Consider the following 45149-nt stretch of genomic DNA (forward strand, 5'->3'; position numbering starts at 1 on the left):
CGAAAAGTCCGTATTCCTGAAGAAATTCCATTGGGTGTCCTTGATGAGCCGGGATGTCCGCGCAGGCATAATGCCAGCATGGATACCGATACAGTTGAAGACCCTCGTAGCGCGGGACGGTTTCACGGCCAGGAAGGTTCCGCGGCCGGGCCGACGCCGGAGCCGATCATCCATGCCGGGTATGCGACCCTGAGTCTGCGCCAGGTCGATGCATGGAACGGCGTGCCCAAGGGCACGGCCTTCCGTCTGTTCAAGGCGCGCAAGCACCAGCTGCGCGAGGGCGTGGACTTCTTCTACATCCCGGAAGGCCGCGACCCCGAACTCACCGAGACCCTGCGCCTGGACGGGCGGATCTACCCCTCCACCGTACACCTGGTCCTGCTGACCGGCGCGGCCTATGCCCGCATGCGCGAGGAGTGGCATGCGCGGACCCACAATCCGGGCTGCGGCTGCCCCGGGGAACACTAGGGGTGCGCGCATCAATGGTCCCGTTCGTGCTCGAGTCGATTGTGCTCGCGGACCCGGCAGAGCGACCGCCATGCCCTTGCTCTGCACAAGGGAGGCGCCACGCCGTCAGCGGGCCCAACGTTAGAAGGCAAACGCGGCCGCGGTGCGTCATTCAATGGTTTGTAGGGTTGGTGCCCCTGGCTTCCCGACCCTGTGTTGCGACCCGAGACAGACCAAAACCGGCCGGTAGCATCACGCTTGGTGGCGCGCCGCGCCAGGTCTCGGGAAACCCGGTGCACCAGCGCGAGCGGGTAGCTTGATCCGCGTCACTCTCGAACAGTGGCGCATGCTGCAGGCGGTGGTGGACGCCGGGGGCTTTGCGCGTGCTGCGGAACGGGTGCACAAGAGTCCGTCGAGCATCAACCACGCGGTGCAGAAGCTGGAAGAACAGCTGGGCGTGGACGTCTTCGAGATCAAGGGCCGCAAGGCGGTGCTTACCGCGGCCGGGGCGGCGCTGTTGCGCCGGGCCGGCCACCTGCTGGAAGAGGCGGCGGAGATCGAGACCCTGGCCGGTGCGCTGGCCGCCGGGGTGGAATCCGAAATCCGGTTGGCAGTGGATCAGCTCCTGCCGCGGGCGCCGGTGATCGGGGCCCTGGAGGTCTTCTCGCGGGCCTATCCGGCCACTCGCATCCAGCTGCACGAGGTGGTGCTGAGCGGTGGGCCGGATCTGCTGCGCGAAGCGGCGGTGGACATCCTGCTGGGTCCGGAACTGCCATCCGGCTACCTCGGGACCTGCCTGGGCGAGTTGTCGATGGTGTGCGTGGCGCACCCTTCGCATCCCCTGGCGCAGGGTGAAGCGCCGCTGACCCGGCGCGATCTGCAGCCGCACCGCCAGGTCGTGGTGCGGGACTCGGGTGCCCAGGCCTCTGGTGAGGGCGGCTGGGTGGAGGCGGACCAGCGCTGGACGGTGTCGCACATGGGTACGGCCTGCGAGATCCTGCGCTCCGGGATCGGCTTCGCCTGGATGCCGGAGGACCGGATCGCCGATGATCTTGCCGCGGGAGGCCTGGTCGAACTGAATCTGGAGGCCGGGGCGCGTCATGCGGTGCCGTTCTACATTACGCATGCCGATCGCGACCGAGCCGGCGCGGCCAGCCAGTCCCTGATGGACGCACTGGAGCAGGCGTTTCGAACCGAGCAGTCGTCCTGATCGCTGCTTGGGGGAGCGGGTTTGCCCGCGAAGCCCCGCCCGCGTCGGACGATGGCCACGAAGCACAACCCAAGAAGTCCCAACCAGCAAGGAACCAATCATGTGCGGGATCGCAGGAGAATTCGTCTGGGGTGAACGGCGCGCGAGCGGCGAGGCGGTCGCGCGCATGCTGCCCTGTCTGGAACGGCGCGGGCCGGATGCCGACGGCCTGTGGGCTTCTGGTCGGGTCGCCCTCGGCCACCGGCGGCTGTCGATCCTGGACCTGTCGCAGCGCGCGCACCAGCCGATGTTCGATCCGGAGACCGGGCTTGCGCTGGTGTTCAACGGCGCGATCTACAACTTCCGTGCGCTGCGCAGCGAACTGGAAGGACGCGGCCACCGCTTCTTCTCCACCGGCGACACCGAGGTCATCCTGCGCGGCTACGCCGAGTGGGGCGAGGGCATCGTCGCCCGACTGCATGGGATGTTCGCGTTCGCACTGTTCGATGGCAACGCCCAGCGTCTGTTGCTGGCGCGCGACCGCATGGGCATCAAGCCGCTGTACCTGGCCCGCGTCGGTGAGGGCATCCGCTTCGCCTCCAACACCCAGGCGCTGCTGGCGGCCGGCGACGTGGACACCGAGCTGGATGCGGAGGCCCTGCACATGCTGTTCTCGCTGCACGCGGTGGTGCCCGCGCCGCGCACCGTGCTGCGCGGCATCCGCAAGCTGGAGCCGGGGCACTACCTGAGTATCGACGCGCGGGGCCAGGAGCGGTTGCAGCGCTACTGGACGCTGCATGCACACCGCCCGTCCGAGCCGGTATCGGACGGCGAGTGGCAGGAACGCATCGAGCATTCGCTGCGCCAGGCGGTGCGCAAGCGGCTGGAGGTGGCCGATGTGCCCGTCGGCGTGCTGCTCTCCGGTGGGCTGGATTCCTCCCTGCTGGTCGCGCTGGCGATGGAGGAGGGTGCGCAGGATCTGCGCACCTTTACCGTCGGCTTCGAAGACCAGCCGGAGGAGAAGGGCTCCGAGTTCGAGTATTCCGACCCCGTCGCCGAGCGCTACGCGACCGACCATCAGGCCACGCTGATCCCCAACGACCAGGTGCTGGCCCGGTTGCCGGAGGCGGTGGGTGCCATGGCCGAGCCGATGTTCGGCCAGGATGCGGTCGCGTTCTATCTGCTCTCGGAGCAGGTCTCGCAGCATGTGAAGGTGGTGCAGTCCGGGCAGGGCGCCGACGAGGTCTTCGGCGGCTACTTCTGGTATCCGCAGATGGCGGAGGATCGCCATGGCGACTGGGTGGAGCGCTTCCGGCGCCACTACTTCGACCGCGATCATCCGGAGATGGCCGAGATGCTGCGTCACCCGCCGGCGAACGACGTCACTGGTGACTGGCTGCGCGAGCAGTTCGCCGAACTGGAGACCGACCGCGCGGATTCCTTCATCGACGCCGTGCTGGCGCTGGACGTGACCACGCTGATCGTGGACGACCCGGTCAAGCGCGTGGACAACATGACCATGGCCTTCGGCCTGGAGGCGCGGGTGCCGTTCCTGGACCACGAGCTGGTCGAGACCGCCGCCGCGATGCCGCCGCATCTGAAGCTGGGCGATGGCGGCAAGGACGTGCTGCGCCGCATCGCTCGTGGCCGGCTACCGGACGCGGTGCTGGACCGGCCCAAGGGCTACTTCCCGGTGCCGGCACTGAAGTACGTGCGCGGCGATTTCCTCGAGTTCATGCGCGACATCCTCACCTCGCGCGCCTCGCGCGAGCGGGGCCTCTATCAGCCGGCCTACATCGACAAGCTGCTGGATGCGCCCGATCAGTACTTCACCCGCATTCAGGGCTCCAAGCTCTGGCACGCGGCCCTGCTGGAGTACTGGTTGCAGACCCACGTGGACCGGTAATCGCCGTATGGAACGGGTGCGGATCCGGCGCGTCTACGACCCGGTCGATCCCGGGGATGGGACGCGTGTGCTGGTCGACCGCCTGTGGCCGCGCGGGGTGAAAAAGTCGGCGCTCCTGCTGGACGCCTGGGAAAAGTCACTCGCTCCGTCCACCGACCTGCGGCGCTGGTTCGGCCACGATGTGGAGCGCTGGCGCGAGTTCTGTCGCCGGTACCGGGCGGAACTGGGAGCGGCTCCCGAGGCTTGGGGCCGCTTGCTGGGGTATGCCCGTCGCGGCCGCCTGACGCTGCTGACGGCAACCCGGGACGTCGAGCACAGCCATGTGGCGGTCCTGCGTGCTCTCCTCGACGCCGAACGGGCCGAGGAGGAACCAACGGGCGAGCGCGCCTCGCCGGTATGCTTCGCGCCCGACGAGTCCGGCCCGGCCCCGGATTGATCGTGTTGCTTCAGGATTCCTTCAGGCGCGGCATCAGCATGGTGAGGTTGCAGGGCATGGTGCGGTCGTCGAGCTGGGCCTGGATGATGCGGTCCCAGGCGGTGCGGCAGGCGCCGGTGGAGCCCGGCAGCACGAAGAGATAGGTCCCGTTGGCGACGCCGGACAGGGCGCGCGACTGCAGGCTGGAGGTGCCAATCTCATCGAAGGAGAGCATGCGGAACAGCTCGCCGAAGCCCTCAATGGTCTTGTCCAGCAGGACCGAGGCGGCCTCGGGGGTGCCGTCGCGGCCGGTAATGCCGGTGCCGCCGGTGGTCAGCACCGCGTCGATAGCGGGATCGGCGATCCAGCGCGAGAGTTCGGCGCGGATGGCATAGATGTCGTCCTTCACGATCTTGCGCTCGGCCAGCCGGTGACCGGCGCTTTCAAGGCGTTCCACCAGGGCGTCGCCGGAGCGATCCTCCGCGAGTTCGCGGCTGTCGGAGACGGTGAGCACGGCGATGTTCAGCGGTGTCTTGACGGGCGTGGTTTCCGGCGCGGAATCGGTCATGGCAACGTCCTGTTGGTGTATCGTGGCGTCCATCTTAATGAGTTGCTGGAGTTCCGGGAATGTCGGAGCGGGTACAGAAGGTCCTGGCGGCGCGCGGGCTGGGTTCGCGGCGCGAGATCGAGGGCTGGATCGAGCGCGGCGAGGTGCAGGTGAACAACCGCACCGTGAAGCTGGGCGACCAGGTCGACGAGCACGACGTGATCCGCGTGCGCGGGCGCATCGTGCGGCGCCCGGAGCATCCGCATCGGTGGATCGTGTATCACAAGCCGGTGGGCGAGATCTGCAGCCGCTCGGACCCCGAGGGGCGGCGGCCGGTGTTTGCCAGTCTGCCGCGGTTGAAGGGGCAGCGCTGGGTGGCCGTGGGCCGGCTGGACCTGAATACCTCGGGCCTGCTGCTGTTCACCACCGATGGCGAACTGGCCAACCGGCTGATGCACCCGAGCATGGCCCTGGAACGCGAGTACGCGGTGCGCGTGCTGGGCGAGGTGCCGCCGGCGACCCAGGACATGCTGCGCGAAGGCGTGGAACTGGAGGATGGCGCGGCCCGTTTCGACAGTCTGGAAGAGCAGGGTGGGGAAGGCGCCAATCACTGGTTTCATGTGGTGGTCAGCGAAGGCCGCAACCGGCTGGTGCGCCGCCTGTGGGATGCGGTCGGGGTCACGGTCAGCCGCCTGATCCGGGTGCGCTACGGGCCGGTGGTCCTCGGGCACGGGCTGAAGACCGGTGCGGTGCGGGATCTGGAGACCCGCGAGGTGGCCGGGTTGTACGAGGCGGCAGACCTGCCCGTGCCCGACTCCGTGCGCACGCGCGGTCGCGGCGGCCCGCGACGCGATCCGCGCGGCAAACCGCGGGATCAACGCCCCGGCAAGGCGGCGCCGGCGGGCAAGGCCCGCAACAGCCGGGCGGCGCGCGAGGACGGCTGGAGTTCGTCGCCGCCGAAGAAGCCGGGCAAGTCTTCGTCCCCCGCGGGGCGCGGCGGCTCCCGGGGCGCGAAGCCTGCGGGAGGTCGACCCGGCGGCCGCTCGGGCGGCGGTGGCAAACCGGGCGGTAGCCGTCAGCGGTAGCTCCTGTGCGGATCCCCGAGCTCCTGGATGCCCTGCGCGCGGAGTACGGCGACCTGCAGTGGTGGCCGGCGGAGACGGCGTTCGAGGTGATGGTCGGTGCGGTGCTGACGCAGAACACCAGCTGGACCAACGTCGAGAAGGCGCTGGCCAACTTGCGCGGTATCGACGCGCTGTCGCCGGAGGGCTTGATGGCCCTGAGCCGGGAAGAGTTGGCCGAACACATTCGTCCCAGTGGCTATTTCAACGTGAAGGCGGATCGCCTGCGCCACCTGCTGGCCTTCCTGGAGGCATCCGGCGGGATCGAGGGACTGGCCGCGCTGGACACCGACGCGCTGCGCGCGGCGCTGCTGGGGGTCAAGGGTGTCGGGCCGGAGACCGCCGACGATATCGTGCTGTACGCCTTCGAGCGCCCGGTGTTCGTGGTGGATGCCTATACCCGTCGGTTGTTCGAGCGTCTGGACCTGCCGCAGGCACGGGCTCCGTACGATGCGCTGCGCGAGCACGTCGAGGTGGCACTGGGGCCGGATGTGGCGGCGCTGAACGACCTGCATGCGCTGATCGTGGAACATGGCAAGGAGCGCTGCCGGCCACGGCCGCGCTGTGATGCCTGTCCGGTGCGGCGGCACTGCACCCACGCCGAGGCCTGAAACCCACCGCCCGGCCGGTTGGTTGACGCCCGCGGCGGGGCGCCGGAACCTGAGAGGCATGTCCGACTGACCAGGGAGGTCCCATGCGTTACCTGTACACCCTGTTGATTATCGTGTTCGTCGCGGTGGTTGCGATCTTTGCGATCCAGAACCTGCGTCTCGTAACGCTCAACTTCCTCACCCTGTACGTAACCCTGCCACTGGCGCTGCTGATTGTCGGAATCTACCTGCTGGGTCTGGTCTCCGGGGGTGCCCTGGTCGCGTTGCTGAAGCGCTGGATACGCGGCGCCAGTCGTTGAGCCGCGTGGTGTCCTTCGGGGCGGCATCCCTCGATGGCTGACATGATCCGCCGCCATCCGCTGGCGGTGATCGTGGTGGCGCAGCTGTTCGGGACGTCGCTGTGGTTTTCGGTCAACGGGGTCGGGCTGTCGCTGCAGCAGGCACTGGGGTGGTCGCCCGCCGAGATCGGCTGGCTCACGATGGCCACCCAGCTCGGTTTCATCACCGGGACCCTGGCGGTCGCCGCCACGGGGCTGGCGGATCGCTTTCGCGCCAGTCGTGTGTTCGCCATTTCGGCGCTTTTCGGGGCCGGGCTCAACGCCATCTTCATCCTGCTCGCCGGCGTCTGGGAGCTGGCCCTGCTGACGCGCTTTCTGGTCGGGCTGGCACTGGCCGGGGTCTATCCGCTGGGCATGAAGCTGGTAATCGGCTGGACCCCGCAGTACAAGGGCTGGGCGCTGTCCTGGCTGCTCGGAATGCTGACCCTGGGGACCGCGCTCCCGCATCTGCTGCGTGGCGCCACGCTCGATTTCCCGTGGGCGGTGCCCGTGCTTCTGGCCTCGGGCCTGGCCCTGCTGGCCGCGCTGATGATCCTGCGTCTGGGGGATGGCCCGCATCTGCCGCCACCGGGGCGCACGCCGGGGCTCGGGAAGGGCTTCCATGCCCTGGCACGGCGGGATTTTCGCGCCGTGGCCGGGGGCTACTTCGGGCACTGCTGGGAACTGTATGCGTTCTGGACGCTGGTGCCTCTGCTGGTAGCCCGTGAGCTTGCACGAATGGAGGCCGATGCGGCCCTGATTCCGTGGCTGGCCTTTGGCGTGATCGCGCTGGGGCTGGCGGGCTGTGTCTGGGGTGGGCGCCTGAGTCGGGGCCTGGGAAGCCTGCGTGTGGCGCGGGTGGCACTGGCAACCTCGGGCCTGGCCTGTCTGCTGTACCCGCTGCTTGCGGGGCAGTCGCCCTGGTTGCTGTTCGGCCTCCTGGCGCTGTGGGGGCTCACGGTGATCGCGGACTCGCCCCAGTTCTCCGCGCTGGCCGCGGACAGCGCGCCGGAGGATGCCGTGGGTTCCGCGTTGAGCGTGATGAATGCGATCGGCTTTGCGCTGACCTTGCCGGGCATCTGGCTGACCGGCTGGTTATGGGCGGATGGCGGGGTTTGGGTCCTGTGGCTGTTGCTGCCCGGCCCGTTGCTGGGGCTTTGGGCGCTGGCGCGCCTGTCGGCGCCGCATCGCGCCCGGGAAGCCGTGGATTGACTCGAGTGCCGGGCTGCGGCGGCCGCGCAGCCATGCGGGGCGCTCAGTTGCTGTGGGGTGCCGGGTCGGGTGCCGTTAGCAGGGTCTGGGCGCGTTCAAGCAACTCGGCGGCGGCATCGGGTTGTTCGCGCAGGGCGCGGCTCCAGTGCGGGAACAGGTTCTGTTCCTCGCGGCCCTCGTGCTTGGCCAGCGCGCCGGAGATCAGGGCGAAGAACGGGGCCACGGCCCAGGCCTCGTCCGCGCCTTCGCTGAATTCGTGTTCCAGCATCGCGGTCTGTTCCAGGATCTCGTCGTGCTCGCGCAGCATGATCGAGGTGGGATCCTGGCCGTTCGGGCTGCGGGGCAGGTCCAGCAGGGGGACGATCAGTTCGTTTTCCACCTCCACGTGGCGACGCAGGCCGTCGACATAGGCGTGGAAATCCGGCGCTGCGCCTTCGAGGTCGCCGGCGTTGACCTTGTGCAGGGCGCTGGCGAACAGGCGGTCGATGCGCAGGTGATCGCGTTCCAGCAGGTCGACCAGGTCCACCGGGGCGACGTCCTCGCGGCGTTGTACCGCGAGCTTCCACAAGGGCGGGCCGTCTTCGAGCACCCGCCAGTGGATGGCCTGACGCAGCTGCAGGCTGACCGCGTCCATCAGCATCTTCGGTTCCTGATCCAGCCAGACCTCGAAGACCTGACCGCTGCGCAGTTCGCGCAGGGTGTAGTAGGCGCGGGTGTGGGCATGTTCGGCCAGGCCGCGGAGGTCGAGTACGAAATCAGCCACGGTCTGCGCTCGCGATGCCCCGGCGTGCGGCCATGGCGGCACCGATGGCGCGGCGGTCTTCCGGGCTTAGCAGGTGCTCGGCAAAGGGGAGTACGGCGCGCTCTTCCAGATCGAGGTGGATGCGGTATTGGCGTATCCAGGCGTCGGCCCCGTCGAGGTCCGCCGGCTGGCCCGCGGCGATGCGTTGCAGGGCCGGCTCCAGTCGATCCCAGCCGGCCTCGATCTCGTCATGTTCGGCAGTCAGGCGGTCCAGCCATTCGCACAGTTGTGGATGACTCTCGGGGTGGCCACAGTGCTGGCGCAGCACGGGGAACAGGTCCTGGTCCTCGTCCGCGTGGTGGTTGGGCGCTGCCTCGTGAAAGTAGTTCAGGACCCGTTGCGCGGCGCCTCGGGCCTCTTCGTCGGCGCCTTTGTCGGCCAAATGGGCGGGCAGGCGCTCGAGGATGTCCAGAGAGTTGAGGATTCGGCGATGGCACGCCCGCAGCAACTCGATGGGCTGCTGGAATCCGGGAACACTTTCGTGGAGTTGCGCGTGCATGGGGTATCGGACCTTCGCAGAGTGGTCAACAAGCAGGCGACTTTCGCCGAAGCGCTCGCGCCCCGTCTTGATCTCGATCAATGTAAATTGAATATAGCTTAAAGTATGCTGTGCGAAACCTGGCCTGGAGCTTTTGATGCACCCTCGGAACCGGATGTTCATCCTCGCGGCCCTCGCCTATGCCCTGCTGGGCGGGCTGCTCGGCATCCTCTGGCTGGCCCATCCCGGCCTGATCCCCGGCAATGTGCCGCGCATCCATGGCCACCTGATGCTGCTGGGGTTCGTGACCATGATGATCTATGGCGTGGGTCTGCATGTGTTGCCGCGCTTTTCCGGACGTTCGCTGTTCTCCGAGCGCCTGGGCCATGTGCAGTTCCTGCTGGCCAATCTCGGGCTCCTGGTGATGATCGCGGGCTGGCTGGTCTTTCATAACCCGACCGTCGCGGTCGGCGGGGCGATGGCCTGGGGGGCGATGATCCTGTTCGCACTGAACATTGCACTCACCGTGCGTCACTACGGTCCGAAGGGGGCGTAATGAGTCATACGGAATACAACGGCTGCGAGTTGCCGGACGACCTGTTCTATGACCTGGACTATGTCTGGGTCCGTCCGGAGGACGACGGCACCTTTACCCTCGGGATTACCGATCCCGCCCAGACCATGGCGGGGCGGGTGCAGTACTTCCGCTTTCGCAAGCCGGGTTCGCACCGCGCCGCGGGCAAGCCGGTGGCGCGGCTGGAGTCCGGCAAGTGGGCGGGGGGCATCCCTACGCCGTTCGACGGCACCATTGAGCGCATCAATCCGGCCGTGGAGGCCGATCCGGGGCTGGTGAACGTGGCCCCCTATACCGATGCCTGGGTCGTGGTGATGCGCCCGGACGATCCGGAAGCGGCGCTGGAGCGGCTACATACCGGGGCCGAGGCGATTGCCGGTCTGAAACAATGGGTCGATCGCTACGACATCCACTGCATGCGCTGCGCGGACTAAGGGCGGGATCATGAAGGTAGAGCTGCTGGTATCCGAGTGGTGTGCCTCCTGCCACGATGCCGAGCGCATCTGGCGCGAGGTGGCGGAAAACAAACAGATCGACTTCGCGGTGGTCGATATGGGCCAGCCCGAAGGGCGCGAACTGGCGACCCGGCTGCGCATCCGGTCGATCCCGGCCGTGGTGGTGGATGGCGAGCTCAAGCACATTGGGCTGCTGGATCGCACCGCCGCGACCGCACTGGTGGCGGAGGCCCCGGAACGCACACAGAAGGCCGCGCGCCATGTCGGGCTGGGGTTGTCGGCCTCCAGCCGGGCCTCGGTGCTGGGCGCGATGATCTGGCTGCTGATCGCGGGTGCCGCGTTGCCACTGGGCGGGTTCTTCCTCGAGGGTGCGGCGCGTCCGGCCGCGCTGCACGGCTTTACCCTGGGTTTTCTTCTGTTGCTGATCATGGGGCTTGGCGAGCACATGCTGCCGCGCTTTACCGGCCACCCGATCGCCAGTGGCTGGCTGTGGGCCTGGACGCCGCAGGTCCTGGTGCATCTGGCCGTGCTGGGCATGGGGCTCGGCTGGATCCTGGGCGTTGCGATGTTAACGGCGGTGGGTGCGGTGGCGGCGCTGGTCGGGCTGGTCCTGTTCACCCTTCGGGTGGTCCCACTGCTGGTACGTCCGTCGTTGTGACCCGGGCGCGCGCTAAACTTGCGGTTCACGCAGCCAACGGAGTCCTCCTGTGAGTCTTTTCGAGAAGCGTATCCGCGAGCTGGAACAAAGCCTGCCGCATCTGGAACCAGGGGAGGTGGCGCGCTGGCTCGAGGAAGAGAAACCGTTTCTGCTGGTGGATGTGCGCCAGCCCGAGGAGGCGGCCGAGGGGACGATCGAGGGCGCGATCAACATCCCGCGGCCCAAGCTAGAGGCCGGTATCGAGTCTCATATGGCGGATGCGGACCAGCCCGTCGTGGTGTTCTGTGGCGGTCGCGGCCGGTCCCAGCTCGTGGCCGACAGCCTGCGCACGATGGGTATCAATGCGCATGTGCTGCGCGGGGGCTACGCGGCGTGGCGGGAGACCTGGCCTCGGTGAGGGCGCAAGGCAAAGGCTAGGGAGACGCTGATTAATTCGCACGTCCGCGTTGGTGCCCCGTTTTTTCCGAGACAAGGCGCGGTGCGCAGCGCCGTAGTCACTCTACGGTCAAACGCCGCAACGCAGGATCGGGGAAAATGGGGCGCCAACCCCTTGAGGGCTCGGCCGCCCGTTGTTGACGAAAATGGGCCCGCTGACCGCGTTGCGGCTTGCTTATGTAGCTCGGCTACACTTCGCTCACCGCGCCTTGTCAGCGAGCAAAATCGATCGAGCGCGGACGTGCGAATTAATCAGCTCTCCCTATGTGCGGCTCCCGCTTACGAGCACTGTGATGGGCGCTATGGCTTTTTTGCCGGGTCTTGGCTAGTCTCCCGAGTAAGTTTCCCGGTTTCCGGAAATTCCCTGAATATTATTTGCCTGGCGCGTCTCCCCGGAGGCGCGTTCTGCATTCTGGAGTAAGAAAGTGAACAAGCCGAAGATCATTGTCTCCACCACGGACATGGAGCGCCTGGATAAGCTGCTGGAGTCGCTTCCGGATGGCAGTTTCCCCGGCAAGGCCGATCTCGAGTCCGAACTGGATCGCGCGGATGTCGTGGATTCGCACGAGGTTCCGGGTTCGGTGGTGACGATGAACTCGAAGGTCCGGTTCCGGGTGATCGAGTCCGGCGACGAGTTCTCGATGACACTGGTGTACCCGCGCGATGTGGACGAGAGTGGCGGCACGCTGTCGATCCTGGCGCCGGTGGGCAGTGCGCTGCTGGGCCTGTCCGAGGGCGACGAGATCGAGTGGCCGCGCCCGGGCGGGGGGCAGATGCACGTGCGCATCGAGGAGGTCGAGTACCAGCCGGAGCGCGCGGGCGAATACCACCGCTGACGCGGGGTCCCCCTCAGCCCCAGTAACCCTGGCGATACCACTGGCCGCTGCGCAGGCAGCGGTACAGCCAGAGCCGGCGGCCCTGACGGTCGCGGCTGCAAGCATAGTCGCGGCGCGCGTCCTGGCCGTGATCCCACCAGCCGTCTTCCAGTCGTCCCAGCCATTGGGACTGGTCGGGGGGCGCGGCGGGCTCGGGGCCCTGTAGCCAGAGGGCAGTTCCGCAGGCCCGTTGGCCCGGGGTTGGAGCGGTGGGGGCCGGAGTGGTGGCGAGGTCGTGTCGCGGCCTCTGGGCATCCTCCGGTCTCGGTGTGCGGCGGTTGATCAGACGGGCGACGGCCTGCTCGCCCAGCCGGGCGCGCAGGCGAGCCAGCACGGCGGGTAGCTGATCGGCCGGTGGTCTGCTCGCCGGGTCTGCGGCGAGCAGACTGTCGCCCCGGGCCGGTGGGTCCAGCAAGCGGGGTGCCTGCAGGCGCAGGCCGATCACCGCCGCCGGCAGGGTCTCGCGATCCAGTCGGGTCTGCCACAGGGGCAGCCACTCGTCGGTGCGAATGCCCGGCTGCCCGCGCTCCAGTGAGATGCGGGTATACGCCTCGCGGTGGGCCAGTTCCAGTGTCATCCCCTGCAGGCTGCGGTTCAGGCCGCGCAACTGCGCCTCGGCCTGGCGCAGCAGCCGCTTGAGCGGGAAGGCCAGGGTCGCCGTGGCGTGGATCTCGTGCTCCAGGCGCAGGGACAGATCCAGCACCGGGGGTGGCGCAAAGCGGGGCAGGGTCTCCGCGCGCCGCGCCAGCAGTCGGTCCAGCAGGTCCAGCAACTCCGGTCCGTGGCGTCGGGCCAGTTCGGGGCGCGACAGGCGCAGCAGATCGCCCAATTGGCGCAGGCCCACGGCGCGCAGGCCCTCGCGGGTCGCGGCGGCCAGTGGCAGGGCCTCCAGCGGAACCGGGGACAGGATGCGGCGCAGGGCCTCGGGGTCTTCCGCGATCGCGGGGTTGCGCAGGCGGGCCAGCAGGCGCGCGGCGGCGGGGCTGCGGGCCAGTCCGATACGGGGATGGAAGCCCAGTTCGGTCAGGGTGTCCCGCGCCTGGTCGCGCAGGGTCTCGAGGCCGCCGAACAGGCGGCGGCTGCGCCCGACCTCCACCAGGATGCGCTGTGCCTCCGGCTCCGGGTGCACGTGATCGGAGAACCGCAGCAGTACGCCGGCCAGCATCTCCAGTTGGGCCTGCAGGGTGTCCGGGGCATGCTCGACCAGTTCCGGGGTATCCAGCACCGCCAGGGCATCCCCCAGCGCCATGCCGGGGCGGGCACCCGCCTGGCGGGCGGCGCGGTTGGCGGCGTGCACCCGGGGGGCAGGGTCGGATTCCACCACCAGCAGGGGGCGCTGAAGCCGCCCGGGGTCCGGCTCCGTCCGGGCCAGCGCGTCCAGCGCAAGGTGCGGCAGGTCGATTGCCATCCAGTGTTCCTGCCGCGGCCGGGCGTCGCGGGTGGCGGTGTGCGTCTCCGGTGGCCGGGGTGCGGTGGCGGGCAAGGCTGCGGCCGGAAGCAGGCTCAGTTGTTGTCGGACCGGCTCCGGGTGTGTGGCCGCGCGCGAGGGACGGGCAGGCTGGCCCATCTCAGGCCTCCGGTGGTTCGGGAACCTGCAGGGGGTGGCCGGAGCGGGCCCAGTGGCCGGCCCCCTTCAGGCAGTGCAGTTCCAGGCCGGAGGCTGCGGGCTGCCAGCGCAGGCGCTGGTGGGCCGGCGAAGGCTGTGCCGCGGCGCCCGGCGGCCGGTACAGGATCGCGCAGGCCCGGCTCTCGCTGGCAGCCAGACGCAACCGGCGTAGCAGGGCCGTCTCCACGGGGCCGCGCAGCCAGGCGAGCAGGACGCCAAAGGCGGGATCGCGCAGGCACTGCTCGCCGGCCCACAGGGTGTCGCGATCATGCTCGGTATGGATCAGCAGGACCCGCTCCGGGGGGATGCCGAGGGTCTGCCAGCCGGGTAGCCAGGGCGTGGCCGGCGGTGCGATCAGCGCGATCCAGTAGCCCTCGCGGCCGCAGGCGGCGAGCATGGGGACCAGCAGCCGGGTCTCGCCACAGCCGAACGGGGCGCCCAGCAGTTCGATCAACTGGCCGCGCGGCCAGCCGCCGCCCAGGGCCCGGTCCAGTTCCGCATGGCCGCTGGGCCAGACCGGGGCATTCGGGGCCGGGACGGCACTGCGCCCGCGCCAGAGCGCCGGGTGGTCGAGCAGGGTATCCAGCGCGCCCATGGCTCAGGCCTGCGGGTCGAGATCGCGCAGCACGCCCACGCCGATCCCCTCGATGGCCAGTTCCTGGCGCTCGAGGTCGATCTCGATGGGGGCGAAGTCGGGGTTCTCCGGGAGCAGGCGCACCTTCGGGCCGTCCTGCGCGAAGCGCTTGACGGTGACTTCGTCCTCGATGCGGGCGACCACGATCTGGCCGGGCCGGGCCTCCGGGGTCTGGCGCACGGCCAGCAGGTCGCCGTCGAGGATGCCGGCGTCGCGCATGCTCTCGCCGTGTACGCGCAGGAGATAGTCCGGGCGGCCGCGGAACAGGGCGTCGTCGACCCGATAGTGGCGCTCGATATGCTGGGTGGCAAGGATCGGCGAGCCGGCGGCGACGCGCCCGACCAGAGGGAGTTCGGCCGGTGCGCCACGGGCGGCGCCCGGCAGGCGGATGCCGCGGGAGGTGCCGCCCAGCAGTTCGATTGCGCCCTTCTTCTCCAGGGCTTTCAGATGGCACTCGGCCGCGTAGGGCGAGCGGAAGCCGAAGGCCCGGGCGATCTCGCTGCGGGTCGGTGCTGTGCCCTGGGTGGCGATGGTCTCGGCGATGTAGGCGAAGATGGCTTGCTGGCGTGCAGTGAGCGACACGGGGCACCCTCCAGTTACTGTCTATATATACAGTACAGGGGTGGTTCGCTGGAGGGCAAGGGCGACTGCACCATAGAGCGCACGGAGAAAGCCAAAGAAGGTTCATCGAAGCCGGTTTGTTCCACCACGAAGCGCACGAAGGCACGAAGAAGCTCAAGGGCGGTTGCACCACAGAGGATTACGGAGAAAACCCAAGGAGGTGTCGCGACCCGGGCGTAGGATGCTGTTGAGCGAAGCGAAACGCATCGATCCGGGAACCTCGCCACCCTTGGGATGGCTACACGATGCGATTCGCTTCGCTCATCACATCCTACCGGCCCTTGCCTTTCTTCTTGCCTTCGTGGTCAATCCGCCCTGGGTCTTGAGGTGGTATTCAGGTGGGGGTGTAGTCCAGTGGCAGGGCGGTGCGGTCGACCACGCGGCGCAGCACGAAGCTGGAATGGACGCTGTCCACGCCCTCCAGTCGGGTGATGCGGCGCAGCAGGAATTCCTGGTAGGCATCCATGTCGGGGACGACCACCTGCAGCATGTAGTCCGCCGACTGGCCGGTGATCAGGTAGCAGTGCTGGACCTCGGGGTAGCTCGCCACGGTCTCCTCGAAGTGGGCGAAGCGCTCCGGGGTGTGGCGGTCCATGCCGATATGGATCAGGGCGGTCAGCTCCAACCCCAGGCTGCGCCGATCCAGCAGGGCTACGCGGCTCAACAGGACGCCGGCCTGTTCCAGCGCACGCACCCGACGCAGGCAGGGGGAGGGGCTGAGCCCCACGCGATCGGCCAGGGCCTGATTGGACAGGCTCGCATCCTCCTGCAGGATCTCGAGGATGCGGCGGTCATAGCGGTCGAGTCGGTGCGGTTCGGGTTTCATGGTTGAATCTTGCTCTACAGTGGCTTTATTGCGCAAGGATAGTGCGCAACTATTGCGTTCTTAGGGAAAAACGCAAGGTTATGCCGGGGACAATGCGTTAGGATAATGCACAGATAGAAATCCGGAGCGCGGCACCCGACCACACGGCGAGGCCGCGCCCCTTACAGGAGACGAACACGATGGCCTTCGATCACACCAAGTACGCCCCGTTCCCGCCGATCGACAAGTCCGATCGGCGCTGGCCGGCCCAGCGCACCACGGCCGCCCCGCGTTTCTGCGCGGTGGATCTGCGTGACGGCAACCAGGCGCTGGTGCACCCGATGAGCGTGGAACAGAAGATGCGCTTCTTCGAGGTGCTGGTGGAAATCGGTCTGACCGAGATCGAGATCGGCTTCCCGGCCGCCTCGCAGATCGACTACGACTTTACCCGCCGCCTGATCGATGAAGACCGCATCCCCGAGGGCGTGTACATCCAGGTGCTGACCCAGGCGCGCGAGGACTTGATCCAGAAGACCTTCGCGGCGCTGGAGGGCGCCCCGCGCGCGGTGGTGCACGTGTACAACTCCACCAACCCGGCGCAGCGCGAGCAGGTATTCCGCATGGATCGCGACGGCGTGCGCGGCATTGCCGAGAACGGTGCACGCTGGGTGCGGGATTACGCGGCGAAGTACCCCCAGACCGACTGGATCTTCCAGTACTCGCCGGAGAGCTTCTCCACCACCGAGCTGGACTTCGCGGTCGAGGTGGTCGATGCGGTGAATGCGATCTGGCGCCCGGACCAGGGCCAGAAGGTCGTGATCAACCTGCCGGCCACGGTCGAGTCCGCCACGCCGAACGTCTTTGCCGACCAGGTCGAGTGGTTCTGCGACCACGTGCAGTACCGCGAGCATTTCTGCGTGTCGCTGCATACGCACAACGACCGGGGCACCGGTGTGGCCGCGGCCGAGCTGGGCCTGCTGGCCGGGGCCGATCGCCTGGAGGGCACGCTGTTTGGTAACGGCGAGCGCACCGGCAACATGGATCTGGTCACCGTCGGCATGAATCTGTACTCGCAGGGCATTGACCCGACCATTGACCTGTCCGACATGGAGCGGCTGATGGACGTGTACAAGGAGTGCACCGACATGCCCATCAACCCGCGCCACCCGTGGGCGGGCGAGCTGGTCTACACCGCTTTTTCCGGCAGTCACCAGGACGCGATCCGCAAGGGCCTGGCGCATTACAAGGAGAAGGGCGGCCACTGGAACGTGCCCTACCTGCCGATCGACCCGAGCGATCTGGGCCGGCGTTACGAGGAGGTCGTGCGCATCAACAGCCAGTCCGGCAAGGGTGGGGTCACGCATGTGCTGGAGCGCGACTACGGCATCGAATTGCCGCGCTGGCTGGCGATCGAGTTCGCCCGCATCGTGCAGAAGGATGCCGAGACCTCGCAGATCGAGGTCTCCTCGAAGCGCATCCACGAGCTGTTTGAAAAGCATTACCTGACGCCGGTTACCGGCTGGGATCTGGTGCGTTACGAGATCGAGAAGGACGGTCCTGTGGTGCGGCTGGATGCGACTATGGGCCCGCCCGGGCGTGAATCCCGCCTGCGGGGCGAGGGCCACGGCGCGGTCGCGGCGCTGACCTCCGCCATGGAGGCCGAGCGTGGCGTGCAGGTGAAGGTCACCCACTTCGACGAGCACGCGATGGAGTCCGGCACTGAGGCGCGCGCCATGGCCGCCGTGGACGTGCAGGTCGATGGCGAACGCTCCGTGGGCGTCGCCCTGGGCGAGGACACCACGGCCGCCACCCTGCAGGCCGTGCTCAACGCCACGGGCCGCCGCCTAGGCGAGCGCGCCGTGGAGTCAGCCGCCGTCAGCGCCTGATCTCGCCGGGCCCGCGGGGCCTTTCCTGGCCCCTGTGGGAGGGTGCTTGCACACGAAGCCTCCCGTTCGCATCACAGCGGACGGGAGGTTTCGCGCCTGATCACCGGACGCGTTTCTCCAGCATGGTCTGCATGCGGGTCAGGCGTTCCTGGAGCTTGAGGGTTTCCTGCTGTATCTCGTGGATCTCCGAGTGCAGGGCCTGGTTCTCTTCGTGCACGCTGTCGTGGATCATCTGCTGCTCGATCTCCATCGAGCGGTCGTGCATGCGCTGCATGGCGTCCACGATGATGGCGATGAACAGGTTCAGCACGGTGAAGGTGGCGATCAGGATGAAGGGCACGAAGAACGCCCAGGCCCAGGGGTAGATTTCCATCACCGGGCGGGCGATGTCCTCGGACCAACCCTCCAGCGTCATTACCTGGAACAGGCTGTACATAGTGGCGCCGAGCGTGCCGAACTTCTGCGGGAAGGATTCACCAAACAGGCCGGTAGCGATGATCGCGAACACGTAGAAGATCAGCACCAGCAATCCCATGATGGAGATGATGCCGGGGATCGCCCGCAGCAGCGCCTCCACGATGAAGCGCAGCTTCGGCACCATGGAGACCAGGCGCAACAGACGCAGCACGCGCAGCACCGAAAATGGCCCCGAGGCCGGGATCAGTGCGATCCCCACCACGAAGAAATCGAACACGTTCCACGGGTTGCGCCAGAACCGCAGGCGGTAGACGAACAGCTTGGCCAGCACTTCGGCGGTGAAGATCGACAGGATGATGGCATCGGCGTTCAGGATCACCGGGCCCATCCAGCCCATCACGGTGTCCGAGGTCTCGAGCCCCAACGTCAGGGCGTTCAGCAGGATCAGGCCAATGATGAAGCGCTGGGTCAGCCGGGCCTCGATAAAGTGTTCCAGGCGTGCGCGCAGCGTGGGGGTTTCGCTCATGGTGTCGAAGATCGTTGGAGTCCTTGGGGACGCGCAAGAGTAGGGTAAAGCCGGGGTTCCGGCAATCGCGCGAGCGCAAGCACGCGCCACGTCAGGAGTGCCTGGCAGACGGCACGAATGGACAGATTCCCGGGAACGGAAGGAGAGCAGGGATGTGGGATGAACGTTACGCCGAGGACGACTACGTCTACGGCACTGAACCGAATGATTTTCTGCGCGCGGCAGTGGCCAACGTGCCGCGCGGGCGGGCCCTGTGCCTGGCCGAGGGGGAGGGCCGCAACGCGGTGTTCCTGGCGCAGCAGGGTTTCGACGTGCTGGCGGTGGACAGCTCCGCGGTCGGCCTGCAGAAGGCCCAGCGTCTGGCCGAGGACCGGGGGGTACAGATCGAGACCCTGGTGGCGGATCTCGCCGACTACGCGATCGACCCGGACTCCTGGGATCTGATCGTATCGATCTTTTGCCATTTGCCGCCGGACGTTCGGCGTCGCCTGCACGCCGAGGTGGTCGCGGGCCTGCGCCCGGGCGGGGTGTTCATCCTCGAGGCCTATACGCCGGCGCAACTCGAATGGGGCACGGGAGGTCCGCCCACTGCGGAGTTGATGATGACGCGGGAGGCGCTGACCGAGGAGCTGGACGGGCTGGAGTTCGAAGAGGCCGTGGAACGCGAACGCGACGTGATCGAGGGGCGTTTCCACACCGGGCGCGGCGCGGTGGTGCAGGTCCTGGCGCACAAGCCGCGGAACGACTGGGGCTAGACGCGGGCGCGCCCGTTCTTGGAGGTTGCCGGGCCGGTGTTCAGGCCGCTGCGGGCGGGACGGCCACACCCGCTTCGCGCAACCAGTTTCCGAGGGTGATCAGCGGTAGCCCCACCAGCGCGGTCGGGTCGTCGCCGCTCATGCGTGCGAACAGGCTGATGCCCAGCCCCTCGGACTTGAAGCTGCCGGCACAGTCCAGCGGCTGGTCCAGTGCAACGTAGCGCCGGATCTCCTCGGGGCTTAGCTCGCGGAACGTCACGGTGAACGGAACCTGGCCCGTCCTCACCTTCCCGGTGGCCGTGTCCAGCAGACACAGGCCGGTGTGGAACGTAACCGTTTCCCCGGACAGCGCCGCGAGTTGCGCCTCGGCGCGGACGCTGTCGCCGGGCTTGCCGAGGACCTGCCCGGCGTGGCTGGCGTTCTGGTCGGAGCCGATGACCAGATGGTCGGGATAGACATCGGCGACTGCCCGGGCCTTGGCCTCGGCCAGGCGTGCCACCATCGCCTCGGGCAATTCATGCGCCAGAGGGGTCTCGTCCACCGCCGGGCGCGCGGTCTCGAAGGGCAGATGCAGCCGCTCCAGCAGTTCGGCGCGATAGCGCGAGGTGGAGGCGAGGACCAGTCTTCGTGCGGTATCAGCCATCGTCGCCGTCGATCTCGATCAGGGCGTCGTCCGGATTGGCGGCGGCCCCCTTGGTGACGTTCACTGCGGTGACCGTGCCGGACACGGGGGCGGCGATCTCGGATTCCATCTTCATCGCCTCCAGTACGAGCACCGGCTGACCGGCCTCCACGCGGTCGCCCTCGGCCACCAGCACGTCGATGATGGTGCCGGGCATGGAGGTGGTGACGTCGCCCGGCCGGGTCGCACGGCGCGACTTCTTGCCTCCGCTGCCCCCGCGGCTGCGTTCGGCGCCGCCGTTGCCGGCGGTCTCGATGCTGTCCAGGGTCTCGATCTGAACCTCTTCCGGCATCCCGTCGACCGTCACGTACATCGGGCGGGTGTCCTCCCGGTGATGGCCGGAGCCATTGACCTGGATGTGGTAGGTCTCGCCGTGGAAGGTGACGTTGAATTCCACCGGGGCCGGGCAGCCGGCCTGGGTGTTCTCCGGCAGGTTGAGCGGTTCCGGGCTGAGCGTGCCGTCGCGGCGCTGCTCCAGGAATTGCCGTCCTACCTCGGGGAACAGGGCGAAGGTCAGGACATCCTCCGGGCCCCGGGCGAGGTCTCCGATCTCGTCAGTCAGGGTAGCCATCTCCGGCTTCAGCAGGTCGGCCGGGCGGCAATCGATGACATCGGCATTGCCGATGGCCTGTTGCCGCACGACGCTGTTGATCGGGCCGGGCGCCCGGCCGTAGTGCCCGGTCAGGTATTGCTTCACCTCGTTGGTGATGGTCTTGTAGCGCTCCCCGGCGAGGACGTTCATCACCGCCTGGGTGCCGACGATCTGCGAGGTGGGGGTGACCAGCGGCGGGTAGCCGAGATCCTCGCGTACCCGGGGGATCTCTTCCAGCACCGCATCAAAGTGATCCAGCGCGTTCTGGTCACGCAGCTGGTTCGCCAGGTTGGAGATCATCCCGCCGGGCACCTGGTTAATCTGCACGCGGGTGTCGACGCCGGTGTACTCACTCTCGAAGCGCTGGTACTTCTTGCGCACCTCGTGGAAGTACAGCCCGATCTTCTGCAGCGCGACCAGATCCAGGCCCGTGTCGTGCTCGGTGCCGGCGAGGGCGGCGACCAGGCTCTCCGTTGGCGGGTGGCTGGTGCCCCCGGCGAATGCTGAGATCGCGGTCTCGATATGCCGGCAGCCGGCCTCGATGGCCTGCCAGTGGCACAGCTCGGACAGCCCCGATGTCGCGTGGGCGTGCAGGTGGATCGGCACATCCAGGGCATCCACCAGCTCGGTGACCAGCTCGCGGGTGGCGCTGGGGGTGAGCAGCCCGGCCATGTCCTTGATCGCGATGCTCTGCGCGCCCATCGCGACCAGCTCGCGCCCCAGGGCGACGAATTCGGCGGCCGAATGCACCGGTCCGGTGGTGTAGCAGAGCGTGCCCTGGGCATGGCCGCCGGCTTCGCGGGTGGCCTCGATCGCGGTGCGCAGGTTTCGCGCGTCGTTCATCGCGTCGAAGATGCGGATGATGTCGATGCCACCGGCCACCGAGCGCTCGACAAAGGCGCGCACCACGTCGTCGGCGTAGTGGCGATAGCCGAGCAGGTTCTGTCCGCGCAGCAGCATCTGCAGGGGGGTGTTCGGCAGCGCGGCCTTCAGCTGGTGCAGCCGCTCCCAGGGGTCCTCCTTGAGAAACCGCACGCAGGCATCGAAGGTGGCACCACCCCAGGCCTCCAGCGAGTGAAAGCCGATGGCGTCCATCTGCTCGCAGATTGGCAGCATGTCCTCGGTGCGCATGCGCGTGGCGATCAGGCTCTGGTGGCCATCGCGCAGGGTGACATCGGTGATGTGAACTCGGTCCATGGTCAGTCCGGTGGCCGGGGTTATAACCCGTGGTGGGCGGCGAGGGCAGCGGCAACGGCCACCGCCAGCTGGCGGTCCGAGCGCTTGCCGGGGAAGTGCGTCAGCTCCGGGTGGGCCGCGACAAACCCGGTATCGAAGTGCCCGCTGCGGAAGGTCGGGTGGTCAACGATGGCCAGGTGGAACGGGATGGTGGTCTTGACCCCGAACACGCCCATGTCCCGCAGGGCACGATTGGCGCGGGCCAGCAGGTCGTCCCACTCCAGGGCCCAGCAGATCAGCTTGGCGCACATCGAGTCGTAATGCGGCGGGATGGTGTAGCCGGTGTAGATGGCCCCGTCGGTGCGCACGCCCGGGCCGCCCGGGGCGAAGTAGCGGGTGATGCGGCCGAAACTCGGCAGGAAGTCGTTCTTCGGGTCTTCCGCGTTGATGCGGAACTCCATCGCATAGCCGCGGCGGGTGATCTGCGATTGTTCGTAGCGCAGCGGCTCGCCGGCGGCGATGCGCAGCTGTTCCTGCACGATGTCGACCCCGGTGATCATCTCGGTAACTGGATGTTCGACCTGAAGTCTTGTGTTCATCTCCATGAAATAGAACGAATCATCCGCGTCCATCAGGAACTCAACGGTGCCGGCGTTCTGGTAGCCGACGGCGAGCGCGGCGCGCACCGCCAACTCGCCCAGATACTGGCGCTGCGCCTCGTCCAGCTGTGGCGAGGGGGCGATCTCCACCAGCTTCTGGTGGCGGCGCTGCACCGAGCAGTCGCGTTCGAACAGGTGGATCGCATGGCCGTGGGCATCGCCGAGGATCTGCACCTCGATGTGTCGCGGATTGACCACGGCCTTCTCGAGGAAGATCTCGGTACTGCCGAAGGCACGGGTGGCCTCGGAGCGCACGCGCTCGAAGTTGTGCTCCAGAGCGGCGGCATCCTCGCACAGGCGAATGCCGCGTCCGCCGCCGCCATTGGTGGCCTTGAGCATCACCGGGTAGCCGATGCGCTCGGCCACCTCCAGCGCCGCGGTGACGCCCTCCAGGTTGCCCTCCGAGCCGGGTGTGACCGGCACCCCGGCCTCGATCATCGCCCGGCGCGCGGCCACCTTGTCGCCCATGCGGCGGATCACCGACGCATCCGGGCCGACCCAGATCAGGTCGCGGGCGGCGCAGGCCGCGGCAAAGTCGGGGTTTTCGGAGAGGAAGCCGTAGCCCGGGTGCACCGCGTCACAGCCGGCGGCGCGCGCGACGCTGATCAGGCGATGGATGCTGAGATAGCCGCCCATGGAGTCCGGGCCGATGGCGTAGGCCTCGTCGGCCTTCTTCACGTGCAGGGCGTGGCGGTCGGCATCGGTATAGACCGCGACCGAGATGATCCCCAGTTCGCTGCATGCCCGGATCAGGCGCACGGCGATTTCGCCCCGGTTGGCAATGAGCAGCTTGCGAATCAAACGGAAGGCCCCGGGCAGGTCGATGACAACCCGAGTATCGACGTCGTTTGGGGCGGCTGCAAGTTTCTGTTTCGCTTTGACAGATCGCCCTCGCGCGCGTATATTCCGCGCCCTTGCAACCGAGCCGTTTATGAGTCGCATCCCCGTTTCTCTTGACCCGTGGCAACCGCGTGCGCGGCACCTGGAATTCGAGGGTGACCTGCGTGCGGAAGAGCTGCCGCGGTTACGTGCCGATGCCCTGCCGGGACACCCGTTGCGGGTGCACGCGCAATTCCAGCTGGAACGCGGGGCGCTGGACGAGATACGGCTGAGCGGGACGATTACCGGCGAGCTGTGGCAGACCTGCCAGCGCTGCCTGCAGCCGATGGCATGGGAATTCCGCCTTGAACCGGATGCCGTGCTGCTGCCGCCGGAAGGCACTCCGGCGGGCATGAGCGAGGGCGATGACTTTGTCGCTCTCGAGGCGGATGGCCTGTTGCGCCCCGCGGCATGGGTCGAGGAAGAGATCCTGCTGGCGTGGCCACTGGTGCCGCGCCATGCGGATTGCGAACCTGCCGCCGGGGCCGAATTCGAGGAAGGCGAGGGCGCCGAAAATCCGTTCGCGGTGCTCGAACAACTCAAGAAGGGCGGCCCGGACCGGGGCGGCTCATGACGTGAGCGCCGGCCGGGGGCATTGTCCGGGCCGAACCGTTATACTTGCGCCCGATTTGATACCGGGCTCACTCCCGTCGCCACGGGATTTTGATCAATCTGGAGATGCATCATGGCTGTTCAGCAACGCCGCAAGACTCGTTCCAAGCGCGATATGCGCCGCTCCCACGACAGTCTGACGGGCGCTACTCTGTCGACCGACCCGACCACCGGCGAGATCCATCGTCGTCACCACATGACTCCGGATGGTTTCTACCGCGGTCGTCAGGTGATCCAGCAGGCCGTCGAAGTCGACGAAGACGAAGATTAAGGTCCAGGGAATGACCGTCCCGGGGCCACGGCTGCGTTTGCGCCGTGGCCTTTCCGCGTTTGAATACGGCCGCTGTGCGGTCGTCCGTCGGGCCCGAGCATGACTGCCAGTTTTACCATCGCACTGGACGTGATGGGCGGCGACCACGGTGCGTCCGTCATCCTTCCGGCTGCGCGCCGTTCACTGAAGGTCGCAGACGATTTCCGCCTGCTGCTGGTCGGTGACCAGGAGACCATCGAGTCCGGGATATCCGGCTGGTCCGCGAGCGAACGCGAGCGGGTCGAGATGGTGCATGCCAGCCAGGTGGTCGGCATGGACGAGCTGCCGGCCGTGGCCCTGCGCACCAAGCGCGACTCCTCGATGCGGGTCGCCATTGACCAGGTGAAGAACGGGGCGGCCCAGGCCTGCGTCTCCGCCGGCAATACGGGTGGTCTGATGGCCACCGCGCGGTACGTCCTGAAGACCCTCCCCGGCATCGATCGTCCGGCCATCGCCACGGCCCTGCCGTCGATGAACGGGCATACCCACATGCTCGACCTGGGCGCCAATGTGGATGTCGAGGCCGCGCATCTGTATCAGTTCGCGGTGATGGGATCGGTGCTGGCGAATGCCGTGGACGGCCTGGAGGCCCCGCGGGTCGGACTGCTGAACATCGGCTCCGAGGCGATCAAGGGCAATGACCGCGTGCGCGAGGCCGGCCGCATGCTGGAAGAATCCAGCCTCAACTACATCGGCTTCGTCGAGGGGAACGATGTCTACTGTGGCGATGTGGACGTGGTGGTCTGTGACGGCTTTGTCGGCAACGTCGCGCTGAAGATCAGCGAAGGCGTGGCCAAGATGATCTCCTCCAAAATGAAGGCGGAGTTCGATGCATCGGTGTTTTCTCGATTGTCCGGCCTGTTCGCACTGCCGGTACTGCGCCGGATCCGTCATCGGTTCGACCACCGCCGCTACAACGGCGCTTCGCTGCTGGGCCTGCAGGGCGTGGTGATCAAGAGCCACGGCAGCGCCGACGAGCTGGCCTTCGAGCACGCGATCCGCATTGCCCGCATCGAGGCCGAGGCGAACATCTCGAGTCGGATCGACAAGCAGCTTGGCCAGCTCCTGGGCCAGGAGACAAGCGAGTGAAGCATGCACGCATCAGCGGGACCGGGAGCTACCTGCCCGAGCGCATCCTGACCAACGCCGAGCTGGAGGCAATGGTCGATACCTCGGATGCCTGGATCCGTGACCGCACCGGAATCCGCGAGCGGCATATCGTCGCCGAGAACGAGGTGACCTCGGATCTCGCGCTGAAGGCCGCCGAGCGTGCAATGGACGCCGCCGGCATCCGCGCCGCCGATCTCGACCTGATCCTGGTCGCAACCACCACCCCCGATCAGATCTTCCCCAGCACCGCGTGCATCCTGCAGGCCAAGCTGGGCGTGGGGGGCTGCCCGGCCTTCGATATCCAGGCGGTGTGCAGTGGGTTCGTGTACGCCCTGGCCACTGCCGACCGCTTCATGCAGAGCGACGAGATCCGGCACGTGCTGGTCGTGGGGGCGGAGACGCTCTCGCGCATTACCGACTACACCGACCGCGGCAACTGCATCCTGTGGGGCGACGGCGCGGGTGCCGTGATCCTGTCGCGTTCGCCGGACCCGGGCATCATCTCCACGCACCTGCATGCCGATGGCCACCACAAGAGCCTGCTGGAGGTTCCGGGTGGCGTGTCGCAGCCGGACAGCAACCCGGATCTCGACTTCATTCGCATGGAAGGCCGAGCCGTCTTCCGCGTGGCAGTGAATACCCTGGACCAGATCGTCGACGAGACCCTCGAGTACAACGGGATCGACAAATCCGAGCTGGACTGGCTGGTGCCGCACCAGGCGAACATCCGCATCATCCAGGCGACCGCGAAGAAGCTGAACATGTCCATGGACAACGTCGTGGTCACGGTGGATCGCCACGGCAACACCTCGGCCGCGTCCATCCCGCTGGCGCTGGATACCGCCGTGCGCGACGGTCGCATCAAGAAGGGTGACCTGATCCTGACCGAGGCCTTTGGCGGCGGATTCACCTGGGGCTCCGCGCTCATCCGGATGTAACCGGGGTCCGTGGCGATCGCCCGGGGGCTCCCGGCGTCCAGGGGAAACACAAGGAGCATTCGGCATGGGCCGCGAGATCGAACGCAAATTCCTGCTGGCCAGTGATGCCTGGCGTGACCGTGTCGTGCGTGCGCAGCGCATGCGGCAGGGCTACCTGTGCGGCAACGACCGCGCGTCCATCCGCGTGCGAGTGGACGAGGGCGGTGCCAACCTCAACATCAAGAGCGCGACCCTCGGCGTGGAACGCGACGAATACCAGTACGACATCCCCGTGGACGAGGCCCACCGCCTGCTGGACACGCTGGCCGGCCCGCAGGTCGAAAAGACCCGCCACTGGGTGGACGTCGAGGGCTGGGAATACGAGGTCGACGTGTTCGAGGGCGCCAATGCAGGCCTGATCGTCGCCGAGCTGGAGTTGCCGAGCAGCGACGCCGAATTCCCGCGTCCGGACTGGCTGGGCGAGGAGGTGTCGCACGACCCGCGCTACTACAACACCGAACTCGCCCGGAATCCCTATCGCGAGTGGCCGGATGCCTCCTAGCGAGATCTTCGCCGCGGACTGCCGCGCCTGCCCGCGCCTGGCGGGCTTTCTGGAGGACGTGCGGGCGAAGCACCCCGAGTATCACGCCGCGCCCGTGCCGTCCTTCGGCCCGCTGGATGCGCGGCTGCTGATCGTTGGCCTGGCACCGGGTATGCACGGGGCCAACGCCACTGGGCGCCCGTTCACCGGCGACTATGCCGGTGTGCTCCTGTATCAGACCCTGCACGAACACGGCTTCGCCAGTGCACCGGAGAGCGTGCGCGCGGACGACGATCTGGAGCTAATCGACTGCCGCATCACCAACGCGGTCAAATGCCTCCCGCCGCAGAACAAGCCGACGACCGAAGAGATCCGCACCTGCAACGGGTTCCTCGCCGCCGAGATGACGGCCATGCAGCCACGGGTGATCCTGGCATTGGGCAAGATCGCCCACGACGCCATCCTGCGCGCGAAGGGCCTGCCGCTGTCGAGTCTGCGCTTCGCCCACGGCGCCGAACACGAGCTGGATGCGCACACCCGTCTGATCGACTCCTACCACTGCTCGCGCTACAACACCCAAACCCGCCGCCTGACCCCCGCCATGTTCGACGATCTGTTCGCACGTATCCGCACTTACCTCGCGTAGATATTCGCGTCGGAGGTCAAATCTTCCAGTCATTGCGAGGCGCTAAAGGCGCCGTGGCAATCGGCGGGGCCGGCGAGGCGGTCAACTACTTATGCGATCAGCACCCGAAGTGGCGGCAAAAGTGGGCGCGGATATCTGCAAAGGTTGCTTCTCCCGGTTTTGCGTACTGATGGGTGATCAGTCGGCTACTGAGGGTGAAGATCTTGTCGTAGCGGACCCAACTCGTTTTGGGAAGAGAACCCTCCATCAGCACCTCGGAGGTGATTTCGACCGCATGAGTGCGGGTCGGTGCCGATGTGACCGCTAGCGCGGCGAAGTCTCCGAAGCGATCGACCTCGGAAAGGACCAAAACGGGGCGGCGTTTGCGGGTCGTCAGGTCCGAAAAGGGGAATGGGATTGCAACGATGGCCCCCGGCTTAGCGGTCATCCCAGACCTCGTCCTCGGGGGTGTCCCAAATCGGTCCCAGTGTCGTCTCCTGCGCCTTCTTGAGGTCTTCGATCGGGGTGTCGCTCAAACCGTGCTTGGCCTCCAGATAACCAATGAAATCGAGCACCTCGCGCGAGAGGGGCTCCGGCAGGCGCTTGGCCTCCTGATAGATCTGTTCGGCGATGTCCATGGCTCGACCCTCTCGATACGTTGGCCTCCGGGGCGGGAGGCAAGAGAAAAACTGAGTATCAGGATAGCCCGAACATCGCCGGGCTCGCACGCGGGCTATGCCGGGCGGCGGGGGAGTTCGGGTATCCTGAAAGGATCATGAGTACCTCCGAAACCGGATTCGATCACAAGCGCTTTGTGCAGACGCTGACGCAGTCGCCCGGCGTCTACCAGATGCTGGATGCGGCCGGGAACGTGCTGTACGTCGGCAAGGCGCGCAACCTGAAGAGCCGGGTGCCCAGCTATTTCCGTGGGAGCGACGACCGCGGCCCGCGCATCCGCTCGATGGTGCGGCAGATCGCGGATATCCGCGTTGCGGTGACGCATACCGAGGCCGAGGCGCTGCTGCTGGAGGCCAACCTGATCAAGCGTCACCGGCCGCGCTACAACGTGCTGCTGCGTGACGACAAGAGCTACCCCTACATCTACGTCTCGAACCAGGAGTACCCGCGCCTGGGGTTTCATCGCGGCGCGCGCAAGAAGGGCATGCGCTACTTCGGGCCGTACCCCTCGGCCGGCGCGGTGCGCGAAAGCCTGGCGCTGCTGCAGAAGCTCTTCCAGGTGCGCCAGTGCGAGGACAGCGTGTTCGCGCACCGTTCGCGCCCCTGCCTGCAGTACCAGATCGGGCGTTGCACCGCGCCCTGTGTCGGCTACATCTCGCCGGAGGACTACGCGCGCGACGTCGAGGCATCGGTCAAGTTCCTGGAAGGCAAGAGCGAGGCGGTGATCGAGGAGCTGATGGAGCGCATGGAGGCGGCCTCGATGCGCCTGGACTTCGAGCATGCCGCGCGCCTGCGCGACCAGATCGCACGGCTGCGCCAGATCTCCGAACAGCAGTTTGTCTCCGGCGGCGAGGGGGATGCCGACGTGTTTGCCCTGGCGCAGGAGGCGGGGACCTGCGCGGTGGAGATCTTCTTCGTGCGCAACGGGCAGAATCTGGGCAACAGCGAGCTGTTTCCGAACGTGCCGGAGGCGACCGAGACCGACGAGATCATGGCCGCGGTGCTGGCGCAGTACTACGCGGAACGCGAGCCGCCGGCGCGCATCCTGCTGTCGCACGAGCCGCAGGGCGCCAAGACACTGGAGGCTTACCTGGCCGAGCGGCGGGGCGGGAAGGTTGCCCTGGCCTGGTCGCTACGCGGCGACCGCGCACGCTGGCTGGACATGGCGCAGCGCAATGCCGAACTGGCCCTGAAGACGCGGATTGCCAGCCAGGCGGGACAGACGGCGCGCCTGGATGCGCTGACCAGCGAGTTGGGTCTGGAGGAGACGCCGAAGCGCATGGAGTGCTTCGACATCTCGCACACCGGCGGCGAGGGCACGGTGGCCTCCTGCGTCGTGTTCGGGCCGGAAGGGCCGATCAAGTCGGATTATCGGCGCTTCAACATTGAGGGGATCGAACCGGGCGACGACTACGCGGCCATGCATCAGGCGCTCAGCCGGCGCTTTGCACGGCTCAAGAAGGGCGAGGGGCAGGAACCGGATATCCTGTTCATCGATGGCGGCAAGGGCCAGGTGACCCAGGCGCTGAACGTGCTGGCCGACCTCGGGCTGGACCACATCAAGGTCGTGGGCGTGGCCAAGGGCGAGGAGCGCAAGGCGGGCATGGAAACCCTGATATTGAGCGGGGTAGAGGCGCCCTCTATACTCCCCGCGCATTCGGGTGCGCTGCATTGGATCCAGCAGATCCGCGACGAGGCCCACCGCTTTGCGATCACCGGGCACCGCGCCCGCCGTGCCAAGGCGCGCAAGGAGTCCACCCTGGAGGCGATCCCGGGGCTGGGGCCGAAGCGTCGCAGCGCACTGCTGAAGCACTTTGGCGGCCTGCGCGGGGTCAGCCGGGCCGGGGTCGAGGAGCTGACCAAGGTGCCGGGGATTCACCGCCGGCTCGCGCAGGCGATTTACGACCAGTTTCACGAGAGTTGAGCCACTGCCATGTTTCCCCAATTGCCCACCTGGCTGACCTGGTCGCGGATCGTGATGATCCCGTTACTGGTGCTCGCGTTCTACGGCCTGTCCATGCCGCAGGGCGGAATCGTGGCGGCCATCATCTTCGCCCTGGCGGGCGTGACCGACTGGCTGGACGGCTATCTGGCCCGGCGCTGGGAGGTGACCAGTCGGTTCGGGGCATTCCTCGATCCAGTGGCGGACAAGCTGATTGTCGCCGCGGCCCTGGTGCTGGTGGTGGACCACAACCCCGAACTCGGCATTGCGCTGGCCGCGATCGTCATCATCGGGCGCGAGATCGCGATCTCCGCGCTGCGCGAGTGGATGGCCGAGGTCGGCGGCAGCGCCAAGGTGGCGGTGTCGTGGGTGGGCAAGGTGAAGACCACCGCGCAGATGGTGGCGATCTTCCTGCTGCTGTGGGCCGAGCCCATTGTCGGCCTTCCGACGTTCGTGATCGGCGAGTGGCTGCTGTACCTGGCCGCCGCCCTGACCCTGGTCTCCATGATCCAGTACATGCTGGCGGCCGCGCGCTCGCAGTAAGGGGCGGCGTGTTTGTCGGCCGAGGCTTTGGGGCTACACTGCGGACACCTGCCTGGTGCTGCGCGTGGATTGCCCATGCCCGATTCTGATCTTGATCTTGACAACATGCAGACCCTGGAGGCCCTTCAGGGGCTGCTGCCGGGTTTTGTCTATCAATTGCGCAGGACGCCCGATGGGCACTTCGACTATCCCTACGTGGGTGAAGTGGTGGAGGGCTGGTTCGGTGTGGATCGTGGGGCCCTCAAGAAGGATGGGGCGCCATTGTTGGACTGTATCCACCCCGAGGATCGCGAAGCGGTGATGCGGAGCTCAATGGAATCGGCCGAGCATTCGGAGCCCTGGCTTCAGGAGTTCCGCATGCAGTGCCGCGACGGCACAGTGGTCTGGCTGTCCGCCTATGACACCGCGCGTCGGCTGGCGGATGGCACGATCATTTGGACCGGCTTCGCCACCGATATCACCACGCGCAAGGAGCTCGAGACGGAACTGCGCCAAAGCGAGGCGCAGTTCCGTGCCTTCGTCGAGACTGCCAGCGACGTGATCTATTCGCTGCGCCCGGACGGCGTGCTCACCTACGTCTCGCCCAACTGGACGGAGAACCTCGGCCATCCGGTCAGCGCGGCGATCGATCACTCGATCGACGAATATGTGGACCCGGAGGATCTGCCCGCGTGTTACGCGTTCCTGCAACGGATTGCGGACACCGGGAAGAAGGAAAGCGGTATCGAGTACCGCATCCGCCACCAGGACGGGCATTACCGCTGGCACACCAGCAATGTCTCGCCGGTGCTGGACGACGCGGGCCGGGTGACGGCGTTCCTCGGCATCGCTCGGGACATCACCGAGCGCAAGGAGACCGAGGCGCATATGCAGCGCCTGGCGCATTACGATCCGTTGACCGACCTGCCCAATCGGACCCTGTTCTACCAGATCCTCGATCACGAGCTGACTGGGGCGCGCCGTGAGGACCAGCAGGTCGCGCTGATGTTTGTGGATCTGGACGAGTTCAAGCCGGTCAATGACCAGCATGGTCACGCAATGGGGGATCTGCTCCTGCGTCTGGTGGCCGGGCGGCTGTTGGGCTCCATAAGGCAAAGCGATGTGGCGGCGCGCATCGCGGGCGACGAATTCGTGGTGATGCTGCCACGCTTCCAGTCGGCGGAGACGAGTCGTGCGCAGGCCGTGGCAATCGGCGAGAAGATCCGGGCTGCGCTGGCCGAGCCGTTCGACTGCGACGGGACCGAGGTTCAGATCTCCTGCAGTATCGGGGTCGCCCTGTTCCCGCTGGATGCGGCGGATGGCCCTGCGTTGTCGCGTGCGGCGGATGCGGCGATGTACGTGGCCAAGAACGCCGGGCGCAACCAGGTGGTCGTATTCGACCGGGCGGTGCACGGCGGAGATGCGATTGGTTACCGCGGGTATTGACCTGCGGCCAATGTGCGGTAGAATACGCGCCGATAACGAAGAGCGGGAATAGCTCAGCTGGTAGAGCACAACCTTGCCAAGGTTGGGGTCGCGAGTTCGAATCTCGTTTCCCGCTCCAACAGATTTTTGAAACCCCGGTTCGCCGGGGTTTTCTGTTTCGGCCTCTGGAGATGCGCCAGCATCTGTGGGGCCGAAACCCACCCGATACAGGCTGGGTGGCAGAGTGGTTATGCAGCGGATTGCAAATCCGTGTACGCCGGTTCGATTCCGACCCCAGCCTCCATCATTGCAGCACCTGCAAAAGGCCGCCCTTCGGGGCGGCCTTTCGCGTTTGCGGCGCCCGCACCCGGGGTGTTGGGTGTCGCCGGTCAGGGTTTTGCATGAAGCCCCGTTCCCTCAATGCGCAAGGCGCGGCAAAAGCCCCCCGTTTTTCGTGGGGCGGGTGCTTCGGACGACGCCAGAGCCTAACTTGCGCATCGGGCGCGCATTGCCGATCAACGCATGGCACTATGCGGGAGTCCGACTTCCCGAGAGAGTGTGTGCGCGCAACGGATTTGCCCCAATCGGCCCGAACCAGGCGGCCCCTGCTACGGTGGGTGCGGGAGATGCGCGTTTTCCGCGGCCTTGGCCTCTCGTTGGCCTGCCTGCTCGTTGCGTTCGGGGCGCCGTCCTCCGCGGCCTCCGCGCCGGATTTGCGCGTGGGTGTGTACGACAACGCGCCCAAGGTCAGCGTGGACGAGCACGGGGAGGCCGACGGCCTATTCGTCCGCCTGCTGGACTCCATCGCCCGCCGCGAGCACTGGCAGATCGAGTACGTCCCCTGCGAATGGGCGCGATGCCTTGCCGATCTGCGCGAGGGCCGGCTGGATCTGATGCCCGACGTGGCCCGGACCGGCACGCGCGAGGCATTCTTCGACTTTCACCAGATTCCGGTCGTCCAGGGCTGGAGCCAGTTATACGCGTTCCCGCAGTCGGGGTTCGGCAGTCGGGAATCCATGGGTTCTCGGCGCATCGCCGTGCTGGAGGGTTCGGTGCAGGAAAGCCACCTGCGCCGGCAACAAATCGGCAACCCGGGTCTCGAGTACCAACTGGTTCCCTACAGCGATCTGCCAGCGGTGCTGGCCTCGGTGCCGGCCGGCGAAGCCGATGCCGCCGTCAGCAATAACTTCTACGGACGCCAGCACGCCCGCGCCTACGGGCTGGTGGAGACGCCGATCACCTTCGGCCAGGTGGGCCTGCACTACGCGGCCGCGCCGGGGGCACAGGCGGAGCGTCTGGCACTGATCGACGCCTATCTGGAGCGCTGGAAGCCCCTGGCGGGCTCGCCCTACCAGGAGGCCCTTGCGGCCACGCTGCTCGCGGATGGCGAACCGGGGCTGCCGGGATGGGTGGTGTGGGCGCTGATCATCGCGCTGGCTCTGGTCGTGCTGCTGGCGGTTACGGGGTTACTGCTGCGCTGGCAGGTGCGTCTGCGAACCCGCGAGCTGAGCGCGGTCAACCAGCGCCTGGAGCATGTGCTGGACAGTGGGCCTACGGTGATTTACCAGCTGGATGCTCACGACTTTTGTCCGGTATGGGTTAGCCCCAACCTCCAGCGGCTGTATGGAGTCGACCTCGACGCTGCGATGCGTCCTGGCTGGTTCGAGCATCAGCTGCATCCCGAGGATCGCGCGAACGTCCTGCGCGAGAACGAACGGCTGCTGGAGGATGGCGAGCTCGTTCGCGAGTTCCGCCTGTTCGACGGCTGGGGCAAGCTGCGCCACGTGCGTGACGAGATGCGTGTGGTGGAAGGGAGCAACGGGCGCGGTGAGCTAGAGATCGTTGGCAGCTGGACCGACCTGACTGCCAGCATGGAACAGAAGGAACAGCTGCGGCAGATGACGCACTACGATGCGCGCACCGGCCTGCCCAATCGCGCCCTGTTGCAGGACCGCCTGGGGCACACGGTGGAGCGCGCCATGGCGGACGGCGCGGCGCGCTGGGTTGTGCTGATGGATCTGGACCGCTTCCGCAACGTGAACGAGACCCTGGGGACCGCGGCGGGGGATACCGTGCTGCAGGGCATTGCACAGCGCCTGAACCAGGCCCTTTCGCCCGAGGACACGGTAGCCCGCATCGGTGCCGACGAATTCTGCCTGATCATCGAGAGCCCGCCCGAGGAAGCCCTCGGCAGCTTCGTGCAGTCGCTGATCGATACCCTGCGAGCCCCCTTCGAGATCGCGGGGCGCTCGCTGGTACTCACGGCGAGTGTCGGTGTGGCGCGTTTCCCTGGCGACGGCCAGACGCGCGAAGAACTCCTCACTGCCGCCGAGCTGGCGATGCAGGATGCGCGGCGCCGGGGAGGGGACAGCTGGTGCGCCTACGACGCCGAGATGGGCACCCTGACCGAGCATCGGCTGTTTCTGGAAAACGACTTGCGGCAGGCCATCGTCAACCACGAGTTCGTGCTCCACTTCCAGCAACAATTCAACCTGGCCAGTGGCGAGTGCGTGGGGGTCGAGAGCCTGGTGCGCTGGAACCATCCGCACCGGGGCATGGTATCCCCCGCAGAGTTCATCCCGCTGGCCGAGGAGACCGGCCTGATCCAGGCGATCGATCGCTGGGTTCTGGAGGCGGCCTGCCGCCAGCTCGCGGCCTGGGACGAGGCGGGCCGGAACATCCCGTTGATCGCCGTAAACTTGTCGGCGCGCGAGCTGCACGACGAGCAACTCGTCACCACCGTACGCGAGACCCTGGGGCGCTTCGCCATCGCGCCCGAACGCCTGGAGGTCGAGCTGACCGAAACCATGATCATGGAGTACCCCGAGCGCGCCCTGGCGGTCCTGCGTCGGCTGGACGGCCTCGGCGTGCGTCTGGCCATGGACGACTTCGGCTCCGGCTACTCCAACCTCGCGCATCTGCGCCGCCTGCCGCTGCACCGCCTCAAGGTCGACCAGTCGCTGGTGCGCGACATCGGCCATTCCCGCCACAACGAATCCATCATCCGCGCGATCATCGCGCTGGCCGCCGCCCTGGAACTGGACCTCATCGCCGAGGGCGTGGAAGAAGAACCCCAGCGCGCCTTCCTGCTGCAGGAAGGCTGCGCCATCGGCCAGGGATTCCTGCTCCACCGCCCGGCCGCCGCCGCTGACCTGTTTCGCTAATCGTGTGGTGAGGGAGTTCCGAAGCGTCGAGCTGGCCTTGCTAGTGGTGCGCGCCCGGAGAAGGTGGCGAGCCGAGCCCGGACGGAGCGATATTTGTACCAGGCTCAGGGAGTGCTGGGTGGCGGATTTTTCGTGTGCCGGAAGCCCGTGATCAGGATGCGAATTTGCCGCTGAACCGCGTCACGGGCTTGGCACCAATGCGGCGGAATCGTGAGGGAAGAGCTGCCGGGCGGCCGCCATGCCTCGCAGATAGCGCGTTTGGCGGGTATCGCACCGGGCCGTGAGATGGGTCGGTGTTCCGATGGCGCTGCCGAATTGCTGCAACATGCGGCTAGCCGCACGGATGAACTGATTGGGATCAATGCCCAGACGCGCCAGCAGGGGCGGGGTGCCATCGTGGATGAAGCCGCGCTTGTCCTCGCGGATGACGCGCCCCGTTGCCTCCACGAGATCCAGATAGTCCTCGAAGCCGAAGGGCACGGCGCACTCGGCGCGGCCAGTGGCGTCGAATGGAAGTAGCGGGGCGCTGACCAGTTGGTCCAGGACCGTCTCCGGCTGCAAGGATTCTGTTTGGTGCGGAACGGAGCGTGACCGGTTCCCACGTGTGTCGGATCTCGTAGCGTTGGTGTGTCCCGGCGCCGTGCTGTCGCCTGGAACCGCGGGATCGGCGGCGGCGCGTTCGGCTACCGTTGTTCCATCCCCGGACGTCGCGCGCAGCACGGCAAGCCGTTCCGCGACCGAGGTGTACTCGGAGGCCTCCGGCGTGGGGGCCATCCCGGCCCGGATCGGGTTCAGGTCCACGTACGCCATGGCCGTCAGAACCGCTTGCTCGTCGAGCAGGGCCTGGCTCTTGAAGCGTCCCTCCCAGAACCGTCCCGTCACGCCGTCCTCGGCGTTCGCCTGACGGGCGATCGACTCGTTCAGCACGCGCATGAACCACGACAGGTCAGCGAGTCGGGAGCGGTACGTCTCCACCCAGGCATCCACGACCTTCATCTCGGCCGCACCGAGCCCCTGTGGATCGGCCAGATACCGCTGCACCATAACCGGCCCCGAGAAGAGCTGCGTCCAGCGACGCAAGATCTCGGCGCGCTCCAGGGGCTCGACGCGCGCCTCGTCCACCCGCACAACGATATGGAAGTGGTTGCTCATGACCGCATAGGCCGCGATATCGACGGCGAACACCGACGCAAGCTGTTTCAGACGATCGGCGATCCAGCCGCGGCGATGCTCAAAGGATCGTCCGGAGTGGGTATCGTGCCCGCAGAGAAACGCGCGGCGGACGCAGCGGGAAACGACGTGGTACCAGGGCGTGTCGTCCAGAGAGACGAGGGTCGAGCGGGGCTGGGTCATGATGAACTCCTTCCGTGGAGTAGGTCTTGCAGCAACGCAGATTCGTTACGTTCCTGTCGTTAGGATAGTGAATGCCTTGGAGTTTTTCAGGGCGTAGCGAAACCGCGTTCCGGGGTTCCGCTAGAGCGGGGTGAGCAGGGTGGGTGTCCCCGAGGTTCTCCCGGAGGATCTCCAGAGGGATTTTCGCCGTTACTGTTGGCGGCAGCCGCCGGGGAGGTGCGCCGTATTCATCCCGTCGGCCACGCTACAGGTCCAGCCGCTGATGCGGGAGGCTTGGTCGACGGTGCCATCCAGTGTGGGCGTCAGGATCATGGAGCCGCCAAGTGCAGAGGAATCCTCGTCCCAAGTGATGGTGATCGCGCCGTCTTCGCCGGGTTCCACATTTGCGGTTATGGCCTGAATGTAGCGGGAGTTGAAGTCGTACAGGCTCACGTCCACTGTCGTCCCGGTGCCTGTGGTTACCTGTTCCGCCATGTCGGTTCGAAGGCCCGCGGTGATGGTGAGGCCCTCGGAGGCCTGAGCACGTGCCGTGTAGTCCTGGTAGGCCGGCAGCGCGATGGCGGCGAGGGTGCTGATGATCGCGACGACGATCATCAGTTCGATCAGTGTGAAGCCGCTGTTTGTGTTCTTGCCCATGTTCCTTCCTTCTGGTTGAAGAAGTCGTCTGTTGTGAGACTTGTGTCACAAAAAATAAAGCAATAAGTGGGCCATTCGGAAGAAACGGACAGGGAACGGAGTTTACTCAACCGTAAGTAAATTGGATGTCCGGAGCCATCGCAGCCACCGTGGTGTCTTGGCGGACCACGGGCGTCCTGGAGGATTTTTGTCAGGCAATGTCAACAAAGTGGGTGTCCCAGACGATTACAAACGAAAAAGCCCCGGCATGATGGCCGGGGCTCCAGTACTGGGTGTCCTTACCCTACGTCGACCACGGGCGTCCTGGAGGATTTTTGTCAGGCAAGAAAAGTTGGCTGTCCTAGAGTGTTCAATGGGTGCTTGAGGATTGGTTCAACGTACGAATGCCCCCCCCCCCCCCGGTATCCTTCGATGAACCACAAAAAAGCCCCGGCCGGAGCCGGGGCTTGATTATGACGGCGGGACCGTCAGGGGCAGAAGGCGATTACTACCGGCAGCCGCCCGGCAGGTGATTGTCGGCCATGGTGCCGTCGGCGACGCAATTCCAACCGTTGACGCCGATTGCATCACTGATGTCGGTACCGCCATCACGAAAGGCCAGGCGAGGTTCAAGAACCATTGCACCATCCAAGGCAGCCACGGTGTCGTCCCAGTTGATGGTGATGTTGCCGGTACCCGAGATCGCCCCGCTGGTTTCATCTACGACGATGTCAACGTCGACGGTGTCGATATACCGGGCGGTGGAAAAGTCGTAGTTGGTGACGTCGAAGTTGCCAACTCCGCCGGTAGTAACGGCCTCGGCGATGTCAGTGCGCATGCCCGCTGTGGCGGAGAGGCCTTCGGCTGCCTGCGCCCGAGCCGTATAATCCTGATAAGCCGGCAACGCAATCGCCGCCAGAATGCCGATAATCGCCACAACGATCATCAGTTCGATCAGCGTGAAGCCCTTCTGGACGCTCTTCACTTTTTGCATGGTGTTTCTCCCTTGATGTCATAAAAGCTGGGCCTTCGGCCCGGCCACCCCGTGGGCAGCTGTCTGAGTAGATGCATTGGGCGTGCCAAGAGTGCGGAAATGCGTGAAAACGGCGCCCGGGCGCGGTGTGGTCTGTGGCATGGGTCACGCACGCGCGCCTCCCGGGTGTGTCACGTGACAAAAATGGTCATGTGAAGTGACGCACGTTGTCACTCTGGGGGCTGGGGTGCCTCTGGTTGTCATGGCCGGGGGTCTTGATCTTGGGGGTTCGAACGGTGGAGATCCCGGCTCTTCGCTGCGCTCCGGCCGGGATGACGGGGGGCTGGTGCTGTGGTCGGGATGACCAGGGGTCGTGACTGGGGCCGGGATGATGAGGTCTGTCGGCCGGGTGATGTGGGGGCAAGGTTCGCGGCGTTTTCCGGATTCGGCTTTGGCAGGGGCTTCGCGGGCAAGCCCGCTCCTACAGGGAGGACGGGGGTTGGGGGAGCTAGAGGCCGAGGATGGCGACGGCGGTGGCGAAGTAGATGGTGATGCCGACGACGTCGACGACGGAGGTGATCAGCGGGGCGCTGGCGACGGCGGGGTCGACGCCCAGGCGGGTGAGGGTGAACGGCAGCAGCAGGCCGAACAGGGAGCCGAACAGGACGACCAAGAACATGCCGAGCGCGATGGCGTTGGCGACCTCGAGGCTGCCCAGCCAGTTGCCGGAGAGCCAGATGGCGCCGGCCAGGGTAGCGCCGAGGGCAGAGGCGACCAGGATCTCCTTGCCGCCCAGGCGCCACCAGTCCTGGGGCTTGATGTCGTTGGTGGCGAGCGAGCGCACGACCAGGGTGGAGGCCTGGGCGCCGGCGTTGCCGCCGGAGGCGATGACCATCGGCAGGAAGAAGATCAGCGCGACCACGGTCTCGATGGCCGCCTCGAAGTGGGCGATGGCCAGGCCGGAGAGGATGTTCACGGCGACCAGGATGACCAGCCAGCCGATGCGTTTGCGGTAGAGCAGTTGCATGCTGGCATCGCGCAGGGAGAGCACGACGTCGCCCACCGCGGCCATGCGGTGGAAGTCCTCGGTGGTCTCGGCGCGCAGCACGTCCATCACGTCGTCGACGGTGATGATGCCGAGCAGGTGGCCGTTGTCGTCGACCACCGGGAGGACGTCCAGATCGTAGTGGCTGATGCGGTGGGCGGCCTCTTCGCGGTCTTCCTCCGCACTGATGCTGACGACATCGGTGTTCATGCGCTCGCGCACGCTGGTGGTGGGGCGCGACAGCAGCAGCCCCTTCAGGCGCACCCAGCCGAGCAGTTCGCCGGTGGGCGTGACCACGAAGATGGTGTTGATGGTCTCGGCCAGGTCGCTCTGTTCGCGCAGGTGGTCCATGGCCTCGGCCACCGACCAGTCCGGCTGGACCGTGGCGAACTCGGGCGTCATCAGGCGCCCGGCGCTCTCCTCCGGGTAGCCGAGCAGGGTCTCCAGGGCCTCCTGGTCTTCGTCCGGCAGGGTCTCCAGCAGGGATTCGGCCTGTTCGTCCTCCAGCCCGTCGATCACCGAGACCGCGTCGTCGTAGGACAGGGCCGCGACCAGGCGGCTGGCGTGCTCGTCGTCCAGCGCCTGAAACACGCGGGACTGATGATCCGATTCCAGATGGGCGTAGATATCCGCGGTGCACTCGACATCCAGGCGCTGGAAGAAGGCCTCCATCTGTTGGGCCGGCAGGGCCTCCAGGGCGTCGGAGAGATCCGGCGCCGCGTGCTCGGCGCACAGGCTCTGCAGGGCCTCCGCGGTGGGCGCGGTCAGCGCGGTCTGCAGGGCCTGCGGCAGGGTGTCGAGATCCGGTTCCGTGGGGCTCATCCGGGAGGTCCTATGGGATTGCCAGGCCGAGCAGGGCCGTGGCCAGCGTGAAGTAGATGAGGATACCGCCGATGTCGGCGAGCGAGGTGACCAGCGGTACGCTGGCGGTCGCCGGATCGAGGCGGAACTTGTTCAGGACCACCGGCAGCAGCATGCCGAGGATGCTGGCCACGGTAACGATGATGGTCATCGACAGCGCGACCAGCAGCGCGATCTCCGGCCCGCCGCGCCACAGCCCGACCAGCGACACCGCCACACCCATGCTGAGCCCGAGGGTCAGGGACACGCCCATCTCCTTCGCCCACAGCCGGAGCCAGTCGCGCGCGGTGACCTCGCCGGTGGCCATGGCGCGCACCATCAGCGTGGAGCTCTGCGCGCCCGCGTTACCGCCGGAGGCGATCAGCAGCGGCAGGAAGAACACCAGCACCACCACCGCCTCGATGATGTCCTCGTACTGGGAGATCATCAGCGCGCCGATGGTGTTGAAGGCGACCAGGCCGAGCAGCCAGCCGATGCGCTTGCGATAGAGCAGGAACGGGCTGGCCTCCTGCGGGGACAGCGGCAGGGTGCCCACCGAGCCCAGCTTGTGGAAGTCCTCGGTGGACTCGGCCTCGATCAGGTCCATCACGTCGTCGACCGTGACCACGCCCAGCAGCTCGCCGATCTCGCCGACCACCGGCAGGCTCTCCAGGTCGTAGTGCTGGATCCGGCGGGCGGCCTCGACCGCGTGTTCGGAGACCGCGATGGTGATCGGGTCGGCTTCGCCCAGCAGTTCGCGCACCGGGCTTTCGGCGCTGGCGCGCAGGAAGTGGCGGATGGGTATGGCGGCCAGCAGTACGCGGTCCTGATCGACCACGAAGATCACGTTGTTGGAGTGCTCGTCCGCGTTGCGGCGGATGAAGGCCAGGGCGCGCTTGAGCGTCCAGTCCGGGTCGACCGCGACGACATCCGGCGACATCACGCGACCGACCGAGTCCTCCGGGTAGTTGAGCTGCTTGAGCGCGCGGCGGATCGCGCGAAACGGCAGCAGGCGCAGGTAGCCGCGCAGGGTGTCCGGGTCCAGGGTCTGCAGCAGGGCGGTGAGGTCGTCCGCCTCCATCTCGGAGAGGATGAAGCGGGCGTCCTCGCGCGGCGAGGCCTCCAGCAGGCGGATCTGGTGCCCGGTGTCGAGGTAGGCAAAGACGTCCGCCTTGCGCCCGGGGGGCAGCAGGTTGAAGACGGCGATGAGGTCTTCCTCGCCCAGCTCCATCAGCGCGTGGGCGATGTCCTGCACGCGCATGTAGTCGAGCAGTTCGTGGAGCCCGTCGCGGTCGTCCAGACGCAACAGCTCCTTCAGCTCGATGATGGACTGCTCGAGGTGAAGCTCCATGCCCTTCTCCCGGCGGCATCGGGGCAGCGCGCGGACTGTGCACGGGCACAGGCCATCGCGGCGCCGCACGAATGCGGTGAATGGTGCAGGTTCGGGTCGGGCGGGGCCCGGCCGTTCCCGGCTCTTTGATCAAAGAGGCCTGACGGGAAGCGACCGGTTAGGGAACGGACGCTTGCCGCTAGGCGCAGATAGATCGGCTGCGTGATCGGCTGCTTGATCGGCGTGTCAAGGCGCGTTCCCGTGTGTGGAGATGGCGCTTATTCTAACGGATGCCGGGCCTCAATCAACCGCTTGTGTGGCATTTTGAAACATTCATCTACTCTTCATGGTCATGTGGAGTCGGGGCCGGGTGTCTCCCGGAACGGCCCGACACCCCGGCTGGAACGGACAACAAAAGGCGGATCGTATGGCTGAGTCATCAGCGTTTTCGGGTCCGGTCCTGCGGCTCATCGGCGCGGCGTTTGCCTACCCCGGCGAGGGCGAGGTGCTGCACGGCGTGGACTTCGAGCTGGCCCCCGGCGAGCGCGTGGCGATTGTGGGCGAGAGCGGGAGTGGCAAGTCCACCCTGCTGCATCTGGCGGCCGGGCTGGAGGCGGCGGATCGCGGCGAGGTGCATCTGGCGGGCGAGGCGCTCGCGGGGCTGGACGAGGCGGCACGCACGCGGCTGCGCCGGGCTCGCGTGGGGATCGTGTTCCAGTCGTTCCATCTGATTCCGACGCTGACGGTGCTGGAGAACGTGATGCTGCCGCTGGAACTGGCAACGCAGGCCGATGCGGCCGCCCGCCGCGAGCGCGCCGGACGCCAGCTGACAGCGGTCGGGCTGGGGGACAAGGGTGAGCGGTATCCGGAGGCGCTGTCGGGCGGCGAGCAGCAACGGGTCGCGATCGCGCGGGCGCTGGTGCACGAGCCGGCGCTGATCCTCGCCGACGAGCCGACCGGCAACCTCGACTCGCGCACTGGCGAGACGATATTCGGGCTGCTGCTGGAGCAAGTACGGGCGACCGGGTGTTCGTTGTTGCTGGTGACCCACAGCAATGAACTGGCGGGGCGACTGGATCGGGTGCTGACGATGCGCGACGGGGTGCTTCAGCCTCCGGAATCGGTGGAGGGGTTGCCGGCGTGAGCGGTCTCGTTCTGCGTGCGTGGCTGCGCGACTGGCGTCGGCGGCCGCTGCAGCGGGTGCTGACGCTGGTCGGTGTGATCATCGGCGTGGCGGTGGTGCTGGCGGTGGATCTGGCGAACCAGTCCGCCCAGCGGGCCTTCGACCGTTCGATGGACGAGGTGGCCGGGGCCGCAACGCATCAGGTGCTGGGGCCGGCGAGCGGCTTCGACGAGGCCTTGTACCGCGACCTGCGCATGGCCGGGTGGCGGGATACGGCCCCGATCGTGGAGGGCTCGGCGCGACTGCCGGATGGCACGACGATCTATGTGCTGGGCGTCGATCCGCTGGCCGAGGGGCCGTTTCGCGGGGCGGCCTCGGATATCGGCGATGCCCCGGTGCAGCGCCTGGTGACCGAGCCGGGGACGATCCTGCCGCCTGCGGGCTGGTTCCGGGCGAGCGAGGAGGCGCATGGGGCTCGATTGGCACTGGAGGTGGCCGGGGGCGAGCGCGAGGTCACGCTGATCGACCGTGCCGCCGAACGCGACGAGGATCCGAGTGATAATGGGGGGGATGGCGCGTCTGAGGATGCGGGCGCCGCGCTCTGGGTGACGGATATCGCCACGGCGCAGGTATTGCTCGACCGGCTGGGGCGGCTGGACCGGATCGACGTGCGGCTGGCCGATGACGAGGTCGAGGCCCTGGCCGACGTATTGCCCGCGGAACTGGAGCTGGTGGCGGTCGAGAGCCGGGGCCAGGCGGCGCGCCAGCTGGCGCAGGCGTTCCGCATCAACCTCACCGCGATGAGCCTGCTGGCGCTGTTGATCGCGGCGTTTCTGATCTACAACACGCAGACCTTTGCGGTACTGCGCCGGCGCGAGGTGATTGCCAGCCTGCGCCTGGTCGGTGTCGGGCGCTGGGCGATCTTCGGTGTGGTGCTGCTGGAGGCCCTGCTGGTCGGCGTGATCGGTACGCTGCTGGGCGCGCTGCTGGGGGTGGCCCTGGCGCAGGTGCTGGTCGCGCAGGTCGCGCAGACGGTGACGGACCACTTCTTTGCGGTGGCGGTGACCGGGGTCACGCCGCGGCCATTGGCGCTGGCCGCGGTGCTCCTGCTGGGCGTGGGGCTGTCGCTGGCGGCCGCACTGGCCCCGGCCTGGGAGGCGGCGCGGGTGGCCAGCCCGGCCGGCACCGGGCGCGGAGGGCTGGAACGGCGTGCCCGTGGCTGGGCCGCGTGGCTGGCGCTGGCGTCTATCGTTCTGTTGCTGGCGGGCGTCGGGTTGATCGTGACCGGTGCCGGGGCGCTGGTGGGCGGGTTTGTCGCACTGTTCCTGCTGATTGCGGGGTTCGTGTTGCTGCTGCCCTGGGTGCTGGCGGGGACGCTGCGCGGCCTGGCGGTGCTGGTGCGCGGGGCGGCCCTGCCGCGCATTGCGGTCCGCAGCCTGGAGCGCAGCCTGTCGCGCAGCGCGCCCGCCACCTCGGCGCTGACCCTGGCGCTGGCGGCGGCCATCGGCGTGGCGGTGATGGTGGGGAGCTTTCGCGGCAGCGTGGAGCAGTGGCTGGGGCAGGCACTGACCTCGGACCTGTACGTGGTGCCGGCGGCCCCGGCCTCGGCGCGCGGTGGGGCGCGCCTGCCGGAGGACTGGACGGCCGAGCTGGTGGCCCGGTCGGGTGCTGTGTCGGTCAGTTCCGGCACCAGCCAGGAGGTCGTCAGTGACCGGGGGCTGGTGGACCTGTACGTGGTGCGTCCGCATGCCGACTGGCTGGACTACCTGCCGCTGCTGGAGGCGGCCGTGCCCCGCGAGGCGCTGGGGGCACGGCTGGCTGCGGACGATGCCGTGCTGGTGACCGAGCCGTTTGCCGCGCATCACGATGTTGGCGTGGGCGATCGGCTTTCGCTGGCCGCGTCTGGTGGGCGGCGGGCATTCGAGATCCTCGGGATCTATCGCGACTACGGGAACCCGCAGGGCACGGTGCTGATGACGCAGGCGGCGTTCGCGCGCGGGGGCGTGCCCGCGGACGGGGTGGGCTCGTTCGGGCTGCGCCTGCCGCACGGGGCCGACGCCGAGCAGGCGGTGGAGCACCTGGAGGCGTGGCTGGCGGAGCAGGACCACGCGGCGCTGGTGACGCGGCCGGGGGATATCGAGCAGGAGTCGATGGCGATCTTCGACCGGACCTTTGCGATCACGCATCTGCTACGGGTGATCACGCTGGTGGTCGCGTTCATCGCCATCCTGGGGGCATTGATTGCGTTGCAGATGGAACGGGCGCGCGAGTTCGCCACGCTGCGCAGCCTCGGGCTGTTGCCCGGCGGCGTGCGCGGGCTGGTGGTGCTGCAGGGCGGTGTGCTCGGGGTATTCGCCGCCCTGGCGGCGATCCCGCTCGGGCTGGGGATGGGCTGGTTGCTGATCGAGGTGATCAACCGCGAGGCCTTTGGCTGGGGGATGGACCTGCGCCTGCCCTGGGTCGAGGTCGGGGAGACCGTGTTGCTGGGGGTGGGGGCTGCGCTGCTGGCGTCGGTGATCCCGGCCTGGCGCATGGCGCGCATGCGCCTGGTGCCGGCGTTAAGGGAAGTGCCGTGATGCGGTGGTTTGATTTTGTAGGAGCGGGCTTGCCCGCGAATGGGGTTTGGCAGGGTCCAGCGCGGGCAGGGGCTTCGCCTGCAAGCAGGCTCCTTGTGTCTTGCGGTTCACGGATCGCTACCATGAACCGCATTGGGCTCGGGGTAACCCGTCAGGCTCCTGAGGTCA

46 protein-coding genes and 2 tRNA genes (1 of these 48 only partly in view) are annotated in these 45149 nt (G+C 67.2%); 29 read left to right on the forward strand and 19 right to left on the reverse strand.

Annotation, left to right across the window (positions count from 1 at the left end; genetic code table 11):
• Positions 1-31: the start of a protease SohB gene (gene sohB, locus G335_RS0101845; protein WP_018175759.1), read on the reverse strand. 1055 nt of this gene lie to the left of the window's left edge; only the first 31 of its 1086 coding nucleotides appear in the window; its start codon is at positions 29-31; its stop codon lies beyond the left edge, outside the window.
• Positions 32-78: 47 nt separating this feature from the next.
• On the opposite strand from sohB, the gene G335_RS0101850 reads away from it, so the two are divergent.
• The 4 genes from G335_RS0101850 (at position 79) to G335_RS0101865 (ending at position 3978) form a co-directional block, all read left to right on the forward strand.
• Entirely contained in the window at positions 79-468 is a 390-nt protein-coding gene (locus G335_RS0101850) for a hypothetical protein (RefSeq protein ID WP_018175760.1), read from the forward strand.
• A 295-nt stretch (positions 469-763) separates the two neighbouring features.
• Positions 764-1657 carry a LysR family transcriptional regulator gene (locus G335_RS0101855; RefSeq protein ID WP_255349369.1) on the forward strand — a complete coding sequence of 298 codons (894 nt, stop codon included), beginning with the start codon at positions 764-766 and terminating at the stop codon, positions 1655-1657.
• A 100-nt stretch (positions 1658-1757) separates the two neighbouring features.
• Positions 1758-3542, forward strand: coding sequence for an N-acetylglutaminylglutamine amidotransferase (locus tag G335_RS0101860; protein ID WP_018170058.1), 1785 nt, complete (start codon positions 1758-1760; stop codon positions 3540-3542).
• Between the two features lie 7 nt (positions 3543-3549).
• The gene (locus G335_RS0101865; RefSeq protein WP_018175762.1) at positions 3550-3978 is read left to right on the forward strand and encodes a DUF488 domain-containing protein; all 429 of its coding nucleotides are present in this window, start codon (positions 3550-3552) and stop codon (positions 3976-3978) included.
• A 10-nt stretch (positions 3979-3988) separates the two neighbouring features.
• Here G335_RS0101865 and moaB read toward each other — a convergent pair whose 3' ends face one another.
• Entirely contained in the window at positions 3989-4525 is a 537-nt protein-coding gene (gene moaB / locus G335_RS0101870) for a molybdenum cofactor biosynthesis protein B (protein ID WP_018175763.1), read from the reverse strand.
• 59 nt (positions 4526-4584) lie between these two features.
• On the opposite strand from moaB, the gene rluB reads away from it, so the two are divergent.
• From rluB to G335_RS0101890, 4 genes are all read left to right on the forward strand, one after another.
• On the forward strand, positions 4585-5589 hold the full coding sequence (gene rluB / locus G335_RS0101875; RefSeq protein WP_018175764.1) for a 23S rRNA pseudouridine(2605) synthase RluB: 1005 nt from the start codon (positions 4585-4587) through the stop codon (positions 5587-5589).
• A 5-nt stretch (positions 5590-5594) separates the two neighbouring features.
• Positions 5595-6236 (forward strand): endonuclease III domain-containing protein, encoded by a 642-nt coding sequence (locus G335_RS0101880; RefSeq protein WP_018175765.1) that lies wholly within the window; start codon positions 5595-5597, stop codon positions 6234-6236.
• An 83-nt stretch (positions 6237-6319) separates the two neighbouring features.
• Positions 6320-6535: a lipopolysaccharide assembly protein LapA domain-containing protein gene (locus G335_RS0101885; RefSeq protein ID WP_018144183.1), complete on the forward strand. Its 216-nt coding sequence runs from the start codon at positions 6320-6322 to the stop codon at positions 6533-6535.
• Between the two features lie 42 nt (positions 6536-6577).
• Complete coding sequence (locus G335_RS0101890) at positions 6578-7765, forward strand: nitrate/nitrite transporter (protein ID WP_018175766.1); 1188 nt, start codon at positions 6578-6580, stop codon at positions 7763-7765.
• Positions 7766-7808: 43 nt separating this feature from the next.
• Here G335_RS0101890 and G335_RS0101895 read toward each other — a convergent pair whose 3' ends face one another.
• The gene (locus tag G335_RS0101895) at positions 7809-8528 is read right to left on the reverse strand and encodes a hemerythrin domain-containing protein (RefSeq protein ID WP_018175767.1); all 720 of its coding nucleotides are present in this window, start codon (positions 8526-8528) and stop codon (positions 7809-7811) included.
• Entirely contained in the window at positions 8521-9147 is a 627-nt protein-coding gene (locus G335_RS0101900; protein WP_018175768.1) for a hemerythrin domain-containing protein, read from the reverse strand. The genes G335_RS0101895 and G335_RS0101900 overlap by 8 nt, the downstream gene beginning before the upstream one ends.
• Before the next feature lie 55 nt (positions 9148-9202).
• Here G335_RS0101900 and G335_RS0101905 point away from each other — a divergent pair, with 55 nt between their 5' ends.
• The 5 genes from G335_RS0101905 to rnk all read left to right on the forward strand — a co-directional run bounded on the left by G335_RS0101905 (position 9203) and on the right by rnk (position 12003).
• Positions 9203-9601, forward strand: a complete 399-nt coding sequence (locus G335_RS0101905; protein WP_026182008.1) for a hypothetical protein — start codon at positions 9203-9205, stop codon at positions 9599-9601.
• A complete protein-coding gene (locus tag G335_RS0101910) occupies positions 9601-10053 on the forward strand; it encodes a glycine cleavage system protein H (protein ID WP_018144178.1) in 453 nt (150 codons plus the stop codon). Before G335_RS0101905 ends, G335_RS0101910 begins: the two co-directional genes overlap by 1 nt.
• A 10-nt stretch (positions 10054-10063) precedes the next feature.
• A complete protein-coding gene (locus G335_RS0101915; protein WP_018175769.1) occupies positions 10064-10732 on the forward strand; it encodes a thioredoxin family protein in 669 nt (222 codons plus the stop codon).
• A gap of 49 nt (positions 10733-10781) precedes the next feature.
• Positions 10782-11129, forward strand: a complete 348-nt coding sequence (locus tag G335_RS0101920; RefSeq protein WP_018175770.1) for a rhodanese-like domain-containing protein — start codon at positions 10782-10784, stop codon at positions 11127-11129.
• A gap of 463 nt (positions 11130-11592) precedes the next feature.
• Complete coding sequence (gene rnk / locus G335_RS0101925; RefSeq protein WP_018144175.1) at positions 11593-12003, forward strand: nucleoside diphosphate kinase regulator; 411 nt, start codon at positions 11593-11595, stop codon at positions 12001-12003.
• 13 nt (positions 12004-12016) lie between these two features.
• Here rnk and G335_RS0101930 read toward each other — a convergent pair whose 3' ends face one another.
• From G335_RS0101930 to G335_RS0101945, 4 genes are all read right to left on the reverse strand, one after another.
• On the reverse strand, positions 12017-13450 hold the full coding sequence (locus tag G335_RS0101930; protein WP_018175771.1) for a DNA polymerase Y family protein: 1434 nt from the start codon (positions 13448-13450) through the stop codon (positions 12017-12019).
• A gap of 160 nt (positions 13451-13610) precedes the next feature.
• A complete protein-coding gene (imuA, locus tag G335_RS0101935) occupies positions 13611-14243 on the reverse strand; it encodes a translesion DNA synthesis-associated protein ImuA (protein ID WP_018175772.1) in 633 nt (210 codons plus the stop codon).
• A gap of 3 nt (positions 14244-14246) precedes the next feature.
• The gene (lexA, locus tag G335_RS0101940; protein ID WP_018175773.1) at positions 14247-14864 is read right to left on the reverse strand and encodes a transcriptional repressor LexA; all 618 of its coding nucleotides are present in this window, start codon (positions 14862-14864) and stop codon (positions 14247-14249) included.
• Positions 14865-15237: 373 nt separating this feature from the next.
• Positions 15238-15729: an Lrp/AsnC family transcriptional regulator gene (locus G335_RS0101945; protein ID WP_018144171.1), complete on the reverse strand. Its 492-nt coding sequence runs from the start codon at positions 15727-15729 to the stop codon at positions 15238-15240.
• 179 nt (positions 15730-15908) lie between these two features.
• On the opposite strand from G335_RS0101945, the gene G335_RS0101950 reads away from it, so the two are divergent.
• The gene (locus G335_RS0101950; RefSeq protein WP_018170045.1) at positions 15909-17594 is read left to right on the forward strand and encodes a 2-isopropylmalate synthase; all 1686 of its coding nucleotides are present in this window, start codon (positions 15909-15911) and stop codon (positions 17592-17594) included.
• Between the two features lie 100 nt (positions 17595-17694).
• On the opposite strand, the gene G335_RS0101955 is transcribed toward G335_RS0101950, so the two are convergent.
• Positions 17695-18537, reverse strand: coding sequence for an ion transporter (locus G335_RS0101955; protein WP_018175774.1), 843 nt, complete (start codon positions 18535-18537; stop codon positions 17695-17697).
• A 152-nt stretch (positions 18538-18689) separates the two neighbouring features.
• Between G335_RS0101955 and G335_RS0101960 the strand changes: the two genes are divergently transcribed.
• Positions 18690-19292 (forward strand): cyclopropane-fatty-acyl-phospholipid synthase family protein, encoded by a 603-nt coding sequence (locus G335_RS0101960; protein ID WP_018175775.1) that lies wholly within the window; start codon positions 18690-18692, stop codon positions 19290-19292.
• A gap of 40 nt (positions 19293-19332) precedes the next feature.
• Here the strand turns inward: G335_RS0101960 and G335_RS0101965 are convergent, their stop codons facing one another.
• From G335_RS0101965 to G335_RS0101975, 3 genes are read right to left on the reverse strand one after another with little or no spacing between them, the layout of a single operon-like run.
• A complete protein-coding gene (locus tag G335_RS0101965) occupies positions 19333-19935 on the reverse strand; it encodes a nucleoside triphosphate pyrophosphatase (RefSeq protein WP_018175776.1) in 603 nt (200 codons plus the stop codon).
• Positions 19928-21763 (reverse strand): sodium-extruding oxaloacetate decarboxylase subunit alpha, encoded by a 1836-nt coding sequence (gene oadA, locus G335_RS0101970; protein WP_018175777.1) that lies wholly within the window; start codon positions 21761-21763, stop codon positions 19928-19930. Before oadA ends, G335_RS0101965 begins: the two co-directional genes overlap by 8 nt.
• 20 nt (positions 21764-21783) lie before the next feature.
• Positions 21784-23202 (reverse strand): acetyl-CoA carboxylase biotin carboxylase subunit, encoded by a 1419-nt coding sequence (locus G335_RS0101975; RefSeq protein ID WP_018144165.1) that lies wholly within the window; start codon positions 23200-23202, stop codon positions 21784-21786.
• A gap of 130 nt (positions 23203-23332) precedes the next feature.
• Between G335_RS0101975 and G335_RS0101980 the strand changes: the two genes are divergently transcribed.
• The 6 genes from G335_RS0101980 (at position 23333) to G335_RS0102005 (ending at position 27416) form a co-directional block, all read left to right on the forward strand.
• Positions 23333-23854 (forward strand): DUF177 domain-containing protein, encoded by a 522-nt coding sequence (locus G335_RS0101980; RefSeq protein ID WP_018175778.1) that lies wholly within the window; start codon positions 23333-23335, stop codon positions 23852-23854.
• Positions 23855-23965: 111 nt separating this feature from the next.
• Positions 23966-24163 (forward strand): 50S ribosomal protein L32, encoded by a 198-nt coding sequence (gene rpmF, locus G335_RS0101985; protein WP_018144163.1) that lies wholly within the window; start codon positions 23966-23968, stop codon positions 24161-24163.
• Between the two features lie 99 nt (positions 24164-24262).
• Positions 24263-25291, forward strand: coding sequence for a phosphate acyltransferase PlsX (gene plsX, locus G335_RS0101990; protein ID WP_018144162.1), 1029 nt, complete (start codon positions 24263-24265; stop codon positions 25289-25291).
• The gene (locus G335_RS0101995; protein ID WP_018144161.1) at positions 25288-26250 is read left to right on the forward strand and encodes a beta-ketoacyl-ACP synthase III; all 963 of its coding nucleotides are present in this window, start codon (positions 25288-25290) and stop codon (positions 26248-26250) included. Before plsX ends, G335_RS0101995 begins: the two co-directional genes overlap by 4 nt.
• Positions 26251-26314: 64 nt before the next feature.
• Positions 26315-26791, forward strand: a complete 477-nt coding sequence (locus tag G335_RS0102000) for a CYTH domain-containing protein (protein WP_018144160.1) — start codon at positions 26315-26317, stop codon at positions 26789-26791.
• Entirely contained in the window at positions 26781-27416 is a 636-nt protein-coding gene (locus G335_RS0102005; RefSeq protein WP_018175779.1) for a uracil-DNA glycosylase, read from the forward strand. The genes G335_RS0102000 and G335_RS0102005 overlap by 11 nt, the downstream gene beginning before the upstream one ends.
• Positions 27417-27513: 97 nt before the next feature.
• Here G335_RS0102005 and G335_RS0102010 read toward each other — a convergent pair whose 3' ends face one another.
• On the reverse strand, positions 27514-27843 hold the full coding sequence (locus G335_RS0102010; protein WP_018175780.1) for a type II toxin-antitoxin system PemK/MazF family toxin: 330 nt from the start codon (positions 27841-27843) through the stop codon (positions 27514-27516).
• Positions 27833-28033: a DUF2281 domain-containing protein gene (locus G335_RS0102015; protein WP_018144158.1), complete on the reverse strand. Its 201-nt coding sequence runs from the start codon at positions 28031-28033 to the stop codon at positions 27833-27835. The genes G335_RS0102010 and G335_RS0102015 overlap by 11 nt, the downstream gene beginning before the upstream one ends.
• A gap of 137 nt (positions 28034-28170) precedes the next feature.
• Here G335_RS0102015 and uvrC point away from each other — a divergent pair, with 137 nt between their 5' ends.
• From uvrC to G335_RS0102045, 6 genes are all read left to right on the forward strand, one after another.
• Positions 28171-29997 carry an excinuclease ABC subunit UvrC gene (uvrC, locus tag G335_RS0102020; RefSeq protein ID WP_018175781.1) on the forward strand — a complete coding sequence of 609 codons (1827 nt, stop codon included), beginning with the start codon at positions 28171-28173 and terminating at the stop codon, positions 29995-29997.
• Positions 29998-30006: 9 nt separating this feature from the next.
• On the forward strand, positions 30007-30558 hold the full coding sequence (gene pgsA, locus G335_RS0102025; protein WP_018170035.1) for a CDP-diacylglycerol--glycerol-3-phosphate 3-phosphatidyltransferase: 552 nt from the start codon (positions 30007-30009) through the stop codon (positions 30556-30558).
• A gap of 75 nt (positions 30559-30633) precedes the next feature.
• Positions 30634-31983 carry a sensor domain-containing diguanylate cyclase gene (locus tag G335_RS0102030; protein ID WP_018175782.1) on the forward strand — a complete coding sequence of 450 codons (1350 nt, stop codon included), beginning with the start codon at positions 30634-30636 and terminating at the stop codon, positions 31981-31983.
• Positions 31984-32025: 42 nt separating this feature from the next.
• Positions 32026-32101, forward strand: a tRNA-Gly gene (locus G335_RS0102035).
• Positions 32102-32192: 91 nt separating this feature from the next.
• Positions 32193-32266, forward strand: a tRNA-Cys gene (locus G335_RS0102040).
• A 415-nt stretch (positions 32267-32681) separates the two neighbouring features.
• The gene (locus G335_RS0102045) at positions 32682-35126 is read left to right on the forward strand and encodes an EAL domain-containing protein (protein ID WP_026304748.1); all 2445 of its coding nucleotides are present in this window, start codon (positions 32682-32684) and stop codon (positions 35124-35126) included.
• A 180-nt stretch (positions 35127-35306) separates the two neighbouring features.
• On the opposite strand, the gene G335_RS0102050 is transcribed toward G335_RS0102045, so the two are convergent.
• From G335_RS0102050 to mgtE (G335_RS0102070), 5 genes are all read right to left on the reverse strand, one after another.
• On the reverse strand, positions 35307-36479 hold the full coding sequence (locus G335_RS0102050; protein WP_018175784.1) for a transposase: 1173 nt from the start codon (positions 36477-36479) through the stop codon (positions 35307-35309).
• 189 nt (positions 36480-36668) lie between these two features.
• Positions 36669-37115, reverse strand: a complete 447-nt coding sequence (locus G335_RS0102055; protein ID WP_018175785.1) for a pilin — start codon at positions 37113-37115, stop codon at positions 36669-36671.
• A 487-nt stretch (positions 37116-37602) separates the two neighbouring features.
• Positions 37603-38088: a pilin gene (locus G335_RS0102060; protein ID WP_018175786.1), complete on the reverse strand. Its 486-nt coding sequence runs from the start codon at positions 38086-38088 to the stop codon at positions 37603-37605.
• A 487-nt stretch (positions 38089-38575) separates the two neighbouring features.
• Positions 38576-39934 carry a magnesium transporter gene (gene mgtE / locus G335_RS0102065; RefSeq protein WP_018145398.1) on the reverse strand — a complete coding sequence of 453 codons (1359 nt, stop codon included), beginning with the start codon at positions 39932-39934 and terminating at the stop codon, positions 38576-38578.
• A gap of 10 nt (positions 39935-39944) precedes the next feature.
• Positions 39945-41303, reverse strand: coding sequence for a magnesium transporter (gene mgtE, locus G335_RS0102070; protein ID WP_018145399.1), 1359 nt, complete (start codon positions 41301-41303; stop codon positions 39945-39947).
• Positions 41304-41709: 406 nt separating this feature from the next.
• On the opposite strand from mgtE (G335_RS0102070), the gene G335_RS0102075 reads away from it, so the two are divergent.
• A complete protein-coding gene (locus G335_RS0102075) occupies positions 41710-42426 on the forward strand; it encodes an ABC transporter ATP-binding protein (protein ID WP_018175787.1) in 717 nt (238 codons plus the stop codon).
• Positions 42423-44981: an ABC transporter permease gene (locus G335_RS0102080; protein ID WP_018175788.1), complete on the forward strand. Its 2559-nt coding sequence runs from the start codon at positions 42423-42425 to the stop codon at positions 44979-44981. The genes G335_RS0102075 and G335_RS0102080 overlap by 4 nt, the downstream gene beginning before the upstream one ends.
• The last annotated feature ends 168 nt before the right edge of the window (positions 44982-45149 follow it).

This window comes from Thioalkalivibrio sp. AKL8, assembly GCF_000380525.1.
GTDB classification, from domain to species: domain Bacteria; phylum Pseudomonadota; class Gammaproteobacteria; order Ectothiorhodospirales; family Ectothiorhodospiraceae; genus Thioalkalivibrio; species Thioalkalivibrio versutus.

Bases quoted from the DNA above. Each gene is read 5' to 3' on its own strand.
- uvrC (WP_018175781.1), top strand. From the start codon at position 28,171: ATGAGTACCTCCGAAACCGGATTCGATCACAAGCGCTTTGTGCAGACG.
- G335_RS0101910 (WP_018144178.1), top strand. From the start codon at position 9,601: ATGAGTCATACGGAATACAACGGCTGCGAGTTGCCGGACGACCTGTTC.
- oadA (WP_018175777.1), bottom strand. From the start codon at position 21,763: ATGGACCGAGTTCACATCACCGATGTCACCCTGCGCGATGGCCACCAG.
- G335_RS0101960 (WP_018175775.1), top strand. From the start codon at position 18,690: ATGTGGGATGAACGTTACGCCGAGGACGACTACGTCTACGGCACTGAA.
- pgsA (WP_018170035.1), top strand. From the start codon at position 30,007: ATGTTTCCCCAATTGCCCACCTGGCTGACCTGGTCGCGGATCGTGATG.
- G335_RS0102075 (WP_018175787.1), top strand. From the start codon at position 41,710: ATGGCTGAGTCATCAGCGTTTTCGGGTCCGGTCCTGCGGCTCATCGGC.
- plsX (WP_018144162.1), top strand. From the start codon at position 24,263: ATGACTGCCAGTTTTACCATCGCACTGGACGTGATGGGCGGCGACCAC.
- rpmF (WP_018144163.1), top strand. From the start codon at position 23,966: ATGGCTGTTCAGCAACGCCGCAAGACTCGTTCCAAGCGCGATATGCGC.
- G335_RS0102055 (WP_018175785.1), bottom strand. From the start codon at position 37,115: ATGGGCAAGAACACAAACAGCGGCTTCACACTGATCGAACTGATGATC.
- G335_RS0101945 (WP_018144171.1), bottom strand. From the start codon at position 15,729: ATGAAACCCGAACCGCACCGACTCGACCGCTATGACCGCCGCATCCTC.
- G335_RS0101865 (WP_018175762.1), top strand. From the start codon at position 3,550: ATGGAACGGGTGCGGATCCGGCGCGTCTACGACCCGGTCGATCCCGGG.
- imuA (WP_018175772.1), bottom strand. From the start codon at position 14,243: ATGGGCGCGCTGGATACCCTGCTCGACCACCCGGCGCTCTGGCGCGGG.
- G335_RS0102000 (WP_018144160.1), top strand. From the start codon at position 26,315: ATGGGCCGCGAGATCGAACGCAAATTCCTGCTGGCCAGTGATGCCTGG.
- G335_RS0101885 (WP_018144183.1), top strand. From the start codon at position 6,320: ATGCGTTACCTGTACACCCTGTTGATTATCGTGTTCGTCGCGGTGGTT.
- G335_RS0101905 (WP_026182008.1), top strand. From the start codon at position 9,203: ATGCACCCTCGGAACCGGATGTTCATCCTCGCGGCCCTCGCCTATGCC.
- G335_RS0101950 (WP_018170045.1), top strand. From the start codon at position 15,909: ATGGCCTTCGATCACACCAAGTACGCCCCGTTCCCGCCGATCGACAAG.
- G335_RS0102050 (WP_018175784.1), bottom strand. From the start codon at position 36,479: ATGACCCAGCCCCGCTCGACCCTCGTCTCTCTGGACGACACGCCCTGG.
- G335_RS0101850 (WP_018175760.1), top strand. From the start codon at position 79: ATGGATACCGATACAGTTGAAGACCCTCGTAGCGCGGGACGGTTTCAC.
- G335_RS0101955 (WP_018175774.1), bottom strand. From the start codon at position 18,537: ATGAGCGAAACCCCCACGCTGCGCGCACGCCTGGAACACTTTATCGAG.
- G335_RS0101965 (WP_018175776.1), bottom strand. From the start codon at position 19,935: ATGGCTGATACCGCACGAAGACTGGTCCTCGCCTCCACCTCGCGCTAT.
- G335_RS0102005 (WP_018175779.1), top strand. From the start codon at position 26,781: ATGCCTCCTAGCGAGATCTTCGCCGCGGACTGCCGCGCCTGCCCGCGC.
- G335_RS0101980 (WP_018175778.1), top strand. From the start codon at position 23,333: ATGAGTCGCATCCCCGTTTCTCTTGACCCGTGGCAACCGCGTGCGCGG.
- G335_RS0101890 (WP_018175766.1), top strand. From the start codon at position 6,578: ATGATCCGCCGCCATCCGCTGGCGGTGATCGTGGTGGCGCAGCTGTTC.
- mgtE (WP_018145399.1), bottom strand. From the start codon at position 41,303: ATGGAGCTTCACCTCGAGCAGTCCATCATCGAGCTGAAGGAGCTGTTG.
- rluB (WP_018175764.1), top strand. From the start codon at position 4,585: ATGTCGGAGCGGGTACAGAAGGTCCTGGCGGCGCGCGGGCTGGGTTCG.
- G335_RS0101860 (WP_018170058.1), top strand. From the start codon at position 1,758: ATGTGCGGGATCGCAGGAGAATTCGTCTGGGGTGAACGGCGCGCGAGC.
- G335_RS0102060 (WP_018175786.1), bottom strand. From the start codon at position 38,088: ATGCAAAAAGTGAAGAGCGTCCAGAAGGGCTTCACGCTGATCGAACTG.
- mgtE (WP_018145398.1), bottom strand. From the start codon at position 39,934: ATGAGCCCCACGGAACCGGATCTCGACACCCTGCCGCAGGCCCTGCAG.
- G335_RS0102030 (WP_018175782.1), top strand. From the start codon at position 30,634: ATGCCCGATTCTGATCTTGATCTTGACAACATGCAGACCCTGGAGGCC.
- G335_RS0101915 (WP_018175769.1), top strand. From the start codon at position 10,064: ATGAAGGTAGAGCTGCTGGTATCCGAGTGGTGTGCCTCCTGCCACGAT.
- moaB (WP_018175763.1), bottom strand. From the start codon at position 4,525: ATGACCGATTCCGCGCCGGAAACCACGCCCGTCAAGACACCGCTGAAC.
- G335_RS0101930 (WP_018175771.1), bottom strand. From the start codon at position 13,450: ATGGCAATCGACCTGCCGCACCTTGCGCTGGACGCGCTGGCCCGGACG.
- G335_RS0102015 (WP_018144158.1), bottom strand. From the start codon at position 28,033: ATGGACATCGCCGAACAGATCTATCAGGAGGCCAAGCGCCTGCCGGAG.
- G335_RS0102010 (WP_018175780.1), bottom strand. From the start codon at position 27,843: ATGACCGCTAAGCCGGGGGCCATCGTTGCAATCCCATTCCCCTTTTCG.